Raw genomic sequence first — 52,794 nt, forward strand, 5'->3', positions numbered from 1 at the left:
GCCCTTGCCTAACCCTTTGTCCAATCCGCACACAATAGGAATCTAAATGTGCATAATTCGTTTCATATACTTTGCCATTGATTGTATGTCTAATCATTACAACATTCCCATAGCTGCTTAACGCCTGCGCTCGGCTAATAACACCAGCCGCACTAGCATAAATCGGAACCTTCCCTGTTGAGGCAAGATCAACACCTTGATGCCACTCCTTCCCAAACCCAAGATTCCGCCATCCAAACTTACTTGTTAATCTTGCATTTTTTACTGGACAGATAAAGTTTGCCATAGTGAATCACCTCATTTCGGTTTTTTATAGGTTAACGCTTGTGATGAATCTCTTATATGAGCAGTTGTAGGGTCTAGAATGGCGTTGTAGATACTAACAGCAATTAAAGCTAAGACATATGGATTAGAGGCGGCATTTATAAGTAATGTTTTTACACTTTCCCAAGTCGTTAAATCCGCACCTGTAATACCATAGTAGGCAAATAGGGGAGTCATAATGGATAAACCGACTGTAATCCAAAATTGAGGATTATACATACGAACTTTCCAGTTAATTTTCATTGCATCAGGTCCTTTCTTATAGTCCTAACGATTTTAAAATTAGAGCGCCAATAATAGCGGTTGGGATAAGCACCCACCAATGAAGATATTGCTTAATAATGTCACTGAGTGAAACACTGTCCTTGCTGGCCTCCTGCTCTAAATCATCCTCAATACTATCAACTCGTTTGCCAATCTCTTTGACATCCTCCTGCAATTCAATCTGCGACATATTTAATTTTGTTAAATTAACATTGATATTATTAAAAGTTTTATCCAAGCTATTTAATTGTATTTGTTGGTGCTTATTCATTTCCTGCTGCTGTTCAGATACAACTGTTAAACGATGGAGCAATTCATGATTACCCTCTAATTTAGAAATTCGGCTTTCCTGATGTTTTATTTCCACTTCCGCACTAGCCAATCGCTCACCAAATTTTTCATCATGCATTGTTTCACCAACTTTTATAAATTATTAAAGGATAGGAGAAAAATTCACCCCTATCCTTGTAAAAAATCACTGAGCGGCTTCTGAATATTTTAGTAGTGGAATATCCTCAAAAATTTCACAAAATCTATCATAGAGAGCAGCTTTATGACCAGTAAATTCTAGATCACAATTTAAAATTATCTTTTGTAAAGTTTGCAGCATGTCCATTTTCTCTGTTGTTTCTTCTATAATAAAATCTTCATTCATCATCAGCATAATTTGTGTTTGTGCTTCTTTCTCTGCTGTTTTTGAAGGGAAAACAACAAGCGCTTCCTCTTTATCATTGATAGTTTTCGTTTCTGTTACAATATTGCCCTCCTCATCTTTAGCGGCATAGTCATTAATTAATTGCTGTCTTTCCTGCTGTAGAAGCTCTAATTGATTTGACAATAAGTGAATAAAACGAGTTCTCATTCTTGATTCTTTACCTTTTAAAATTAAATTGAATAAGAATGATTGTAGCTCTCCAATTTCATAATTTTTCATTATCATAATAAGTAATCTCCTTTTTTACATAATAAATGCATAGCCAGATATTTCGCCATTTACTACAATGATTGTATGGATATTATTTACCATCAAAATACGTGGTTCAATTACAGCTACGACATCAGCGTCAGCCCAGGTTGGAATAGTAATTTCTGTGTACAGTTTACGCCTAGTTACAGCAATTTCGGTAGCTACTTGAGCTACAGCTTTAATAGCAATAATAGTGTTAACTTGACTAATAAGCTTGACATCAATATCAGTGTTTATATCATCAACATATTTAATAAAGATTTCCGTTTCTTTATCTTGGTCACTGTATCTTTGGACAGTAATAGTAGCTGCTACAGAGGACTTTGTGACAGTAATTTCACTCGGTATATCTGATTTTATATTTGGCTCAATCTCTACCCAAATATCATTTCTATATTTAACTTCAATTTCTGCCTCAACAGCAGGTTTTGAAATAGCAATAATGGTCTGTAGATTTTTATCTTTCTGTACCTTTGAAATAATCTCAGCAGGAATCGCATCTTTACTAGCCCAAATTTCTACAGGAAGAAATGAAGTCCAAATATCAAGTGCTTCAATTTCAATCAAAATGCTACTTTCATCATGGCTTGGAATAGTAATTTCCATGTCAACCTGAGGTACTGTTATTGTAATTTCTGCTTGAATGTTAGAAGCATCACTAATAATGGGTATAATTTCCACAGGAATATAAGGTTTGTTAGCAGAAATCTCAGTTATCATTATTAACTCATCTTTTGGTCTTGGTGTGATTTCAGCAGCTATATTATTGACATGTTTTATATAGATTTCAGTAGCGAGTGTTGTAAAATCGTAAACAGAATCAACCGTAATTTCCGTTTGTATATCTACATTATTGGCGTTATAAATAAAGATTTCGGTTAGCTGCTGGCTTCTTCCTTGAGAGAATATCCTTGAATCAAAATATTCAACTACTAATTCAGGTGGTAGAATCGTTTCTCGAGTGTAAAAGGTTGTTTGAGCAAATTCAGTTTCATTGGATAAGCGAATAATAAACCCATTATTCATCTTTTCTAGTGCAACCCATAATTTTACAATCTTAAGTACATCAAACTCAATATAGCCTTTTGCTGTATTGACTGTAAAATCACTAGAGATTAAATCAATAGGGTGAGGTCGATTTAGGTTAGTGATATTTGTTTCTTGCCATGCGTTATCTGCATTTAAAATTTCTAACCTTAAGCTAGTAGGTACTAAATCCTTGTAATATAAGCGCAAATAAGAGGCTTGTAATACATAGGAAGGGTTAATGGCAGATAAGTCAAACTGTACAAATGAACGCCAAATATCGTTAGTGCTTCTCCCAACAACCATAGATGAAGTATTACCATAATTAATTGATTGATAGGCTAAGCTTTCTCTTGTAAAAGCATCCTGAGTAGGATTAAATATATCTGTTACAATTGGTGGTTGCTGCACTTCATAGATAGCCCACATTCTATTGTGTGGAGGTACTTCAATCGCCGTTTCTACAAAATTATAGCCAATAGGCTGAATTTCAGTATAAACATCTGAATTTCCTCGATACATAATATCTAGGCAAGTATCTTTATCATTAATCCCTAAAGCACGAGAAATCAGTTCAGCTTGTGTATGGTTTTCACTTGACGGTCTAGCAACAATTTCCGTTTCCTGCTCTAATTTTCCAACAGCAATAAGCGTATACTTTGCTTTAAAGCTATTATTAGGGTTTATTTCAAGCTCCGTTAAAATATCTTGATACACATCAAATAATTTAGTATTGGTTTCAAGGTAATCTTTTTCAGATACAGTAATTTCCAAATAAATCTCATCCAATATTTTATTTTCATCATGAAAAAAAGGCTGTATCTCTATAGATGTGATGGGCTTAGCATCAATAGAAGGTACAACCTTAGCTAGTATGTCAAAATCATTTTTTTGAGAGGAGTTTTCCATATTTACTTCAAAATTTTTGTCCTCCATAAATTCACTTCCTTATCACATTGTATTGTGATTAGGCTTTGTCTGCCCTTACGATTATATCAAATGGGCTCCAGCGAAAATCTATTATAGATAAAAGTATTACATGCTTAAAAAGTTTAAAAGACTATTTAATGGTGCACTATCCAGAACATAAAGTATTGGAAAGAATAATAGATTAATTAATGGAAAATAAGGGGTGTTTAATGGAAAAGTTTTTAGTGAAAGAGTTTGCCTCTACAATCATTGCACAATCAAAAGGTAAAATAAGCGTTATAGATGCTGAAGCATTGGCGATTTGTTTATTTATCAAAGATGAAAAAATATAATGTAGCGTATTTAAGTCAAGGAGGGGTATATAAAAATATTTAAATTAATTAATTGAAAATATATAAATGGAATTCGAATTCATTGAAGGGAATGAGTGAAATGAACATTCTAAAAGATGAGCATACATACAATTTAAAAGTGGATAGTCGCGCTATGGCATTAGCTTATAAAGAAATGGGTGAGCTAAATTTACATATTTCCATGGAGATGGATTATTTGGAGTGGGAGGCACAGAAGATTTTAGAGAGTTTTTTAGAAAAAATAAAGGTGCTAGATATTTAAGAATTGATAGTGGTGTTTAAAGAAATGAGCAATCTATATAAAGTAGTGTTAGTTATTTGTTGTATCATGTTTAGTTTATTGAGCCTTATGGAATATAATGGCTATAATTATAATTATGTTGATAAGCAAGTGATTTTTCAACATACGCCCCAAAATAAATATGAGAATGCTGTTATAGCAATTTATAGCAAAGCACAACAGCTAAAGGTCGTTAAACAGGATAGCCAAAAAGTAGACGGTGCAAACCTAGAAAAAAGCAAGACGAAGTGGCTAACCTTTCATGCCACGTACTATGGACATGATTGTAATGGCTGTAGTGGTATCACAGCTACTGGCATAAATGTTCAAAACAGTATTTATTTTAAAGATTTAAGAATTGTAGCAGTTGACCCAACCATTATTCCATTAGGGTCCATTGTTGAAATTCAAACTCCTAATGAAAGATTTAAGGCAATTGCTGCGGATAAAGGTGGCGCGATTAAAGGGCGTAGATTAGACATACTTGTTGAATCTGAATATATTGCCGCACAGTATGGAAGGCATGATGTGCAATTATTCATCATACAGTAGGAGCAGGTCATTCATAATTAATAAAGTTATACATAGTGTTTAGGAGCATGATTTTTGATGCTCCTCTTTTTTTGAATTTTTTTGAAACTTTTTGTAGGAGGCATCCGTATAGTAGATAACAAGATGAAAAGGGGTGAGCAACTTGACGCTATTTGGCTATTCACTCGAACAGGTCTTTTTAGTCGTATTAATTTTCGCAGGTCTTGCAACAATATTGCTAATGTTTTTTGGTGATGCTGTTGAAGGCATTGGGGAAGGGCTGCCTATTTTTAATCCGAGTGTTATTCTATCTTTTATAACGTTGATGTCAGCAGCAGGATTTATTTTAGAAAAACTAGCCTTATTTCCTAGCGTTTGGAATATTATTGCTGCATGTATCATCGGAGCTATTTTAAGTGCCATCTTTTATTTATTTGTACTTGTTCCACTTCGGTCAGCCGATGTTTCCCTAGCCTATACAGAGGAGTCATTAGGTGGTCAGTTAGGAAGGGTTATTGTACCAATTCCCGTAGATGGCTTTGGAGAGGTTGTGATTGAAACAGCGAGCGGTATGATTTCGAAAAGAGCAACAGGCTATAGTAATGAAGCTATTGACTATGATACAACAGTGCTTGTCGTAGATGTGAAGGATGGAACGCTTCTTGTAAAATCTTATGAGAAAAAATTTATATAAAGGAGAGATCGATTTATGTCAATAGAGATTTTAATTGCAATCGGCATTGTAGTATTTATCTTAATCGCACTTATTGGCTTATATGTAACCAAATATCGTACGGCAGGTCCCGATGAGGCACTGATTGTCACAGGTAGCTATCTTGGCTCCAAAAATGTACATACGGATGAGTCAGGAAATCGTATAAAAATTATTCGAGGTGGCGGTACATTTGTATTTCCAATTTTCCAGCAAGCACAACCATTAAGCTTATTATCCAGTAAGCTGGATGTAACAACGCCCGAGGTTTATACAGAGCAAGGTGTACCAGTAATGGCTGATGGTACAGCAATTATAAAAATTGGTGGCTCTATTTCTGAAATTGCTACAGCGGCAGAGCAATTTTTAGGCAAGCAGAAGGATGATCGTGAAAATGAGGCGCGTGAAGTATTAGAGGGTCATTTACGTTCCATTTTAGGCTCGATGACAGTAGAGGAAATTTATAAAAACCGTGATAAGTTCTCTCAGGAAGTGCAGCGAGTGGCTTCTCAAGACTTAGCAAAAATGGGTTTAACAATCGTGTCCTTTACGATTAAAGATGTACGTGATAAAAACGGCTACTTAGAGTCACTTGGTAAGCCTCGTATTGCCCAGGTGAAACGTGATGCTGATATTGCAACAGCTGATGCGGAGAAAGAAACACGTATTAAGCGTGCGGAAGCCTCGAAGGAAGCGCAAAAGGCTGAGCTTGAGCGTGCAACAGAGATTGCGGAAGCGGAAAAAGAAAACCAATTAAAGGTGGCTGAATTCCGCCGTGAGCAAGATATTGCGAAGGCTCGTGCTGACCAAGCGTATGAACTTGAAACAGCGCGTGCCAAGCAGGAAGTAACAGAGCAAGAAATGCAAATTCGCATTATTGAGCGTCAAAAGCAAATTGAATTAGAGGAAAAAGAGATTTTACGTCGTGAGAAGCAATATGACTCTGAGGTGAAAAAGAAAGCAGATGCTGATCGTTATGCGGTTGAGCAAAATGCTTCAGCCGAGAAAATGCGTGAGCTGGCACAGGCAGATGCAGAAAAATATCGCATCGAATCCTTGGCAAAGGCAGAAGCGGAAAAAATTCGCTTAGATGGTCTTGCGAAAGCGGATGCTGAGCGTGCAAAAGGGGAAACAGAGGCAGAAATTATTCGCTTACGTGGTCTTGCAGAAGCCGAGGCAAAACGTAAAATTGCAGAAGCCTTTGAACAATATGGTCAGGCGGCTGTGCTTGATATGATTGTTCGCATGATGCCACAATATGCGAAAGAGCTGGCAAGTCCACTTAGCAATATTGATAAGATTACAGTTGTAGATACTGGTGGCGGTGAAGGCGGCAGTGGCGCTAATAAGGTGACAGCCTATGCAACGAACCTAATGTCTACATTACAGGAATCATTGAAGGAAACTTCAGGGATTGATGTCAAGGAACTAATTGAAAGCTACGCTGGTAAACACACACTACGTCCTGAGCTTGAGCAAATTGCAGCAAGTCTGGAGAAGGATACGGATAATGTGAAATCATCCAATCCGCAGGAGAGTGCGCCCAATAATGATGTGAAATCGCTCAATTCATAGGAGAATATGCTCAATAATAAGCAAGCGGCCTGACAATGTATAAGTTGTCAGGTCGCTTTTTTAGTTATTATTTTTGTTGCTGCCATTCGCTTACAAGTAAGCCATATACAACATGGTCCACATAATGATCGTAGAGCCATTCTGCTGCGCGAATCGTTCCCTCTTTGACAAAGCCAAGACGTTCAGGGATGGCACGGCTTTTCATATTGCCTTCTGCGGCACGAATTTCTACTTTATGGAGCTGTAAGACATCATAGGCATATTGTAGTAAAGCTTTTACTGCTTTGGTCATAATGCCATGCCCTTGTGCACCTTCGCCAAGCCAATAGCCGATTGTGCCAATTTTATTGTTAGGATTAATGTTGTTAAAGCCAGTGATACCAACAATTTTCTCTTTAAAAAGAATAACAAGGGAAAGGCTGCTATTTGTGGCATGTTCTTTGATGCAGCTCTCAATATAGGCTGTTGTATCTGCTACTTCTTTTGTGAAATCAAGCCACGGTAGCCATTCTCTTAAATACTCCCTAGAGGCATCTGTTAAGGCAAAAACAGCCTCTGCATCCTCTAAAGCGATAGTACGTAACGTTAATTCATTATCAATCGTTATTATCATGTGTGTCACCTCGTTATTATTTTAAGGCATTGTGCATAAAGCCCTTCATTTCTTGGCTAAGTACAGTGAGTTCCTCAATAATTTCGCTAAAATCTTGGACAAGCTGTGCCTGCTCATTTGTTGCATCATTGATTTGCCCCATATTTTGCTTAAGATTTTCAAGGTTTCTATTAATATTTTGTAGTGATGATTCTATATTTTCGGTTGCACTGGACGTTTCAAAGGATAATTTGCGTACCTCCTGTGCCACGATATTAAAGCCAGCACCATGCTGCCCAGCACGAGCCGCCTCAATAGATGCATTTAAGCCAAGTAAATTGGTTTGGCGAGAAATGCTTTTAATTAAATCTGTTACTGCATTTGTTTTTTCAGAATCCTCTAAAGCATGCTGTGCCTGCTTATTAATTTCCTCGCTTGTGGCAGCTAGTTCCTCTGAATGTGAGGCAATGGTATGTACTTTATTTTGTAAATTATTTACAATACGATCCATTGTATTCATATAATCCTCAAGCTTCAGCTCATTATCGATTGGTAGACCAAAGGCTAAGGCACCTACAACTTTGCCATTTTCACGAATTGGGAATGAAAAAGCATTGATGGCTACACCATATACATCCTTTGGAATAATAACATCTGCATTTTTGCCACTAAAGGCAATATAAACATTTTGATCATTAGGATTAACCTTTTGCCCATCTCGATAACCTGAATCCACTCGTTTACCTGCTAAATATTTAACAACGGTTTCACTTTCCTTGTCAACGACACCTACGATTGCTTCTTCTTTTAATGCAAGATGTATATAAGGTGCTGCAAGGGCTAATGCTTCAATAATTTTCATTATAATTCCTCCCAATTTAGCTCAATAGTTAATAACAATGGTAGCATACTATTCGATAGCCAAAAATAGTAAATTACTGAAAATTGAGTACAATTTGTGATGATGCTTAGGTTATGGGCAAAGTATTCGTGTGTTTTTCCAAATAGTGTACTAGAATAATAATTATATGTTGAAGAAGTAAAGGAGAGGGTATGATGGCATTTATACAAAAAGGAACGAAAGCATTTCATAAAGCGAATTGGGCCTTATTTTTAGCAGGTTTTATTACATTTGCTAATTTATATATTACCCAGCCATTGCTCCCTACATTTGCAGAAGAATTTCAAGTATCACCAGCGATTGCTAGTTTATCGCTGTCGGTGACGACCTTTGCCTTGGCAGTTAGTTTAATTATTGTTAGTTCATTGTCTGAGGCATGGGGGCGAAAATCATTAATGACTATCTCCATTTTTGCTGCCTCGATTTTGACGCTTGCACTTGCCTTTGCGCCTAATTTCGAAACAATTTTACTACTGCGTGTATTACAGGGCGTTGTTTTTGCGGGATTGCCAGCGATTGCGATGGCATATTTAGGCGAGGAAATAGACCCAGCAAGCTTAGGGGTTGCAATGGGCTTATATATTAGTGGCAACTCTGTTGGTGGGCTTAGTGGACGAGTTATTATTGGCACATTAACCGATTTTTATAATTGGCATATAGGGATGCTGGTGTTAGGGATTATTAGTCTTGTTATTAGTGTGTTATTTGCTTGGATGCTGCCGAATTCTCAGCATTTTAGCGCTCGGCCATTGCAATTGAAAGCATTAGCAGTAACGCTTTGGCAACATTTAAAAGATCGTTCTATGTTATGTCTTTATAGTATTGGTTTTGTGTTGATGGGCAGTTTTGTTACACTATATAACTATATTGGCTTTAAATTAATGGCTTCTCCCTATAATTTAAGTGCTGCGCTTGTTGGTTGGATATTTGTTATTTACTTAGTAGGTACATTTAGTTCTGCTTGGTTTGGTAGTTTAGCGGATCGCCATGGTCGTCAGCGCATGCTGCTACTAGCGATTGCCATTATGTTTACAGGAGCGGCTGTGACGCTTCATGGGCTACTGAGTGTAAAGATTATTGGTATTACTGTTTTTACGTTTGGCTTTTTTGCAGCGCATTCCATTGCAAGTGGCTGGGTAAGTAGACGAGCATTACATGATAAAGCACAAGCCTCCTCTCTCTATTTATTTTTCTATTATGCGGGTTCAAGTGTTGGTGGAACAGTAGGGGGCATATTTTGGATGAAGTATGGCTGGGAGGGCGTGCTAGCAATGATTGCGGTATTTTTACTCATAGCTTGTGTGCTGTCATTGTTATTAAAGCGTGTTATTGCTGCCGCTTCATAGAAATTTGATTATGTGAGGTGACGATTTGCCAGAATTACTTTTTTACTTTTTTATTATTCTAACAGCGGCTATTTTACAAACAAGTACAGGGTTTGGTTTTTCGATTATGGCCACTCCGTTTTTATTATTGCTGTTTTCACCACAAGAGGCGATGCAAATCAATATATTGCTATCGCTTGTTATTTCATTTTCATTGATTTGGAAGGTTCGCAAGGATATTGACGTTGTGTTGCTAAGAAAGGTGATAATAGGCAGTGTTATAGGGGCTCCTTTTGGTAGTATATTGTTTGCCATAGTTGATGTAACAACATTCAAACTGATTATAGCAGTCCTGCTAATAGGGCTAACAATGCTCTTAATTAAAAACCTTTCGATTCAGCAAACAAGCGGTAGGGATTATGGTGTTGGCTTTATATCAGGAATATTCACAACAAGCATCGGCATGGCTGGACCGCCTCTCTTACTATATTTTGCGAGCACTCATAAAAACAAAGAAACAATTAGAGCAACTTCACTAGCCTACTATATTTTTATTTATTTGATTAGCTTACTATCGCAATTAACAATTGAAGGTACAAGTAAAATGGTGTGGCTTTATAGTATGTATGCCTTGCCCATCGTTTTTATCGGTCTTATTCTAGGGCAATTATTATTTAAAAGGCTCAATCAAAAGCTATTTTTAAAATTGGTGTATCTATTATTATTTGCTGCAGGCATGATGCTATTGATACAAAGTATATGGACAACGCTGAAAACCTAAAAGAAGTATGGAAGAATTACTGATCTTCCATACTTCTTTGTTGTTACCCCATAATATTATAGCCAGCATCGATATAAATCGTTTCGCCTGTCACGCCACGAGAGAGGTGAGAAAGCATAACAATCGTCATATCTGCAACTTCGTCTTGCTGAACATTACGCTTTAATGGAGCTGTTTCCTCAATTTTGTGTAAAATTGTGTTAAAGGAAGGGACACCTTTTGCAGCAAGTGTACGAATAGCACCAGCTGAGATAGCATTGACGCGAATATTATCCTGACCAATATCAGCAGCAAGATAGCGCATTGAAGCTTCTAATGCAGCCTTTGCCACACCCATGACATTGTAGCCATCAAGCACGCGCTCTGCCCCTAGGTAGCTCATTGTAACAATAGAGCCACCCTCTGTCATATAAGGATGTGCAGCCTTTGCTGTTGAAATTAATGAATAGGCACTTGTATCTTGTGCAAAGGCATAACCTTCACGTGTTGTTTCAAGGAAGCGATTGTGTAAATCTTCGGCATGTGCAAAAGCGACAGAGTGCACGATACCATGAATAACCCCAACCTTTGCTCCGATTTCATCAAAAGCAGCCTTTGTGCTATCATCGCTGTTTACATCACATTGCACAACAAGAGAATCAGCTTGTCCAATTGCATCTAATTGCTTTTGTAATTTTTTTAATGAACGTTCTTGACGATAGGTGAAAATTACATTTGCCCCAACATCAAATAGGCGTTTTGCAATGCCCCAAGCAATACTACGGTCATTTGCGACACCCATTACTACGATATTCTTATCTTTTAATTGTAATAAATTATCCATCATTATAAAGAACTCCTTTATGAGATAATATCTGTTATTAGTACCAACTACTAAAATCTTATCATACCTAAAATATCGTTGCAATAATAACATGAAAAGTATAGCTACTAAACTTGCAAAAAATAAGTCTGGTTATTCTTTAAAATACTGCTCATACATATCAAGCGCTTGATTGACGGCGCTATGTACAGCCACTCTAAAACAATTTTGTGTTCGAATTGTTTGTGCAAGTATTTTAAGCATTCTTGTTTGGTTGTGATAAAAGGAGGCATTATAGACTTGACACCGATCATGTAAATAAGCAAGAAAATAGGATCGCCGTGCTTGTCGTAGTACATCAGCCTCAGCGCTTTTTTGAATGGTATTATAAATCCATAGGTCAATCGCATTGCCTAGTTGAAAGGCAATGAAATAATATAAATCATCATTATCATTTTTGTTTATTTTTCGAATTATTTGAATTCTTTGAAGCTCATCAATTAAAAATGTATTAATAGAATAATCAAAGGTTTTTATAGGGTTCAGCACAAGATTGTGATGATGCTGAGATTTTAAGAAAAACCAGTTATTTAAAACAGCAGCCCATGAATCTAGCTCATTTAGGCACTTTGCATGAACATTTGGGAGAATCGTTTGCCATTTTGCAGCAAGATGTTTAAATTGATCCATATGGTTTTCATCAATATGAAATAAACTATGTTCGACTTGTAACTGCTGAAACATCATCATTCCTCCAATAGATTGGTATGTATAATAATGAGCCATAGGATTATGTTGAATGCAAAAGACAAGAATAGATGAAAGAAGGCACCCAGTTAAGGATGCCTTCAAAGGGATTCAGACGATTATTCGTATTTGAGTGCATCCCCATCAAAAGATTCATCTGCTACTTTGATAGAGTCAGTTGGACAACCTTCAAATGCATCTTGCATATCTTCTAATAGATCTTCTGGAACTTCAGCAGTTCCCATGTTATCATCTAAAATAACGAAGGCAATACCTTCATCATCATAATCATAAATATCAGGTGCTGCGGCTCCACATGCGCCACAAGCGATGCATGTATCTTTATCAACTATTGTGTATTTAGCCATTATTTTCTCTCCTTTTATGTTCCTACAAAGCTTCATACTCATTTTAAAGATGTTTATCTTACATTTCAACTTAAATACTATTAAATTGGAGGAATTTGCGTCAATGTTTCATCAAATTTTATTGCAAATCTTTCAAAAACTCAATAAGGAACGAACGATTTCGGCGGCTTATCATGTTTTAAGAGGGAAGCGCTCAGGCCAGACGGTTCAAGATATTGGCTTGTTTCAACTGCATCAATATTTTGGTTTACTGCCAAAATTACCTCGTGCAACATTTGATGAGGCAGTTTCGTTATTTATGCAATATAGTTGGTTAAAAGTGCAGGAATCTGGTCACTTTTACATGGAAAAGCTAGGTCTGCAACGTGCTACACAAACGCCAAGCTTTTTCTTTGATGGTTGGCACTACCGAGGAAATGAGCATGTGTTTTTTGCACGTCTTTCTTTAATTGTGCAAAGCTTGTCACATAAAACGGCAGCTGTACGTTCTTTTACGCCAATTAGTCGAGAGCCGTCGATTCAGGCATGGGTGCGGTCATTTTTGCAGCAGCATCATTATCAGGAAGGGCATTTACAGCAGCAGCTACTAGAAGAATGCACACAGGCATTTCATAAACTTCCTGTCACAGATGCCAATAAACAGCTTGTGCTCTATCGATTAAGCGGCTATCGTTTACCAGGCTGGACATGGCAGCAGCTTGCACATGAGCGCAAGGAAACAGTTTTAGATAGTCAGTTAGCCTTTATTGAGCTATTGCATATATTATTAAATGAAGTACAGCAGCAACAGACTTACCCATTGCTTGGGCAAATAGCGGAGGGGCTAAAAGTTAAAATATTATTAACGGATTCAGCGCAGCAAACCGCCCAATTATATGAGCAAGGCTACTCTATTGAACAAATTGCGCAAATTCGTCAGTTAAAACGTAGCACAATAGAGGATCATTTTGTCGAAATAGCAATGTATGAGCCGAACTTTTCGATTGGTCCATTCGTTTCATTTGAGGAGGCTGAAAAAGTTTGGCAGGCAGCCGAGCACTATCAAACAAAAAAATTAAAAATATTACATGAAGCGCTACAGGATATTAGCTATTTTCAATTAAAGCTTGTTCTTGCGAAAGGAGAAGCATAAATGGAGCTTGAACAATTATTACACAAACATTTTGGTTACTCCTCCTTTCGTCCAGGGCAAAAGGAAGTCATTGAAGCGATTTTACAAGGAAATGATGTGATTGCGTTACTACCAACAGGAATGGGCAAGTCACTATGCTATCAGCTTCCAGCATATGCGTTGCAAAAGCCTATCCTAATTGTGTCGCCATTGCTGTCATTGATGCAGGATCAAGTGGAGGAGCTAAAGCGTTTTGGGGAAAAGAGAGTAGTCGCTTTAAATTCTTTTTTAGCGCCGACAGAAAAGCGTTACGCACTTCATTTTTTAGAGCAATACCGTTTTATCTTTACATCACCTGAAATGCTACTACAGCAGCAGGTGCAAGAAAAGCTGGCACAGATAGAGCTAGGGTTAATCGTAGTAGATGAGGCACATTGTATTTCGCAATGGGGCTTTGATTTTCGACCTGATTATTTAAGGATTGGTGAATGGTTTGCCAAGGAAAATCGCTCACCCATTTTAGCATTATCGGCAACTGCCACCAGTAAAGTTGTGCAGGATATTCGTGAAACACTATCATTAAGGACATCGTTTGAATTTATGTATAATGTAGACCGCCCAAATATTCATTTAGGTCGGGTCTTGCTGGAGGATAAGGCAGAGAAAGCACAGTGGCTTATGCAGCATGTAAAGGAAACGGCAGGACCGGGTATTTTATATGTACCCTCTCGCAAGCGTGCACAGCAATATTGTGAAGCATTTTTACAGGCAGGCATCCGTACAGCAGCATATCATGCAGGCTATGGAGCAGAGGATCGCCAGTTTATTCAGCAGCAATTTATAGATGGTGAGTTAGATTGGATTGTTGCAACAAATGCCTTTGGAATGGGGATTAATAAGCCAAATATACGTCAAGTGATTCATGAATCAATGCCTGCAAATATTGCGAATTATATGCAGGAGATTGGACGTGCTGGACGTGATGGTCAGTCTGCACTTGCTATCTTGCTATATTGTGAGGGTGATGAGGAGCTGGCTAAATTTGTGGTAACAGGCGATTTACCCACTGCTCATCATGTTGATCGTTATCAGGAGTTGCTTGCCCAGCAAATACAGCCAGTGCATATGTTAAAAAATGGCGAATTAAGTGAAACAGCCTTTCGTGTATTGAACTATTGGGTTCAGCAGGAGTCTACAGAGCAAGTAAAGGTTCGATTCAATCATTTAGCCCTAGAAAAATACCATGCAGTAGATGATATGTATAAGCTTATTCAGACAAAAGACTGTATGCGTGACTATCTTGTCGGGTACTTTGGGCAAAAATTGCAGAAAAAGCCAAAAAACTGTTGTGAAAATTGTGGCATCTATTATGATAAAATCAAAAAAGTACGCTTACAGGAAGATGCGAAAATCGATATGATTGCTTGGGAAAGTCGACTACAGCAGCTTTTAATGGGAATGTAGTTACAAACAGAGAGTCATTTACTTTTTTCGTAAAATTCGTCATAATAGAATCATAGAAAGCGTAGTAAGGTTGGGGGAAGGCGAATGAGTAAAGAAGATTATCGTGATAAAATAGAAGAGCATCGTCAGTCATTTGAAGATGAGCAAAAGGAACAACAAACATTATCAAGAGTTTCTAGAATGAATAAAAATGGTAATAAAAACAAAAAACCGAAAAGCTCTAAACGTAAAACACCACTAATGACCATTTTGTTTGTTATCTTTATTCTAATTCCATTAACAATATTAATCTATTTTTGGAAGTTTTATGAGCCAGGAAAAACAATTGAGCAGGCTGAGAAAGAGTCAAATTCAACTGAACAGGTTGTGGAATTAGACCCTTCAGAGGCGTCGGCATCTGATAAGGATAAAGATGATAAAAAAGCGCAGGAGCAATCTGAAAAAGATGCTGAAAAATTAGCGGCTGAACAAAAGGCTGCTGAAGCGGCAAAACAGGCGGAAGCAGCGAAAAAGGCTGAAGAAGCCAAAAAAGCGGAAGAGGCACGGAAAGCTGAGGAAGCAAGAAAGGCTGAAGAAGCAAGAAAAGCAGAAGAGGCACGAAAGGCTGAGGAAGCAAGAAGAGCAGAAGAGGCACGAAAAGCTGAGGCTGCAAGACAAGCTGAAGAAGCGAGAAAAGCGGAAGCAGCAAGGCAAGCCGCTCAAGCAAGCACACATACTGTTAAGCCAAATGAAAACTTATACCGCATTGCCTTAAATCATTACGGTGATGGCAGTGAGGCTACATTAGCGAAAATCCGTGCAGCAAATGGTATGTCTTCTAATACGGTTGTCGTTGGGCAAGTGATTAAGCTACCTTAATAAGCTATTACTTTATAGTAAGTATAAAATGACAGATAAACGTTTATACCAAAACAAACGTATGTCTGATTGGGCAAAAGGCGATTCTTCTTCAAGAAACGAATCGTCTTTTTGCTTTCGTAAGGAGAGACGAGAGAATGCTATATTTAGGGCTATTAGCTTTAGTAGTCATTGGCTTTCTACTGTATATGTGGAAGGTAGCACATGAAAACAATGTTTTATATCACAGGCTTACATTACAGGGTGAGCAGGAAAAGGTGCGATTGTTTTTTATTTCAGATACACATTTACGGAAAGTTAATAAAAAAATGATTACACAGTTAGAGGGGCAGTTTGATGCGGTTATTATTGGTGGTGATTTTGCAGATCGTCGTACACCTATTTCACGTATCCATGAAAATTTAACGCTGTTAACCTCTATAGGACCAACCTATTTTGTTTGGGGAAATAATGATCGAGAAGTGGGGGAGGAGCGGTTAAAGGATATTTTCCAAACACATCATGTTCAAATTATTGTCAATGATGCTGTGCAATTACCAACAAAAAACCGTTTTTGGCTTAGTGCTATTGAAGATACCACGATTAAGGAGCATAGCTTCGACAAAGCTTTTGACAAGGTGGGAGAACATGATTTAGTTGTTTTTATTGCCCATAATCCCGGTGTTTTTGCAAAGGTTCGAGCAAAGTTTCGTGCCGATTTAATGATGGGGGGACATTTACATGGTGGGCAGATTCGCTTTGGTCCTTATGGCGTGCATCCGAACGGTTCATACCGAGAGCGTGATGGTGTGATGACCTTAGTAAGTAACGGCTATGGGACAACATTATTGCCTTTACGTCTTGGAGCAAAGCCGCAATGTCATGTGATTGATATTGATATTTTGAGTAAATAAACAGTCAGAATGTACTAAAAGGCGTATAATAAAGAAGTATTTGATTATTAGATGAGAGCAAGGATTGGCAACTATAGCTAATCTAAAGTTGATTGGAGTGTCAGGAAATGCAGCAAGCAGATGCAATTATTGTTGGAGGCGGTCCCTGTGGCTTAGCAGCAGCAATAGCTTTGCAAAATATTGGATTACAACCGATTGTGATTGAAAAGGGAAATATTGTGAATGCCATTTATCATTACCCTACACATCAAACATTTTTTAGTACGAGTGAACGCTTAGCGATTGGCGATGTGCCTTTTATTATTGAGGGACGTAAGCCAAAGCGCAATCAAGCACTTGTTTACTATCGTGAAGTTGTGCGTATTAAAAATATTCAAGTCAACCGCTTCGAAAAAGTTCAAAGCGTTGTAAAACAGCAGAATATGTTTACAGTAACAACAGATAAAGATTGCTATGAAACGCCATATGTAGTCATTGCAACAGGCTACTATGATCATCCAAATTACTTAAATATTCAGGGTGAGCATTTACCAAAGGTTTTTCATTATTTTAAAGAGGGGCATGAATTTTTCGATACAGATGTGCTGGTGATTGGTGGTAAAAATTCAGCGGTGGATGCAGCGTTAGAGTTAAATAAAGCGGGTGCGCGTGTCACAGTTGTCTATCGAGGCAGTGAATATTCGTCAAGCATTAAGCCATGGGTATTACCTGAATTTGAAGGGGTAGTTAAAACAGGCGAAGTTGCTATGCATTTTAATAGCCATGTAGTAGAAATACGAGAGCATGAGGTTGTTTTAGCAATAGATGGTAAGGAAAGGGTCATCAAAAATGATTTTGTGTTTGCGATGACAGGCTATCATCCAGACCATGCCTTTATTCGAGCAATGGGTGTAACGATTGATGAGGAAACAGGACGTCCATATTTTACACCTGAAACAATGGAAACAAATGTGGAAGGCTTGTTTATTGCAGGTGTTATTGCAGCAGGAAATAATGCCAATGAAATATTTATTGAAAATGGACGCTTCCATGGGGAATGCATTGCCCAAGCAATTGTTCAAAGAAGAAAATAATGCATTGAGGCTGTATAGGCATAAAATCAAGCCTATACAGCCTTTTTTATCTTGGTTCAGACAGGAAAAAGATACCTGACGCTGGGAGTGTAATGATAGGCTTACAGGAAAAAATCTCTTAAATTAAGTGGTGTGCCTGTTGTATTAAGACCAATTAATAATTTTAGCCGTGCCTTTTGTCCATTAATACCTGTAGCAAAAATTGCGCCTAAGTCTTCCAGCATTTTGCCGCCGCCAACATAGCCATAAACACCTTCTGCAATACCATTAAAGCAGCGGGATACAAGTATCACGGGGATGCCTCGCTCTATCAGGCTTTCAATGCCTTTAACAACAGATGGAGGAACATTACCTTGTCCAAGTCCTTCAAGTACAACACCATCATATTTGCACGCAAGGACAATATCTAATAGGTCTTCCTCCATGCCAGCATAAGCTTTTAACAGTGCCACACGCTTTGTTAAATTATGCACATCTACATATTGTCGACGAATAGGGGCATGATGGAATAAGATACGCGACTTTGTAATCAATCCAATCGGCCCGTATTGTGGAGATTGAAAGGTATTCACAGAACTTGTGCTTGTTTTTGTTGTGTTGACAGCAAGATGTACCTCATCATTCATAACGACAAGCACGCCTTTGTTACGTGCTTCTTCATCAACTGCTACCCGAACAGCCTCAACTAGATTATAAATGCCATCAGCACCAAGTTCATTGGAGGAGCGCATCGCACCCGTTAACACAATAGGAATGGCTAAATTGGTTGTTAGCTCTAAGAAATAAGCCGTTTCTTCCAATGTGTCTGTGCCATGTGTAATAACCACACCATCAATCGGTTGTGCTGCCGCTTGTTCTAAAATAAGATTGCGTAATTGCAGCATTTCTGTTGGTGTAATATGCGGGGAAGGAAGGTTAAAAGCCTCGATTTCAATAATTTTTGCTAATGTATTGAGCTTATTGCTTTCCCTTATTAGTGGATTTTCCTTATTTGGCATAACAGCTCCTTCCTCACTCATTGCCATGGAAATGGTGCCACCTGTATGAATTAATAAAATTGTCTTTTTCATAAAAATAAAATCCCCTTTTAAAAAGTTTTTTTGTCATAACATGGTATAATAATAGGAGTCTATTGTTGAAAGGAGCCGGCATCATGATCATTTTATTATCTGCTGCCATTGCTCCCGGTCTAGCGCTTTTTAGTTATTTCTATTTGCGCAATCAGATGGCTACGGAGCCAAGAAAAACTTTATTTCAAACGTTTTTATACGGCGCATTTTTAACGTTCCCAATCATGTTCTTACAATATGTATTAACAGAGGAAGGGGTTTTTCCATATCTGTATCTTCAAGATGTGCTTTTCGCTAGTATCATTGAAGAATTTTTTAAATGGTTTATTTTATTAATCGCTATCTACAACCATGTGGAGTTCGATGACCCTTACGATGGTATTTTATATGGTACAAGTGTATCGCTTGGGTTTGCTACGGTTGAAAATATTCTTTACTTGCTATCATTTGGCTTGGATACGGCATTTATGCGTGCCTTATTACCTGTATCCAGTCATGCATTATTCGGTGTAGTAATGGGCTATTATTATGGACGTGCTAAATTTTCAAAGCTTGTAAAAACAAAAGAAATGATTGCAATGGCACTATGTGCACCCATTGTATTACACATTTTATACAATACAATATTATCATTCAAAGGTCACTGGGTTTATTTAATGATTCCGTTTATGGTGTTTTTATGGTGGTTTGGCTTGCGCAAGGTAAAGCTTGCACATCATCACCTTGTCCAACATTTGCATATGCATAAAAAAATTTAAAGCGTGGAAATCGTCAAAGATTTCCACGCTTTCTTGTTTTGAATTTTCATGTATAAAATGCTTCTTTTGCTTCAAGCTATCTAAAAAAGGAGTGATAAAAGTGCGTTTAGTCAGCATACTTTTTGCTTTGATAGTTGGAATTAGTATAATTGCGATTCCTCAAAATGATGCAATAGCTTTTAGTGACCAGCAAATTACGCGTGGTGCCTACGGAGATGATGTAATCGAATTGCAAGCAAGGCTACAATACTTAGGTTTTTATAAGAGTAAAATTGATGGCAAATTTGGCTATAACACATATTGGGCTTTGCGTAATTTCCAAGAAAAATATGGCCTACCTGTAGATGGCATTGCTGGTACAAAAACAAAGAAGGCGTTAGCAGGCTATTCTGATTACGATGAAAAATGGGTGAAGGCACAATTACAAGCAGGGAATCAGTTTACCTATTATGGAGGAAAGCCTCTCGATCAGCAAGTGAAAAAAGGCACTGGTGGCGGTAATAGTAGTGGTAGCAGCAATAACAATGGCACACAGACACAAGTTCCACCAAAATATACAGAGCGTGATTTACAATTAATGGCGAATGCTGTATATGGAGAAGCTCGGGGAGAGCCGTATGAGGGACAAGTAGCAGTAGCAGCGGTCATTTTAAATCGTTTAGAAAGCCCTGATTTCCCGAATACAATATCAGGTATTATATTCCAACCTTTAGCGTTTACAGCAGTAGCGGACGGTCAAATTTGGCTGGAACCAAATGAACGAGCGAAAGAAGCAGTGATTGATGCCATGAATGGCTGGGATCCTTCTGAAAATGCGCTTTATTATTTCAACCCAAAAACAGCAACAAGCAAATGGATTTGGTCACGTCCGCAAATTAAACAAATAGGAGAGCATATTTTCTGTTCATAAGAAAGGAGGAGTATTGATGAAAACATGGCTTGTGATTCTAACCGCTGCAGTAATTGGGTTAGGAGCGTACAGCATTGATTTACATGGCGATAAAGAAAATTTACAGCGTACCGTACTCGCACAATATACAGATAAGCTAACAGATGCATCTGAAAAGCTGTCCCATCTTCAGCGTGCGGTATCACAATCTTTACTGTTCCAAGATGAACAGGCAATTCATAGTGAGCTTGATTCAGTTTGGCGTTTAAGCTCAGAGGTTCGCTCTTCAATTGCCAATATTCCTATTGGGCAAGAGCTATCGAATGAATGGTTAAACTATTTAGGACGACTGGGCGATGAAGCAAAACGCACAGCAAAAACAGGTGATTATGCAGGTTGGCGTGAAAAAATGCCACAAATTTCAACGAATTTACAATCGCTATCAGATGAATGGACAGCAGCAACCGTTGATTTTTATAAAAATGATGGAAAAATGGATATTTGGGTGAAGCAAGTTGATCAGAAAAATCCAAATACTAATTTCGATACAGTAAAAGATACGTTAAAGGGCTATGGCGAGAAAGATTTCCCGCTAACATTAAGCGAATCAGATTATCAGAAAAAAATTGAGTTAAAAGCATTGCAGGATACAGTGATTACAGAAAAAGAAGCGGTTGAAAAAGTAAAATATTTATTCCCTACGATAAAAGATGCTACATTTACAGTGACAAAGAGCAGTGATACAGCACCATATCCTTTCTACCATATCCAATTCCATCAAGGAATTCGCTTAGGCTATGTTGATTTAACAGAAAAGGGTGGGCATTTATTGTCGTATTTGGTAGAGCGTCCTGTAGATGAGGCGAAGCTATCACAAGAGGAAATTTTGAAAAAAGCACAAGCATATGTGAAGAAGCTAGGCATGGAAGATGTGGCTTATGTAGAATCACGTGAAAATCATCAAGCATGGCATGTGACATTTGCGCGCGTTAATCCAAAAGATCAAGCACTTATCTATGCAGATGGTGTGCAATTAAAAGTTGCGAAAGATACAGGTGAGCTACTAGGAGCAAATGCGATGGAATATATTCAAGAAGAAAACATTAAACCGCAAACAGCTCAGCCAATTGACTGGAAAACGTTCTTCCAAGATGATGTGCATGTACAGGAAGTAAAAAATATTTATACAGATAATGGGCAATTTGAACAGCGGCTTTGCTATGAGGTGATTGCATTACGTGATGGTGCAACACAGGAAACATTCAGAATTGTTGTGGACGCAGAACACCATGATGTGTTAAAAGTAGAATATTTAACGTAAAAACAAGCAAATACTGCCAATTTTTATAGCCAAAATAAGTATAGCATGAGATAATAAGACCATATTTTTTGTACGGGGAGATGCTCATGGAAATAAAAATTGGTACACAATTACAGCTTGAACCAACTTATACAGATCGAGTAGAAAAATTCCGCTGTAAAGTGGTTGAACAACAGGAACATATTCTTTATATTGATTATCCAGTTAATATGGCAACAAAGAAAACGGCATTTTTAATTGATGGCTCAGAGTTTAGAGCGACCTTTCGTACCGAGGATAATCAAGCTTTTGCTTTTAATACAGAGGTGATTGGTCGTAAGGCAGGCACAATTCCAATGATTATGCTGCATTGTCCAAAGCCAGATGAGTTTGTGAAAATTCAACGGCGTGAGTATGTCCGTGTTGAAACACCAGTTGATGTAGCCATTCAGTTTAAAAATTATAAATATCAGCTTGTAACGGCAGATATTAGTGCTGGTGGGCTGGCACTTATTTTGAAAGGCGAAGTAGCTTTCAATGAGGGGGATGAGGTCGATCTAACTGTTGTACTTCCATTTGCCAATGGTGATGTGAAGTATGTGATGACAACAGCAGTAGTGGTGCGTATTTTTGAAAAAGATCATAAGCGCTTGGCGACAATTCAGCTAACAGATACAGATGATGTCGATCAGCAACATATTGTACGTTTTTGCTTTGAGCGCCAGCTAACAAATCGCCGCAAGGAGCTAGACCCATTTCATTCATAAGTTTTTTGGAAAGCCCTCTCTTGGCAGAGGGCTTTTTTGAGGTTATATGGTACAATATGAGGTGATAGAAAGCGGGGAAGAGAAAGTATGAAAAAAAATATTCAAATTGCTATAGACGGGCCTGCGGGTGCTGGTAAAAGCACAATTGCCAAGCTTGTTGCGGAGGCACTTGGCTTTACGTATATTGATACAGGAGCTATGTACCGAGCAGTGACGTATAAAGCGCTACAACAAAGCATACATTTAGATGATGAGGAAAAATTAGCTGATATGCTTGCAACAAGCACAATTGAATTAAAGCCCTCTCCACAGGGGCAGCTTGTTTTTTTAGATGGGCAAAATGTGTCAGCACAAATACGCTCAAATGAGGTAACTTCATCTGTGTCACAAGTAGCTGCTCATGCAAAGGTGCGAGCATTGTTAGTGGCACAACAGCAAAAGCTTGCAGCAAATGGTGGCGTGGTGATGGATGGCAGAGATATTGCTACACATGTATTAAAAGATGCCGAGTTAAAGATTTTTATGTCTGCGACGGTAGAGGAACGTGCAAGAAGACGTCTGATTGATAATCAAAAAAGAGGCATTGACTCCTCTCTCGATAAACTTCAAGAGGAAATTGCCCTGCGGGATAAAAAGGATAGTGAGCGTGCAGCATCGCCACTTATTCAAGCTGAGGATGCAATCTTTTTAGATACAACTGCATTATCCATTGATGAGGCAGCACAAGCTATTTTAAAATTAGCCAAAGAAAGAATGCTATAAAACCTAAAATTTCAGACATTTTTTGAATTTAAAGGATTTATTTTTGTCTTTGTCTGCAATATCGAATAAAATAGTAAGGGAAGATGCGAAGGAGGGTTACATATGTCTGAAGAAATGAATTATGCAGAACAAACATTTAACGAGGGTGATATCGTCAAAGGTATTGCAGAGCAAGTGGATGAAAAAGCAGTATCTGTGTCCATTCCAGGTGCACCGTTTGATGGTATTGTACCGATTAGTGAATTATCAAGCTTACACATTGAGAAAGCGTCTGATGTCATCTCTGTTGGGGATGAATTAGAATTGATGATTACAAAGGTTGAAGAAGAAAATTATGTACTATCCAAACGTAAAGTTGATGCATTAAAAGCATGGGATGCACTTGAACAACAATTTGCGGCTGAGGAAGTTTTCGAAGCGGAAGTAAAGGATATCGTTAAAGGCGGTCTTGTTGTAGATTTAGGTGTGCGTGGCTTTGTACCAGCATCACTTGTAGAAGACTATTTTGTTGACGACTTTGAAGACTATAAAGGCAAATCATTAAGCTTCAAAATTGTGGAGCTTGATAAAGACAAAAATCGCCTGATCTTATCTCATCGTGCTGTAGTGGAAGCAGAAAAGGCTTCTCAAAAGAAACAAGTTATTAATCAAATTCAAGCTGGCGATGTGTTGGATGGCAAAGTACAGCGTTTAGCATCATTTGGTGCGTTTATTGACCTTGGCGGTATTGATGGTCTTGTGCATATTTCACAAGTATCACATGAGCATGTAAGTGATGTGAGCGAGGTTTTATCAGAGGGACAAGAAGTAAAAGTAAAGGTGCTTTCTGTAGACCCGGAAAATGAGCGTATTTCATTATCCATTAAAGAAACGCTTCCTGGGCCTTGGTCAAATATTGAAGAACGTGCTGCCAAAGGTACTGTATTAGATGGCAAAGTAAAGCGTCTAACATCATTCGGTGCATTTGTAGAAGTATTCCCAGGGGTAGAAGGTTTAGTGCATATTTCGCAAATTGCACATAAGCATATTAATACACCGCATGAAGCATTAAAAGAGGGACAAGAGGTACAAGTAAAGGTGCTTGATATTAATGCTGAGGAAGGCCGTTTAGCGCTAAGCATTAAAGAATTACTTGAAAATCCCGAAGCTGAAGAAGTTGTCGACTATGAGCTACCTGAAGAAAATACAGGCTTCTCATTTGGCGATGTCATTGGTGACCAATTAAAAAACTTTAAATAAACAATGGTAGCGGGGATGCATAATCATGCGTCCTCGCTTTTTTGGGGTAACAGACGGATAGAACGCTTAAACTGACGGATAGAATCGTGCAAAAGATGGAAAGCTCTTAAGGAAGTTGCGAATTCTTATGATATAATGGCGTTTTTCGTGTATAATAGCGAAAGACAAGAAGTTGGAAGGATGAAGTACAGATGACGAAACCAGTAGTAGCCATCGTAGGTCGTCCGAACGTAGGTAAGTCAACGATTTTTAATCGTATCGTTGGAGAGCGTGTTTCGATTGTGGAGGATATTCCAGGCGTAACACGTGATCGTATTTATAGTTCGGCAGAGTGGTTAACACATGATTTTAATATTATTGATACAGGTGGCATTGAAATTGGGGATGAGCCGTTTTTAGAGCAAATTCGTCAACAAGCTGAAATTGCCATTGACGAAGCGGATGTTATTATTTTTATGACAAATGGTCGTGAAGGGGTAACAGCAGCGGATGAGCAAGTAGCGAAAATTTTATACAAAACGAAAAAGCCAGTTGTACTAGCTGTCAATAAAATTGATAATCCAGATATGCGTGAAATGATTTATGATTTTTATGCGCTTGGCTTTGGTGAGCCTTGGCCAATTTCTGGCTCGCACGGCTTAGGCTTAGGAGATTTATTGGACGAGTGTGCAAAGCATTTCCCAAAAGAAGATGAAGAGCAGTATGGCGATGATGTCATTAAGTTTTCTTTAATTGGTCGCCCGAATGTTGGGAAATCCTCTTTAGTGAATGCATTCTTAGGGCAAGAGCGTGTGATTGTTAGTAATATTGCTGGGACAACGCGTGATGCGATTGATACGCCGTATGAATATGATGGGCAGGAATATGTCATTATTGATACAGCAGGGATGCGTAAAAAAGGGAAAATCTATGAAACAACAGAGAAATATTCTGTGTTACGTGCTTTACGCGCTATTGAACGCTCAGATGTTGTGCTAGTTGTCCTCAATGCAGAGGAAGGTATTCAAGAGCAGGATAAAAAAATTGCAGGCTATGCACATGAGGCTGGTAAAGCAGTTGTAATTGTTGTGAATAAATGGGATGCCGTTGAAAAAGATGAAAAAACAATGAATGTCTTCACACAGCAAATTCGTGAGCATTTCCTATTTTTAGATTATGCGCCAATTATTTTTGTATCAGCAAATACAAAACAGCGTGTACACCAAATTTTACCGATTATTCAACGTGTAAGTGAAAATCATGCAATGCGTATTCAATCTTCTATTTTAAATGAAGTCATTGAGGATTCTGTAGCACGTAATCCTGCGCCAACAGATAAAGGTCGCCGTTTACGTATTTACTATGCTACACAGGTTGCGATTAAGCCACCAACATTTGTTGTTTTTGTCAATGAACCTGAGCTAATGCACTTCTCGTATGAGCGCTTCCTAGAAAATCGTATCCGTGAAACATTTGATTTTGAAGGAACGCCGATTCGTTTAATTACACGTGCTCGTGCATAAGGGAACAGCATACACATACAATACGCCAATCTGACAGTTTTGTTGGATGGCGTCTTTTTACAAAAAAGAGCAATTGTCAACAACCCAATAAGGGAGGATTTTCGGATGGAAAAAGTTTGTGTACTAGGAGCTGGCTCATGGGGAACAGCCCTTGCCATGGTACTAGCGGAAAATGGCCATGATACACTTGTATGGACACATCGAGCTGAGCAGGCAGAGGAAATCAATAGCCTGCATACAAATAAAAAATATTTACCAAATACAGTATTGCCCACAAATTTGCATGCGACAAATGATATAGCAAAGGCGGCTTCACATGCAACAACAATTGTTGTTGCTGTGCCAACAAAAGCGATTCGAGAGGTTTGTGAAAAATTAACAGCTGTATTAACACAAAAAGCATTATTTGTTCATGTATCAAAAGGGATTGAGCCTGATTCGTTAAAGCGAATTTCTGAAATCTTAGCAGAAAGCCTGCCAGCTAAGTATGTTGAGGACATTGTTGTACTATCAGGGCCAAGCCATGCAGAGGAAGTTGTATTACATCATCCAACAACGGTAACAGCAGCCTGTGCCAATATAGATGCTGCTGAAAAGATACAGGATTTATTTATGAATCAATTTTTCCGTGTCTACACAAATGAGGATGTCATTGGTGTAGAAATCGGGGGCGCTTTGAAAAATGTTATTGCTTTAGCAGCAGGGATTACAGATGGCTTGAACTATGGGGATAATGCAAAGGCGGCACTGATTACGCGAGGGCTTGCAGAAATTTCACGCTTAGGCGTAAAAATGGGCGGCAATCCATTTACATTCTCGGGACTTACAGGCATGGGAGATTTAATTGTAACATGTACAAGTGTACACTCTCGAAATTGGCGTGCAGGCAATATGCTTGGACAAGGCATGAAGCTACCAGAGGTGTTAGAGCAAATGGGAATGGTTGTAGAAGGTGTCCGTACCACAAAGGCAGCCTATCAATTAGCAGAAAAGTATGGAGTAGCAATGCCTATTTCAACAGAGCTGTATAGCGTTCTCTTTAATGATGTAGAGCCGAAAGTGGCTGTTGATGCGTTAATGATGCGCATGAAAAAACGAGAAATAGATGATATGAAGCATTAATATGTTATAGTAAGGCGTCCTAGCAAAGCTGCTAGGATGCCTTATTCTATGCTTATAGAGGATGCGCCTGAAAAGGTTGTCCATTTCTTGATAGTTATAGGGCAACTATTTCTTTTTCACAAAGGCACATAGTATAATGGATGTTGATTGTGTCTGGACATTGAAGGAAAGGTGGTTATCTGATTAATGGGTCCGTTAGCTCATATGCCTGCACTAGATGTAATGTGGGTGTCATTCTATTGTATTGGCTTTATGATTATATCCGTTGGGTTGATTTATTTAGGTCGACATAAAATTTCGAATGTATTTTTACGAACAATTGTCAATTTATGTGCATACATACTGTTTGGTCTTGGCACATTTTTAATGGTACTAGTAGTTGCCACATGGCCAGCATAAAAAATAATGAGGTGTTTAGTAACATGAAAAAATTAAGTGCTTTTCTGCTCGTATGTATAACGGCTATATTATTAGTTGGCTGTGCATATCCAGAAGACGAGAAACGAGCAAAGGTAACGCCTGATGTTGACCAACTTGCGGCTGTTCAGCGTGCCGTTGATGAATATCGCGAAGCAACTGGTGGGCTTGTGCCAATTAAAAACAGTGAAGTAGATACAGATATCTATATTAAATACTTAATCGATTTTGAAAAACTAATGCCAAAGTATTTAACACAGATTCCGGGAAATGCCTATGAAAAAGGTGGTATTTATCAATATATTATTTGGGACCCTGAAAATGCGGCAACAGTAAAACTAGTAGACTTAAATGCAGCAGAGCGTATACGTGAAATAGGGATTCGTAAGCTTTCTAAGCAATACTTGCCGATAGAAGGTGCAATAGCGGATAATGTTTTTCAAATCAATTACAAAGATTTAGGCTATAAAACAGATGTGACAGTGAAAAGCCCCTACTCTGGCGTCGAATTACCTATCTTTATGACAGGTGATGGTGAGCTGCATGTAGACTATGCGATAGATTTAGGGCAGCTTCTTCAAGAGGATAAGCCGGACGTAAAGCCAGGCGATGATATTCGCCAGCTCCTTGTTGAAAAATACCCTGTAGTGCCAGCCTATTCTGTGCCTTATACGGTCGATGATAATGGAGAGCCGATTTATGATATGGCTACCTATGAGGCAGATATGCAAAAGGCAAAAGAACGTCAACAACAAGAGGCAGCAGAGGCGGAAGCAGAAGCAAAGAAAAAATAACCAACGAGCTCCTTACCTTTGTAAGGGGCTTTTTCATATTTGCTGGCAAACTCGCATATAGTGAAAAAGCGTAGATAAAGGAGGCAGAAACCTTGAGTGAAGCAGTATTTAGAGAAATTGCAGAGCGCACAAATGGCGATGTTTATATTGGTGTTGTCGGTCCAGTACGTGTAGGTAAATCAACATTTGTAAAAAAGGTAATGGAATCGGTTGTATTACCAAATATTTTGGATGAAACGGAAAGAATGCGAGCACAAGATGAGTTGCCACAAAGTTCACCAGGGCCAGTCATTATGACTGCTGAGCCGAAGTTTGTGCCTGCCCAAGCAACTCGCATTGTGGTCGGTGAAGATGAAATGCCATTTCAAATTCGCTTGGCAGATTGTGTTGGCTATATTATTGATGGCACAAAGGGCTATGAGGATGAGAATGGGCCAAAATTTGTGCATACACCTTGGCATACAGAGCCTATTCCGTTCCAGGAGGCAGCTAAAATTGGTACAGATAAGGTGATTCGCGATCATGCCAATATTGGGATTGTTGTCACAACAGATGGCACTGTCAATGGTATTAGTCGCCGTGCCGCTGAAAGGGCAGAAGAAGAAATTGTGGAGCAGCTAAAAGAAATTGGCAAGCCATTTGTCATCTTGCTGAATTGTCAAATGCCGGCGAGGGAAGAAACGGTGCAGCTACGCAATGAATTATTTGAGCGTTATAATGTCCCTGTTATTGCTATTTCTATTGATCAAATGAGAGAGTCTGATATTCAATATATTTTGCAAGAGGCATTATTTGAATTTCCGATTCGCACAATTGAGGTGGAAAAACCCGATTGGCTAGATGTATTAGATGCCACACATCCATTGAATGTTGCGCTAATTGATTCAATGGAAGAAGTGCTATCTTCTGTCATGAAAATTCGAGATGTTCAACAAGCATCCGATGCCTTTAAGGCGATTGATTTTATCGATCAAAGTGAGGTAGTACATGTGGATGCTGGGGTGGGCACGGCTGTGATTCGTGTATCCTTACAGGGAGAATTATACAAATCGGTTTGTAATGAATGGCTGGAGGAGCCGATTGAAACGAAAAAAGATTGGCTGCTCTTTATTAAAGAGGCAGCGGAGGCAAAGGAAGCACAAAAACGCTTTAAAAATGCGATTCATGATGCCGATACAACAGGCTATGGTGTCACATTGCCGATGATGCAGGAGTTTGAGCCAACTGCACCAGAGCTTATTAAGCAAAATAATTTCTTTGGTGTACGTATGAAGGCAAAAGCGCCGTCCTATCATATTATTCGTGTAGATATGGAGTCGGAGTTTGCGCCATTAATCGGCTCTGAATTCCATAGTCAGCAGCTGCTAAAAGACTTAAATCATGCCTATTTACATGATCGTGATGCATTATGGAATACACAGCTTTTTGGCACACCATTACATGAAGTGCTAAAAGAGGGCATTCGTTATAAAATGGACGCAGTCCCGCCTACTGCGAAAAAACGTATGCGTCAAACAATTGAACGTATGGTTAATGAAGGTGATCGTGGATTGGTCACATTTATTTTATAGGGCTAACGCTCAAAAAAAGAGTACAGGGCTTTTCGTTTTTATGCGAAAAGTCCTGTTATTTTTGTTTTTTGGGTGAAAAATTGGTTTTTTGGTTATAATCATGTATGAATACAGTTGCGTAGCGGTTTCCTATGTGTTACTCTTTTTACAGAATTGGTTCATGACCCTTTGAGAGGAGGTGAATGGTGTGAATAAAACAGAATTAGTAAACTCTGTTGCTGAAGCTGCAGGTCTTTCTAAAAAAGACGCTTCTAAAGCAGTTGAAGCTGTATTTGATACAATTCAAGATGCTCTTGCAAAGGGTGACAAAGTACAATTAATTGGTTTTGGTAACTTTGAAGTACGTGAGCGTGCGGCTCGTAAAGGTCGTAACCCACAAACTGGTAAAGAAATCGAAATCGCTGCTAGCAAGGTGCCTGCTTTCAAACCAGGTAAGGCGCTTAAAGACGCGGTAAAATAATACACGTCGAGTAGTTACATAGAGCAGTCTTCATGTCAATTGCATGAGGGCTGCTCTTTTTAACTTAATAGTAAATTTACATAGAACATTTGCTAATTTGATCGTAAATTTTTTTGGAAATAAGTAAGTCATTTTGCGCTTGCCTTTTGGATGTGCTACGATGCATAAGGAAATGTGTAATGTTTTGATACGCAGGAGGGTTTTTGGATGTCGAATATTGATTTATTGAAAATAGAGGAAGCGGTAAAAATGATTTTAGAGGCGGTAGGTGAGGACGTTCATCGCGAAGGCTTATTGGATACACCGAAGCGTGTCGCAAAAATGTATGCGGAAATGTTTAGCGGGCTGCATGAGGATGCCAAAGATTATTTTAAAACGGTATTCCATGAGGATCATGAGGAATTAGTGCTTGTAAAGGATATTCCCTTTTATTCGATGTGTGAGCATCATTTAGTGCCTTTTTACGGTAAAGCACATGTTGCATACATACCAAATAACGGTGTTGTCGCTGGGCTTAGTAAGTTAGGTCGTGCTGTTGAAACGATTGCTCGTCGACCACAACTACAAGAGCGTATTACAGCTTCTGTGGCAGATACAATTATGGAAATGCTTGCGCCAAAGGGTGTTTATGTTGTGATTGAGGCAGAGCATATGTGTATGACGATGAGAGGGCTGAAAAAGCCGGGCTCTAAAACGGTAACATCTGTTGCGCGTGGTATTTACGAGGAAGATGCTATAAAACGTAGAGAAGTGCTGTCATTTATTCAAATGTCTTAAATTGTATGTCTAATTATGTTATGATGAACTAAGAATTTGTCGGATTTAAGGAGTGTACAAGAATGTCACAAGATTATATTGTTATTCAAGCAGAGGAAGATGGTGTACATGTTATTGGTTTAACACGTGGAACTGATACAAAATTTCACCATTCAGAAAAACTAGATACCGGCGAAGTAATGATAGCTCAATTTACAGAACATACATCTGCGATGAAAATTCGTGGGAAAGCGCAAATTCATACAGCACATGGTGTTATTCATAGTGAAGCAAAAAAATAATGGCTTTCGTTTATGCAGCATATGCGTCTAGTGACAGCTAATTTCGAAAAGGCTAGATGGAAAAAACGAAAGCTATGGTTTTATGGGCAGTTGGCATTTTCACATCCATTTATGGGAATGCTTTACTGCCTATCCTATTGCGAAGAAAGTAAAAATTTTTTATGTCGAATCGTTGCGTATGCTATAATGACTCAGTAAGCAAACGTTAAGCCTCTACGAAGGTGAACGTATTTGAAAGTGAAATGGAGTAAGGTCTATGAATGCAACATACATTCAAAATTCAATTACACAGTTAAAAACAGAGATTTTCATGGATGTTCGTCATAGAACTTTGCAAAAATACACAGGTGTGCCTGTGCTAGATGAAAATCAATTGTTTTATTTGTTAATCCCATTTTTGAATGGTGAGGAATGGCAACAAGAGCAACAGGAAGCTGCTGTTACGGTTGGTATTGTCTATGCAGCATTAGCAGCGCACGATCATATTAAAGAGCAAGATGCTACATCGAAGGAGCAGCAGCTAACGGTTTTGGCTGGAGATTTTTATAGTGGCCGTTACTATGAAATATTGGCGATGTCTGGAAATGTCGCATTAATTCGAAGCTTGTCGCAAGGAATTGTAGCACGCTGTGAACACCAGATAAAAGTATATGAAACACATCAACGAACAATCGAGCAATGGTACACCTCTATGAGCAATATTGAATCAGGCTTAATTGCTCAATTTTTCAATTTGTATGCTTTTCATGAATATATACCGCTTATTGAAAAAAGTTTATTAATTTTACGTTTGGAAAGAGAATGGATAGCTTATCAACATGGGCAAATGTCTTTAATGGGCAAGGCACTTGAGGAAAGTGTCCAGCAAATTGGCGCAAGCTTTGCAAGTGCCGTCCAAGAGAAAATTAGACAGTTAAAAACAGAGCTATCACAGCTGATTAATCATGCATCATTTTTACAAAGTGATGTGAAACAGGCTTTACGTGCACATGTAGAGGCATCCATTGCGTCTACTAACGGATAAGAGAGGTTTTTCAAAATGGCTAAAACAAAAGAAGAACATGTTCACGAAGTATTTGAAAGTATTTCGGACAACTACGATAAAATGAATGGTGTCATTAGCTTCCAGATGCATGTTGGCTGGCGTAACGATACGATGAAGCGCATGGCTGTAAAACCTGGAGCAAAGGCACTTGATGTATGCTGTGGAACAGCGGATTGGACAGTTGCATTAGCGGAGGCAGTTGGCGAAACGGGCGAGGTTAAGGGACTAGATTTTAGTAAAAATATGCTAAAGGTTGGCGAACAGAAAGTAAAGCCATATCCACAAATTGAGCTGGTTCATGGTAATGCGATGGAATTACCGTTTCCAGACAATACATTTGATTATGTCACAATTGGCTTTGGTCTTCGTAATGTACCAGATTATTTACAAGTTTTAAAGGAAATGCAGCGTGTCGTAAAGCCAGGTGGTATGGTTGTTTGCTTGGAAACATCTCAGTCAGAAATTCCGGGTTATCGTCAACTATTCCGTTTTTATTTTAAATTTATAATGCCGATATTTGGTAAAATATTTGCGAAAAGCTATAAGGAGTATTCTTGGCTACAGGAATCTGCAAATGATTTCCCAGGTATGAAGAAGTTAGCGGCATTGTTTGAGCAGGCAGGATTAGAAAAAGTAACGTACAAAGCATACAGTGGCGGGGCTGCGGCAATGCATATGGGCTTTAAAAAGGTACGTTAATGGGGGAAGGTTTTCACACGTGGAAAAGATGAAGTTAAAACTACTCTATTCCGATTTGAAATCAGATATCGATATCATTGAACGAGAGTTAGAACAAGCAGTGGACTCGTCTTCCTATTTGATCAACGATGCCTCTCTCCATTTACTACAAGCTGGTGGCAAACGGATACGACCAATTTTTGTGTTGCTAGGTGCGAAATTTGGCGAATATGATATTGAGAAGATGAAGGATGTAGCAGTGCCTTTAGAGCTTATTCATATGGCATCTCTTGTACACGATGATGTGATTGATGATTCCGATATGCGACGAGGACGCCCAACGGTCAAATCACAGTGGAATAATAGAGTAGCAATGTACACGGGCGATTTTATTTTTGCACGTGCTCTAGAATATATTACAAAGCTAGAAGACCCACTTGTACATCAAATTTTAGCACGTACAATGGTAGAGATTTGTAACGGTGAAGTCATTCAAATTGAGGATAAATTTAGACTAGATCAAGGTTTAAAAGATTATTTTAGAAGAATTAAACGTAAAACAGCATTGCTTATTTCCTCTAGCTGTGAGCTAGGTGCTGTAGCGGCAGGTGTAGATGCAAAAACAGTACGCCATTTAAAACGCTTCGGCTACTTTGTTGGCATGAGCTTCCAAATCATCGACGATGTGTTAGATATAATGGCAACAGATAAGGAATTAGGAAAGCCAGCAGGTAGTGATTTATTGCAGGGCAATATTACCTTACCGATATTATTGTTGAAAGATGATCCAGAGCTGCAACCATACTTAGTAAAGGTGTTTGCAGGTACATTAACAGAATCGGAACGTCAAAATATGCTGCAATATGTGCGTAAATCTCCTGCGATTGAGCAAGCTAATCGTATGAGTGATAAATACTTAAAAAAGGCTTTACAGGAAATAGAGGCTTTACCAAAACATCCCGTTAAGAAAAAACTGCGTGATGTTGCATTGTTTATGGGTAAGCGCAAATTCTAGCTTTTTGTTGTACAAAGGCTCATTTTTTGTTAATATTTATCGGTAGGTGTAAAACCTGTTAGACGAACTTAAGGAGTGTTTTAAACATGGCAATTGAAAAAACTTTTTTAATGGTTAAGCCAGATGGCGTTGAGCGTCAAGTAATCGGAGATATCGTTGATCGTTTCGAACGTCGCGGTTTTATCATGAAAGGTGCTAAATTAATGGTAATTCCAAAAGAATTAGCAGAAAAGCACTATGCTGAGCATGCTGAGCGTCCATTCTTTGGTGAATTAGTTGACTTCATCACTTCTGGTCCTGTATTCGCTATGGTATGGGAAGGCGAAAATATCATTAAACTTGCTCGTACAATGATGGGTGCAACAAAACCTGAAGAATCTAACCCAGGTACAATCCGTGGTGACTATGCAACAACTGTTTCTCACAACATCATCCACGGTTCTGACTCTCTTGCATCTGCAGAGCGCGAAATCGGCTTATTCTTCGGTGAAGATTTAGTTTAATTTGTGAATAGATAAAGCAATCTCACAATATTGGGATTGCTTTTTTTATTGTCCAAAAAAACGATGGAATCTATTGCTAGATACATAAAGAATTGTTAAAAACTTCTGTATCATGTACAATAAATGCTATAATATTCTGATAATTAAATGAGGAATATATCGTTAGCCTTCTCAATAAACTGTGAAGGATGATCAAAGAAAAGGGGTATGTAAATGAGGGAAGTGGTGATTGTTGCAGCAGTTCGAACAGCCGTCGGTCGTAGTAGGGGGGCACTGAGTCATGTTCGAGCAGATGATTTAGCAGCGGATGTACTGCAGGAGGCGATACAGCGAGCAGGCATCGACAAGGCACAGGTAGACGATGTCATTTTAGGCTGTGTGACGCAAACCGCTGAACAAGGTGCGAATATTGCACGTACAGCCTTGTTAATGGCAGGTTTTCCTGACAGTGTGCCTGGAGTAACGATTGATCGTCAATGTGGCTCTAGCCAACAGGCTGTTCACTTTGCAGCACAGGCAATTTTAGCGGGGGATATGGATATTGTGATTGCAGGTGGCGTAGAAAGTATGACAAGGGTGCCGATGGGCGCTAATATGGAAAATGCCCATAAAGGTAAACGCTTACAAGAAAATTATACAATTATCCATCAAGGGCTATCAGCAGAGAAAATCGCTGCAAAATGGTCTTTATCGAAAGAACAGTTGAATCACTATGCCTATCAAAGCCATCAGCGGGCAATTGCTGCCATTGAAGCAGGTCGTTTCCAAGAAGAAATATTACCTATTCAAATACCGCAGGAGGATGGCTCTATGGCAACATTTGCAGTGGATGAGGGTCCGCGCGCAGAAACAACCGTCGATATTTTAAATGGCTTAAAAACGGTGTTTCAGGAGGATGGCGTTATTACAGCAGGAAATGCAAGCCAAATGAGTGACGGGGCATCCGCTGTTGTTGTGATGTCTTTGGACAAGGCACAGGAGCTTGGCATTCGTCCATTGGCTAAAATTAAGACAAGGGTTGTTGTAGGCTCTGACCCAACATTAATGCTAACAGGACCAATTGAGGCGACGAGAAAGGCGTTGGAACGAGCAGGCCTTGCAATCGAGGACATTGATACGTATGAGGTCAATGAAGCCTTTGCACCTGTGCCGCTCGTCTGGCTGCATGAAATTGGTGGCGACCCTGAGAAGCTTAATCCAGATGGGGGAGCGATTGCACTAGGGCATCCATTAGGCGCAACAGGGACAAAGCTGCTAACAACGATGCTTTACCGGATGGAGCGGGAAAATTATCGCTATGGCTTACTGGCTATTTGCGAAGGTATGGGGATGGCCAATGCCACGATTATTGAAAAAATGTAAAAGGGGTTATGTTGGATGGAGAACCATGAAATAGTAGCGGTCGTAACGGGTGGTGCATCAGGGTTAGGGGAGGCGACCGTTCGCCATATTGTTGGACAAGGCGGCAAAGCGATTATTTTTGATGTGAATGATGAGCGTGGAGAGGCACTTGTAATGGAGCTGGGGGAAAATGCTCTTTATGCGCGAGTAGATGTGACGAAAGAAGAGGATGTAGCAGCAGGTCTTGAGCAAGCGATTGCCTCTTTTGGCAAGGTGAATGTTGCAGTTAACTGTGCAGGCATTGCGGATGCTAGTAAGGTGCTGTCAAAGCGTGGCGTTCATGCGCTTGGTCTATTTGAAAAAATTATAGCTGTGAATTTAGTAGGTACATTTAATGTGATTCGTTTAGCGGCAGAAAAAATGCAGCATAATGAGCCAAATGAAGATGGGCAGCGTGGCGTTATTATTAACACAGCGTCTGTCGCTGCATTTGATGGGCAAATTGGACAAGCAGCCTATAGTGCTTCAAAGGGTGGTGTAGCTGCGATGACATTGCCAATTGCACGGGAGCTTGCGGCTATTGGTGTGCGTGTAATGACGATTGCACCAGGCTTAATTGAAACGCCAATGTTTGCAACATTACCAGAGCCTGCAAGAGTAGCCCTTGCGCAAATGACACCATTTCCTAAACGTCTTGGTAAGCCAGCGGAGTATGCGCTATTAGTTGATAGTATTATTCGAAATGGCTTGTTAAATGGGGAGGTGATTCGCCTAGATGGAGCTATTCGTATGCAGCCAAAATAAGTAGAAGCTAGTGGATTTGTAGTAGCTGTTGAGCTTGATTATTTCAAAAATTTGTCTACGAAGGGGAGCGTTATAATGCATATGATGGATACACCTTTATTATTAACAAGTTTTTTGAATCGTGCGGAGAGATTTTTTCATGCTAAGAAAATTTATTCACGAACAAGTGCTACAACCATTCATGAGTTTACATATAAAGAGTATGTAAAACGAACTCGTCGATTAGCAGATGCGCTAACAAAGCTGGGCATGGAGCGTGGGATGAAGGTAGGGACATTTGCTTGGAATCATCATCGTCATTTGGAAGCCTATTTTGCCGTGCCTTGTGCAGGAGCGGTGCTGCATATGATTAATATTCGGCTAGCGCCTGAGCATATTGCTTATGTAATTAATCATGCAGAGGATGAAATTTTATTGATTGATGATAATTTAGTGCCACTTATTGCACCAATTGTGCCGCAGCTTACAACAGTCAAGCATTTTATTATTATGGGAGATGCTGTAGATGTGGCATCATTACCAATTCCAAATGCACTGTCCTATGAAGCGCTGTTAGCAGATGCCGATGAGCATTTTACATTCCCAGAGGATTTAGATGAAAATGCACCTGCTGGGATGTGTTATACAAGTGCCACGACTGGTATGCCAAAGGGTGTTGTTTATACGCATCGCAGTATTGTGCTCCATAGCTTAGCAGCGGGGCTTGCAGATAGTATTGCTATTCGCGAATCAGATGTTGTCCTACCAGTTGTACCAATGTTCCATGCTAATGCATGGGGCATGCCATTTGCAAGTGTTGGCTTTGGTGCGACACAAGTATTGCCGGGACCGCTGTTTACACCACAGCTTTTATTGGAATTATTTGAAGTATATAAAGTAACGCTAACAGCAGGCGTGCCAACCATTTGGCTTGGTGTTTTACAGGAGCAACGTCAAAACCCTCGCGATTTATCATCCATGAGATTAATTGTTTGTGGTGGCTCTGCCTCACCAATCGGGCTTGTACGTGGCTTTGAGGAAGAGCTTAATATTCCTTATATGACAGGCTATGGGATGACAGAAACATCGCCGCTTGTCAGTCTATCCACCTATTTAACGCATATGGAGGACTATAGTGCTGATGAAAAAATGAATGTTCGAATTACCCAAGGGATGACAATGCCGCTGATTGAAACACGGATTATCAATGAAAATGGTGAAGTGCCATGGGATGGCAAAACAATGGGAGAACTGACGATTCGAGGCCCATGGATTGCCAATGAATACTACCGTGATGAGCGTACGGAGGAAGCCTTTAAGGATGGCTGGCTTTATACGGGAGATATTGCGGTGATGACGTCTGATGGCTATATTAAAATTACCGATCGTACAAAGGATTTAATTAAGAGCGGTGGGGAATGGATTTCCTCTGTAGACCTTGAGAATGCGTTAATGTCGCATCCAAAAGTATTTGAGGCTGCTGTAATTGCTATTCCACATGAAAAATGGCTTGAACGACCATTAGCCTGTGTAGTGCCAAAGCCTGAATATAAGGATGCCATTTCCAAGGAGGAGCTGCTAGAAAGCTTACAAGCACAGTTCCATAAAACATGGATTCCAGATGATATTGTATTTATTGATGAGGTACCGAAAACATCTGTAGGGAAGTTTTTAAAGGCAAAATTACGAGAAGAATTAAAAGATTATCAAGTACAAGTTTAATGAGGCGCTTAATTCGAAAGAGTGGATGCTCCATCTAAGAAAAAACTGCTCCATATAATGCGATGAAGGTGGTGACAGGCTACCTTCATTTTTTTATGCACATAAATTCCAGAAAAGTGAAACGATTTAGTTGATTTTGCTGTATAATTTTAAGTAACGAAAGGATGTGAACGGATTGTCAATTGCTATTGTAGCGATTATTGGTGGTGTTATTATTTCCTTAGCTGGTATTTTTACAGACGCACATACAAGACAGCAAAAAATTAAGCTAAAGGCAATCGAGAAAGAGCTTGAGCTAGAACAGCTTCGATTAGAAACATATACAATGGAAACTGAAAAAATGCGTCTGGAATTAGAGCAGTCGAAAGTGTTACTATTAGAGGAAAAACAAAACACACAGAAGTAACTAATGATACATGAGAAAGACTATTTCAGGATTGGCTCTTTTCCGCTATAATGGAAATACGATGCTAGAGGGGAAGATGACTGTATGTCTGATTATGAACAATTTATAGAAGGTATTAAGCGCAAAACAGGAATTGATTTAGCGTTATACAAAGAAGCGCAAATGAAAAGACGATTAACCTCTCTTTATGAGAAAAAGGGCTATCGTAATTTTGTGGACTTTCTAAAGGCACTTGAACAAGATCGTGATTTAATGAATGAGTTTTTAGATCGCATGACGATTAATGTTTCCGAATTTTATCGTAATGGTAAGCGTTGGGAAGTATTGCAAAAGAAAATATTTCCGAAATTACTACAAACAAATAAACGTTTGAAAATTTGGAGTGCTGCTTGTTCAACAGGAGAAGAGCCTTATTCATTAGTCATGGTATTATCTCAATTAGTACCTTTATCGCAAATTCAAGTTATCGCCACTGATTTGGATGAAAATGTTATTCAAAAGGCAAAACTAGGAGTTTATCCTGAACGCTCTTTAGCAGAAGTGCCACAAGATATTAAAGCCAAGTATTTTGAACAAGAAGGCTCCTTCTATCGTGTAAAGGATGAAATTAAGCGATGTGTAACCTTTAAAAAGCATAATTTATTAAAGGATTCCTATGATAGCAATTATGATTTAATTGTTTGTCGCAATGTTATGATTTACTTTACAGAGGAAGCGAAAGATCAGATTTATAACGATTTTAGTAAAGCTTTACGCAAGGATGGTATTTTATTTGTTGGATCAACAGAGCAAATTTTTAATCCAGCTCGTTATGAATTTGAGGTAGAGGATACATTCTTCTATCGAAAAAAATAATTAATAATATGAATGAAAAGCATTTGTATGAATGACATCTTAGCTGTTATCTACATACATGAAAGCAAAGCATTGGATAGAGATAATTGATACGCTTTCGCTTACTATAAGCAAAGGCGTATTTTTTATCATAAATCGTTCAGAATATTCACATTTAAGGAATAGTTAATAAGGCGAATGTCTAAAAGCATTGGCAAAAGGACTGTTTTTTTAAAGAATATATGTTATAGTGAAAAATACATACTTTAGCGAGTTGAAGGGAGAAAGTGTTTTATGCGTTACTTAACAGCAGGTGAGTCACATGGACCCCAATTAACAACAATTATTGAGGGGCTACCATCACTCTTACCAATTACAGCAGAAAAAATTAATCATGATTTAAAACGACGTCAAGGAGGTCATGGACGTGGACGTCGCATGCAAATTGAAACAGATACAGTAGAGATTGTTGCAGGCGTACGTCATGGACAAACACTTGGTTCTCCTGTAGCACTAGTTGTCACAAATGATGACTGGAAGCATTGGACAAAAATTATGGGTGCTGAGCCGTTAGCAGATGATGTGAATCCAGAGGAGATTAAACGTCAAATTTCACGACCACGACCAGGTCATGCGGATTTAGTAGGTGGTATGAAATATGGTCATCGTGATTTACGCAATGTTTTGGAGCGTTCTTCAGCCCGTGAAACAACTGTACGTGTAGCAGTGGGCTCTGTGGCAAAGGCATTATTAAATGAATTAGGGATTTCCATTGTGGCACATGTTACAGAAATTGTAGGGATTAAAGCTGATACTTCCTTGGTAGAAGGGAAATCTGCAGATGAAATTCGTGCCATTGTAGAAGCTGACCCATGCTATTGTGTGGACCCAGAGGCATCAGCCAAAATGGTAGAGGCAATTGATGAAGCGAAAAAAGCTGGCGATTCCATTGGTGGCGTTGTGGAGGTTATCATTGAAGGAGTGCCAGCAGGTGTAGGTTCTTATGTTCATTATGATCGTAAGCTGGATGCTAAATTAGCGGCTGCTATGCTATCCATTAATGCATTTAAAGGTGTAGAATTTGGCATTGGCTTTGAAATGGCACGTCGTAAAGGCTCTGAGGTGCATGATGAAATTATTTGGTCTGAAGAAGAGGGCTATACACGTGTGACCAATCGACTTGGTGGCTTAGAGGGCGGAATGTCTACTGGTATGCCAATTGTTGTACGTGGTGTAATGAAGCCAATTCCTACTTTATATAAACCATTACAAAGTGTGGATATTGATACAAAAGAGCCATTTAAAGCAAGCGTTGAACGCTCTGATAGCTGTGCAGTACCAGCAGCATCTATTGTAGCCGAGCATGTTATTGCCTGGGAAATAGCTAATGCAATTTTAGAGCAATTCCATAGTGACCAACTACCACAACTAAAAGCTCAAATTGATGAACATCGACAATATACAAAGGGGTTCTAATGTATGCGTGTACCAGTTGCAACAAAATCACATCATTATGAGGTTGTATTAGGTCATCAGTTTTTAACAGAAGCTATACAAGGATTTGCACATAAGCTAGAAAAAGCAGATAAGCTGATTGTACTGACAGATGCTAATGTGTGGGCAGCACAAGGTGAATATTTCACCTCAAATTTCCCATATGATTTTGAAGTTTTTATATTGCCTGGTGGTGAGGCATGTAAAACATTTGAGCAATATAATGCTGCACAAACATTTTTATTGGAGCAAAAATGCTCACGCAAATCATTTGTTTTTGCCTTTGGCGGAGGAGCTGTCGGCGATTTAACAGGCTTTGTGGCAGCTACCTATATGCGCGGCATTCCATTTATTCAAATTCCAACAACGATTTTAGCGCATGATTCGGCAGTTGGTGGTAAAACAGCCATTAATCATCCATTAGGAAAAAATATGATTGGTGCATTTTATCAGCCTGAAGGTGTTATTTATGATACAGCCTTTTTAGCAAGTTTATCCGAACGTGAAATACGTTCAGGAACAGCAGAATTAATAAAGCATGCGATGATTTCTGATCGCGACTGGCTAGAGAAGCTAATGGCAGCAGATTCGGTGCTTCATTTTAATCAGCATGAATTAGCCGAACAGCTTAAGAAAGGCATTGAAGTGAAGGCACATATTGTTGCTGAGGATGAAACAGAGCAATCTGTACGTAAATTTTTAAACTTAGGTCATACATATGGACATGCCATTGAGGCTGCTGCTGGCTATGGAAAGGTAGCACATGGTGAGGCTGTTATGATTGGGCTTGTCTATTGTTTATTACTAAGCGAACAATACGGCAAGCTAGATCGTGCATTTACCACAGCCTTTTTACAGTTTGCTATCAAAAATGGCTATCCTTTTGAGGCTGTTGCTGAGTATTCATTTGAACAATTAACAACTTATTTGTTGAAGGATAAAAAGACAGAATATGGTATTTTGCAATTTGTATTATTAGAGGACATCGGCAAACCTTTTGTACAAGCTATTGATTTAGCACAATGTCAAGAGGTCGATGCAGAGTATAGAAAGCTATTAGCGGAGGTGCTTGTATGATTCGTGGACTTAGAGGAGCGATAACAATTGAATCTGACAAGCCAGAGCTTGTATGGGATGAAACAGCGCGATTAGTGCGTGAGGTTGTAGCAGTCAATGATGTGGAAATCGATGATATTGCATCGATTGTAATTTCTGCAACACCTGATATTACTTCAGCATTTCCTGCACGTGCAGTACGTTTGATGGAGGGCTGGCAATATGTGCCTGTGATGTGTACACATGAAATGGATGTACCCAATGCATTGCCATTATGTATTCGTGTATTAATTCATGCAAATGTAGAAGTAGCACAGAAAGATGTTAAGCATGTGTATCTTAATGATGCAGTGAAATTAAGACCAGATTTAGCGCAGGCGAAATAAGTAGAGGAGATGTTGTAGATGAAATGGAAACAGCAATTGGATGGTATGCAAGCATATAAGCCAGGGAAACCAATTGAAGAAGTACAACGTGAATATGGCTTAAAGGAAGTTATTAAATTAGCATCAAATGAAAATCCATTTGGATGCTCACCAAAGGTAACTGCTTATTTGCAAAATAATGCAGTGAATCATGCACTTTATCCAGACGGCTACGCTCAAAATTTGCGTACGGCTGTTGCGAATTATTTAGGCGTGCAAGAAACACAACTTCTTTTTGGAAATGGCTCTGATGACTTAATTGCTATTATTACGCGTGCCTTACTGTATCCAGGTGTCAATACTGTGATGGCTGACCCATCCTTCTCTCAATACTGGCATAATGCTGAAATTGAAGGTGCAGAAGTACGCAAAATTCCTTGCGTTGATGGCGCACATGATTTAGATGCGATGGCAGCAGCAATTGATGAACAAACATCTGTTGTATGGGTATGTAGCCCGAATAATCCTACAGGTGTTGTTATTCCTGATGCTGATTTACGTAATTTTTTAGCAAAAGTGCCAAGCGATGTTCTCGTTATTTTAGACGAGGCTTATATTGAATATGTGACACACTCAGGTCATAAAAATACATTGCCGATTATTGATGATTATCCAAATGTTCTTTTATTACGTACATTCTCAAAAGCATATGGTCTTGCCTCGTTCCGCGTTGGCTATGCCATTGGACAGCCTGAGGTCATTGCCAAGCTTGATCCTGTAAGAGCGCCATTTAATAATACAATTTTAAGTCAGGCTGTTGCAGCTATTGCACTTAGTGATCAGGACTATATTCAAGCATGTCGTGATGCAAATGAAAAAGGTAAAAAGCAATATGTTGAGTTTTGTGAAAAGCATAATTTGAAATACTTCCCATCTGATACAAACTTTATTTTCTTTGATACAAAGGCTGATAGTGATGTTGTGTTCCAAGAGCTGATGAAAAAGGGCTTTATTATCCGCAGTGGTAATGCTTTAGGAATGCCAGGATTTATCCGTGTGACAATTGGCACAGAGGCTCAAAATGCAGCATTGCTGAGCCAGCTTGATGTGATTTTAAAGGAACAGGGAGTTTTTGCATGACACGCAAAGTGCTCGTTATCGGGCTAGGCTTAATTGGTGGCTCTATTGCACTTGCTTTACAAAAAGCACCTGAAACTCGAATTATTGGCTATGATGTGGATGCTCAAACACGTGAGCATGCCAAAACATTAAATATTGTCCATGATATTGTCACAGACCCAAAGGAAGTTGCTGCGGATGCTGATGTTATTATTTTTGGCACACCCGTTAATGCAACACTTGAGTGGATGGAGCAATTAAAATCATGGCCATTAAAAAATAAAGTGATTGTAACAGATACAGGAAGTACCAAAAAATTAATTATGCAAAAAGCTGGGGAGCTACGTGAGCTTGGTATTACATTTATTGGTGGACACCCAATGGCAGGCTCTCATAAAAGTGGTGTGTTAGCTGCAAAGGCCCATCTTTTCGAGAATGCTTACTATATGCTAACGCCGCTTGCTGGTGAGGAAATTGTCCATATGGCACAGCTTGAAAGCTTGCTAAAATTCACGCATGCAAAGGTTGTTAGTGTATCTGCCAGCGAACACGATCATATGACAGCGGTTGTTAGTCATTTCCCGCATGTAATTGCTGCCTCACTTGTTCATCAACTAGGAGGCGAGAATGGGGAATACCCAATGACACGTTCCCTTGCAGCAGGTGGTTTTCGTGATGTGACACGTATCGCCTCCTCTAATCCTACCTTATGGCGAGATATTACGTTACAAAATCGTGATGAGCTACTGACACAGCTTGAGGGCTGGGAAAAGGAGATGCATCGCATTAAGGAACTACTAACAAGTGGTACAGCGCAAGATATTGAGGATTATTTTGCTGTTGCTAAAGAGCTGCGAGATGAATTACCAATTGGGGCAGGTGCTATGTATACACCGTTCGATTTATATGTGGATGTTCCTGACTATCCAGGTGTGATTTCAGAGGTGACAGGCTTGCTTGCGGATGAAGCGATTAGTATTACAAATTTAAGAATTGTAGAATCTCGTGAAGATGTTTTTGGTATTCTTGTTATTAGCTTCCAAAGTGAAAATGACCGTGAACGTGCAGCGACATGTATTCAAAAACGAGCGAAATTCGAAACATATATTTCATAGTATATTGATAATAGAGGCGGACTGCTAAGAAAACATTACCTTTCTTGGCAGTCCCGTCTTCATAGAAAGGGAGAAAATCAATGAGTGAAAAAGTTTTGCAATATAATAAGCCTTCTTTACAAGGAGCATTAACGATTCCTGGCGATAAGTCCGTTTCTCACCGTGCTGTGATGTTTGGAGCGATTGCTACAGGTACAACAACAGTGGAAGGTTTTTTATTAGGTGAAGACTGCTTAAGTACCATTGATTGCTTCCAAAAGCTTGGTGCTCGTATTAAGGTAGAGGGAACAAATGTAACAATTCAAAGTCCGGGAATTGACAATTGGCAGGAGCCTACAGAGGTATTGTATACAGGTAACTCAGGCACAACAACACGCTTAATGCTGGGCATTTTAGCAGGTTCTTCGGTTCATTCCGTCATGACAGGAGATGCCTCTATCGGCAAGCGACCAATGCGCCGTGTGATTGACCCGCTACGCCAAATGGGTGCTCACATTACAGGTCGTGCAAATGGACAATATACACCGCTTGCTATTCAAGGAACAAAACTGCAAGCAATTGATTATCAAATGCCTGTAGCGAGCGCACAAGTAAAATCTGCTATTTTACTTGCGGGCTTACGTGCTGAAGGAACGACAATTGTACGAGAAACAGAGGTATCGCGAGATCATACAGAGCGAATGCTGCGTCAATTTGGTGCACATGTAGATGTCAACAATGGGGTTGTTTCCATAGAAGGTGGACAAGCACTTCAAGGAACGCATGTTGCTGTACCAGGCGATATTTCCTCAGCAGCCTTCTTCTTAGTGGCAGGAGCTATTTGCGATAATAGTACAATAACGCTAGAAAATGTCGGCGTTAATCCAACGCGTGATGGTATTATAGAGGTTCTTCAAAAAATGGGGGCAGCAATGACAGTAACGCCAAATGATGCTGCACAAGCGGAGCCTACAGCAACAATACAAATAGCAGCATCATCATTATCCGCTACAACTATTCAAGGCGATATGATTCCACGTTTAATTGATGAAATTCCAATTATTGCACTGCTTGCTACACAAGCACAAGGTCGAACAGTGATTAAAGATGCTGAGGAGCTAAAAGTGAAGGAAACGGATCGTATAACAGCTGTTGTCAATGAGCTAACAAAGCTAGGAGCGAATATTGAAGCAACTGCAGATGGCATGATTATTCAAGGACCAACACCACTGCATGGTGCGAGCCTGCAAACATATGGTGATCATCGTATTGGCATGATGGGTGCAATTGCTGCATTAATTACAGATGGAGCAGTCACATTAGACGACGCTGACTGTATCGCTGTATCATACCCATCATTCTTTGAGCATATTGAAGCCGTGAAGAAATAAGCAATCATAAACTCTCCAAGCTTTTGGGGAGTTTTTTCTTGTTTCAATAGGAAATGTTTTGTAGCATAAAGGTATTAATGAAAGAATAGGTGAATAACTGTGAACAATGCGATGACTGAAATGATGCAAGCACTTGAGCAAGGAAACTTGGCATTAATCGATCAGCTACTGGAATCATTTTTAACAAAGGAGCTACCAGAGGATATCTATGCGCTAGCTGAAATTTTTATGCAATATGGATATATGAAGGAAGCTGACCGTGTGCTGGAGCATTTACAATTTTTATTTCCAGAGGAGGCACAGTTAAAAATAGATCATGCAAATGTGTTAATGGAGCTTGGTGATGAGGACGAGGCATTGGATTTATTATTAGCAATTGATGACACATCACAAGAGTACCCTCAAGCATTACTTGTTCTAGCCGATTATTATCAAATGCAAGGGCTATTTGAGGTAGCGGAAACCCGTATTAATGAGGCATTGGCAATTTTGCCAGACGAGCCATTACTGCACTTTGCGAAAGCCGAGCTGTTATTTGAAACAGGTCGCTTTTTAGAGGCTGCTAGATTGTATGAGGAATTATATGAGCAGCAAGGTGAATTTGCAGGGGTAAACCTTGTAGAGCGACTGGCAGAGGTCTATCGTGCAGGTGCTGCCTATGAAATAGCGTTTGATTATTATGTAAAAGCACTTGAGGATGAGGTAAAGCCTGATGTTTTATTTGGCGCTGCCTATTCTGCTTTCCAATCTCAAAAATATGAGATAGCCATTAAGCAATTGGAGGAATTAAAAGAATTAGACCCTGATTACTTCTCAGCGTATTTATTGCTTGCGGAAAGCTATGCCATGCTAGAGGATAATCAAAAAGCATACACGGCTATACAGGAAGGTTTAAAGCGCGATGAATATGATAAGTCACTCTATTTATTTGCAGGGAAAATGGCACTAAAAAATGGCTTACCAGAGGAAGCGGAGCAATATTTGCGTGAGGCAATAGCGCTTGATCCTGAATATATGGAGGCAGTATTGGCTCTTACAGCCATTTTTGGACAGCAGGAGCGTTATGAGGACGTCATCGAATTGTTTGAAACCTTACAGCAAAATGATTTTGAATGGAGTGCGTTATATCCTTTTGCGGCAGAGGCATATGAAAATTTAGAATTGTACGACCGTGCATACGAATTTTACCGTTTGGCATATAATGATTTTAAGGAAGACGCAGCATTTTTAGAAAAATATGTTTACTTTTTAGTAGAGGAAGGCAAACGTTCAGAGGCAAAAGAGGTTCTTGAACAATTATTAAGCATACAACCAGGTGAACCAGTGTGGCAAGAGCTATTAGAAACCTTAGAATTTGAGTAAAGGGGGGAGTGGGTATGACTGCTTCTGTATCAGTTGTTGATAAAAAGGCATTTGTTCGATGGTTTTTAAAAAATTATCAATTGAAGCGACGAGAATGTGTATGGATTTTAAATTATTTATTAAGTAATGATGATCTTTTAAAACGAATCCGTTTTGTGGAGGAAGCTCACTATTGTCCAAGAGCAATGGTGATGTCAACAGTTGATTCAACAGGTGTGCCTTTTCGATTTTATAAAGGCAATGTAATGACGGCAGATGCTGAGAAATCATTCCATGATTTGCGCTTACATGAGCAGGAAGATATGTATATCCAATTGAATTTTCCAAATGTACCACCAAGTGCACAATACTTAGCAGTTCTAGAAGAAAACCCATATATGCCAGAAACACTGCTTGTGAGTGAAAAAGATCGGTTACTGGCGGAAGAACTGCTTTCCAATAGCTTACTCGTATTCCAGGAAGAAAAATTACTTGCACAAATTGATGAGGCTCTTGATAAGGGAGATAAGGAACGTTTTTATGAATTGTCTAATTTGTTACAAGCATTAAAGGAAACAACGAGTCATAGGTAAAATTTGAATGCCCTTTCACCGCTTTAATATGGTAACATTACTAGTGAATGATTGCTTTCACTTTTAATTGGTTATCCTATTAAAGTGTGGAGAAGGGCATTTTATTTTGCAGTAAAAGGAGGTTTGGTAAATGTATTTTAATGCAAACGATGTCACAGCATTTATGGCGCAGAAGGATTTTATTGATACAGCCATTGTGCCACTTGTATCCATCGATCTAGCTGCCGAAAAAATAAAGCAGAGCGGTGCGGAAGCAGATTTTATTATGTCTTTAACATCTTTTATAGAAAAGCAATTTAAGGGACGTCTGCTCGTTATGCCGCCATTTTCGTATATACCATCTTTAAAATCTGATGACTTGCCACAGCAATTAGAAGCACAATTACATAATGCTGGCTTTAAGCATGTGTTCTTCGTTACTTGCGATCATTTTTGGACAAGTATTGGAGATAACGTAAATATGATTTGGTTACCAGCAATTCCACTAGAAAGTATGGATGCGAATGTTAAAAAATCTATCTTGGAAGATCAGTTGCGCCAAGTGATTCCATTGCTTTCGACGAAATGGGCACAAATGTAACATTTAGCTTCAATAAATGTTCACATTCTCCAGCTTTCCACAGAATGCTATATTGACCAAGCTATGGACTTGATATATCATATATATGTCCTAGTATTACTATTTGTAAAAGTATGTCCGTTGGACTGACCTTTAAGTTAGAGGGGGGAAAATAAGTGAGTAAAAATCGAGTTTCACGTCGTCAGTTTCTAAGCTATACACTGACTGGTGTAGGTGGATTTATGGCGGCAGGTATGCTAATGCCAATGGTTCGTTTTGCAATTGATCCAGTGTTACAAAAGCATGATGGTGGAGATTTTGTGAAAACAGAGCATAAAATCGCTGACCTGACTGAAGAGCCAGTAAAAGTTGACTTTTCATATGAACAAGTGGATGCATGGTACAAATCACAGGTTACAGATGTAGCATGGGTTTATAAAAGTGGCGATCAAATCATTGCCCTTTCACCAGTTTGTAAGCATTTAGGTTGTATGGTGGACTGGGGTGGAGATTCAGCACACCCTGATCAATTCTTCTGCCCATGTCACGCAGGACGTTACGAGAAAAACGGGAAAAACGTTGCAGGTACACCGCCTCTAGGTCCGTTGGATGAATTTGATGTACAAGAAGAAGATGGCTATTTAATGATTGGTCCAGCAAAAGCAAATACTCTAGTTAAATAAGTAAGGGGGTACGACAAAAGTGCTAAATAAAATTTATGATTGGGTCGATGAACGCTTAGATATTACACCGATTTGGCGTGATATTGCCGACCACGAAGTGCCAGAGCACGTTAACCCTGCACATCATTTTTCAGCATTCGTTTATTGCTTTGGTGGATTAACATTCTTCATCACAGTAATTCAAATTTTATCTGGTATGTTCCTAACAATGTACTATGTACCAGACGTTGTGAATGCTTGGAAATCAGTTTATTATTTACAAAACGAAGTAGCATTTGGTGAAATCGTACGTGGTATGCACCACTGGGGAGCTTCATTAGTTATCGTAATGATGTTCTTACATACACTTCGTGTATTCTTCACGGGTTCTTATAAGAAGCCTCGTGAGTTAAACTGGATGGTTGGTGTAGGTATTTTTGGTGTAATGATGGGTCTTGGTTTTACAGGATACTTATTACCATGGGATATGAAAGCATTATTCGCTACAAAAGTAGGTATCGAAATTGCTGCATCTGTACCGTTTATCGGTGAAATGATTAAAATATTATTAGCGGGTGACACAACGATTCTAGGTGCTCAAACGTTAACACGATTCTTTGCGATTCATGTATTCTTCTTGCCTGCAGTATTGTTTGGGTTACTTGCAGCACACTTTATCATGATTCGTCGACAAGGAATTTCAGGACCGTTGTAATGAACGAAACGGTTCAATGATCTTTAAAAGGAGGGGACACTATGCATCGCGGAAAAGGAATGAAATTTGTCGGCGATTCACGTATTAAAGCGAATCACAGAATGCCGAACGTTCCGAAGGATTATTCCGAATATCCAGGTAAGACGGAAGCTTTCTGGCCGAACTTCTTACTGAAGGAATGGATGGTAGGTGCTGTATTTTTAATTGGATACTTGTTATTAACAGTCGCTCACCCGTCACCACTTGAAGGGCCGGCTGATCCAACTAGAGCATATACACCACTACCGGACTGGTACTTCTTATTTATGTATCAACTTTTAAAATACTCATTTGCTTCTGGTCCATACAATGTAATTGGAGCTATTGTGATGCCAGGTCTTGCATTTGGAGCGCTATTATTAATGCCATTTTTAGACAAAGGTCCAGAGCGCCGTCCATCTAAACGTCCATTACCAACAGCTTTTATGCTATTAACATTAGCAGCAATGTTCTACCTAACTTGGGAGTCAGTGGCTAACCATGACTGGGTAGCTCAAAAAGAGATGGGTAAAATTCCAACACAAGTGGAATTTAATGTAGATGAAACACTTCCAGGTTATGCAATTTGGACAGGTGAAACTGGTGAGCAAGCGAAATCATGTATTTCTTGTCACGCTGCTGACTTTACAGAAGCACCAGCAGCACCTGCATTAGGTGGTAATACTTTAACGGCTGAGGAAGTTGAAGATATTATTCATAATGGTCGTGGTGCGATGCCAGCAGGTCAATTCAATGGAACAGATGAAGAAGCAAAGCAATTAGCTGAATTTATTGCAAGCTTAAAACCTGTTGAATAAACTATAATTTAAAAGAGTCAGGAAACTGGCTCTTTTTTTCTACCTTCATGCTGTGGCTGAAACGTAAGCCTAAAAGTTCCCTTATACATAGTAGGATAAAAAAATGGCATTATCGTGCTGTTAAATATTACGGTAGAGGTACATAATAAGCTGTAACTATTTTTAGTAAAGCTGGGAGTCAAGGAGTTGTAATCATGCACATAATACGAGCGAATATTTGGTATCTTCTCACCCATAAATCCTTTTTAATCACCTTGCTCATCATTAATGTAATAGGAACGATTTATGGCTATTATTGGTATGGTTGGCAGCTTGCAATGACGAAGCCTATTTTTTATATTTTTGTACCAGATAGCCCTACAGCGAGCCTCTTTTTTTGCTTTGTTTTGCTAGCTTGGATTATGGGCAAAAGCTGGCCGCTGATGGAAGTTTTAGCGCTTGTTACATTAGTGAAATATGGTTTATGGGCAGATGTCATGAATATTTGGACATTGATTGAAACAGGCTCTATTGGCTGGCAAGGTTGGATGCTTGTAGGTTCACATTTTGCGATGGCAGTACAGGCAGTTTTATATATTCAAAAATACGTTTTTTCTTATGGGCATGTAGTGATAGCGGCTATTTGGACATTGCATAATGATGTCATTGATTATGTTTTTGGACAAATGCCAATGTATCGAGATTTAGCCAACTACACAAGCTATATTGGCTACTTTACATTTTGGTTATCCATTGCCTGTATTTTACTCGCTATTTTCTCAATTAAATGGCGCAAATATTTGCCGAATTAGAGCATTAATTATAAAATTATAGTATCGAGGTAGAAAGGGGTTAGAATATTGTCAACAGGCATGTATATTGTTTATTTTGTAATTATTATGCTGTTGCCGCTTTACGCACAAATGAAGGTAAAGGGGACGTATAAGAAATTTGCAAAACAACGTACAATGAAGGGACAAACAGGTGCAGAGGTAGCGCGTGCGATTTTAGATGCCAATGGTTTATATGATGTACGAGTTGTTCCGACACAAGGTGTGTTGTCAGATCATTATAATCCGGCAACCAAGACTGTTGCTTTATCAGAGAGTAACTTTTATGAAGCGAGTGTTGCAGGTGCTGCTGTAGCTGCCCATGAGGTAGGCCACGCCATCCAACATAAAGAAGCTTATTCTATGCTTACTTTACGCAGTAAGCTCGTTCCAGTGGCTAATATTTCATCAAATATGTCTTGGATTTTCGTAATGATTGGTATTTTTGCAAGTAGTACAAATTTCTTGCTGTTAGGGATTGTCCTATTAGCAGCGGGGGTTGTCTTCCAATTGGTAACATTGCCAGTAGAATTTGATGCATCTAAACGCGCTTTAGTGCAAATGAATTCACTTGGGATTATTACAAATGAAGAGGAGCGTCCAGCACGTAAAGTATTAAGTGCCGCAGCTTTAACATATGTGGCAGCAGCAGCAGTCGCTGTATTAGAGCTATTACGTTTAATTTTAATATTTACAAATATGCGCGGTGATGACTAAGAGAAAACTTGTTATGGTTGTATGACCATAACAAGTCAGACTGTAGACAAAAGCCATCGAGAGGTTCACTCTCGATGGCTTTTGTCATTTTTCTTCCTATTTCTTTTATAGATTTGGTTATATACAACCA

General features: G+C 39.1%; 60 protein-coding genes (1 of these 60 cut by a window edge). 49 read left to right on the top strand and 11 right to left on the bottom strand.

Translation table 11 applies throughout. The annotated features are described in order from the left end of the window. The 5 genes from ACIQVU_RS05565 to ACIQVU_RS05585 all read right to left on the bottom strand — a co-directional run. Positions 1–286 carry the 5' portion of a M23 family metallopeptidase gene (locus tag ACIQVU_RS05565; RefSeq protein WP_340805167.1) on the bottom strand. The gene continues 386 nt to the left of window position 1, outside the view, so 286 of the gene's 672 nt are visible here — the first part of the coding sequence; the start codon lies at positions 284–286; its stop codon lies off the left edge, out of view. Between the two features lie 11 nt (positions 287–297). Further along, complete coding sequence (locus ACIQVU_RS05570) at positions 298–567, bottom strand: phage holin family protein (RefSeq protein ID WP_340805168.1); 270 nt, start codon at positions 565–567, stop codon at positions 298–300. A gap of 16 nt (positions 568–583) precedes the next feature. Further along, positions 584–997, bottom strand: coding sequence for a hypothetical protein (locus ACIQVU_RS05575; RefSeq protein ID WP_340805169.1), 414 nt, complete (start codon positions 995–997; stop codon positions 584–586). 66 nt (positions 998–1,063) lie between these two features. Then, entirely contained in the window at positions 1,064–1,528 is a 465-nt protein-coding gene (locus tag ACIQVU_RS05580; protein WP_402894324.1) for a hypothetical protein, read from the bottom strand. Between the two features lie 18 nt (positions 1,529–1,546). Next, positions 1,547–3,517, bottom strand: a complete 1,971-nt coding sequence (locus ACIQVU_RS05585; protein WP_402894327.1) for a DNRLRE domain-containing protein — start codon at positions 3,515–3,517, stop codon at positions 1,547–1,549. 203 nt (positions 3,518–3,720) lie between these two features. Here ACIQVU_RS05585 and ACIQVU_RS05590 point away from each other — a divergent pair, with 203 nt between their 5' ends. From ACIQVU_RS05590 to ACIQVU_RS05610, 5 genes are all read left to right on the top strand, one after another. After that, positions 3,721–3,843, top strand: a complete 123-nt coding sequence (locus tag ACIQVU_RS05590; RefSeq protein ID WP_340805173.1) for a hypothetical protein — start codon at positions 3,721–3,723, stop codon at positions 3,841–3,843. 100 nt (positions 3,844–3,943) lie between these two features. Beyond that, on the top strand, positions 3,944–4,126 hold the full coding sequence (locus tag ACIQVU_RS05595; protein WP_340805174.1) for a hypothetical protein: 183 nt from the start codon (positions 3,944–3,946) through the stop codon (positions 4,124–4,126). Between the two features lie 24 nt (positions 4,127–4,150). Beyond that, a complete protein-coding gene (locus ACIQVU_RS05600) occupies positions 4,151–4,696 on the top strand; it encodes a 3D domain-containing protein (protein WP_402894331.1) in 546 nt (181 codons plus the stop codon). Positions 4,697–4,838: 142 nt separating this feature from the next. Next, positions 4,839–5,369, top strand: coding sequence for an NfeD family membrane protein (locus ACIQVU_RS05605; protein ID WP_340805176.1), 531 nt, complete (start codon positions 4,839–4,841; stop codon positions 5,367–5,369). Between the two features lie 15 nt (positions 5,370–5,384). Next, on the top strand, positions 5,385–6,962 hold the full coding sequence (locus ACIQVU_RS05610; protein WP_340805177.1) for a flotillin lipid rafts scaffold protein FloT: 1,578 nt from the start codon (positions 5,385–5,387) through the stop codon (positions 6,960–6,962). Between the two features lie 67 nt (positions 6,963–7,029). Here ACIQVU_RS05610 and ACIQVU_RS05615 read toward each other — a convergent pair whose 3' ends face one another. Then, complete coding sequence (locus ACIQVU_RS05615) at positions 7,030–7,575, bottom strand: GNAT family N-acetyltransferase (RefSeq protein WP_402894334.1); 546 nt, start codon at positions 7,573–7,575, stop codon at positions 7,030–7,032. Positions 7,576–7,591: 16 nt separating this feature from the next. Next, on the bottom strand, positions 7,592–8,416 hold the full coding sequence (locus tag ACIQVU_RS05620; RefSeq protein WP_340805179.1) for a methyl-accepting chemotaxis protein: 825 nt from the start codon (positions 8,414–8,416) through the stop codon (positions 7,592–7,594). A 194-nt stretch (positions 8,417–8,610) separates the two neighbouring features. Between ACIQVU_RS05620 and ACIQVU_RS05625 the strand changes: the two genes are divergently transcribed. Together ACIQVU_RS05625 and ACIQVU_RS05630 are read left to right on the top strand one after the other, a co-directional pair. Next, complete coding sequence (locus ACIQVU_RS05625; protein ID WP_340808546.1) at positions 8,611–9,801, top strand: MFS transporter; 1,191 nt, start codon at positions 8,611–8,613, stop codon at positions 9,799–9,801. 25 nt (positions 9,802–9,826) lie between these two features. Next, the gene (locus tag ACIQVU_RS05630) at positions 9,827–10,561 is read left to right on the top strand and encodes a sulfite exporter TauE/SafE family protein (protein ID WP_340805180.1); all 735 of its coding nucleotides are present in this window, start codon (positions 9,827–9,829) and stop codon (positions 10,559–10,561) included. Between the two features lie 43 nt (positions 10,562–10,604). Here ACIQVU_RS05630 and ACIQVU_RS05635 read toward each other — a convergent pair whose 3' ends face one another. The 3 genes from ACIQVU_RS05635 to ACIQVU_RS05645 all read right to left on the bottom strand — a co-directional run bounded on the left by ACIQVU_RS05635 (position 10,605) and on the right by ACIQVU_RS05645 (position 12,478). Beyond that, complete coding sequence (locus ACIQVU_RS05635; RefSeq protein WP_340805181.1) at positions 10,605–11,387, bottom strand: enoyl-ACP reductase FabI; 783 nt, start codon at positions 11,385–11,387, stop codon at positions 10,605–10,607. A 129-nt stretch (positions 11,388–11,516) separates the two neighbouring features. After that, positions 11,517–12,107: a hypothetical protein gene (locus tag ACIQVU_RS05640; RefSeq protein ID WP_402894339.1), complete on the bottom strand. Its 591-nt coding sequence runs from the start codon at positions 12,105–12,107 to the stop codon at positions 11,517–11,519. 122 nt (positions 12,108–12,229) lie between these two features. After that, on the bottom strand, positions 12,230–12,478 hold the full coding sequence (locus ACIQVU_RS05645) for a ferredoxin (RefSeq protein ID WP_340805183.1): 249 nt from the start codon (positions 12,476–12,478) through the stop codon (positions 12,230–12,232). Between the two features lie 103 nt (positions 12,479–12,581). On the opposite strand from ACIQVU_RS05645, the gene ACIQVU_RS05650 reads away from it, so the two are divergent. From ACIQVU_RS05650 to ACIQVU_RS05670, 5 genes are all read left to right on the top strand, one after another. Then, positions 12,582–13,610 carry a YpbB family protein gene (locus tag ACIQVU_RS05650; RefSeq protein WP_340805184.1) on the top strand — a complete coding sequence of 343 codons (1,029 nt, stop codon included), beginning with the start codon at positions 12,582–12,584 and terminating at the stop codon, positions 13,608–13,610. After that, positions 13,611–15,053, top strand: a complete 1,443-nt coding sequence (locus tag ACIQVU_RS05655) for a RecQ family ATP-dependent DNA helicase (protein WP_340805185.1) — start codon at positions 13,611–13,613, stop codon at positions 15,051–15,053. Positions 15,054–15,137: 84 nt separating this feature from the next. Further along, on the top strand, positions 15,138–15,911 hold the full coding sequence (locus ACIQVU_RS05660; RefSeq protein WP_340805186.1) for a LysM peptidoglycan-binding domain-containing protein: 774 nt from the start codon (positions 15,138–15,140) through the stop codon (positions 15,909–15,911). A 137-nt stretch (positions 15,912–16,048) separates the two neighbouring features. Further along, positions 16,049–16,804 carry a metallophosphoesterase gene (locus ACIQVU_RS05665; protein WP_340805187.1) on the top strand — a complete coding sequence of 252 codons (756 nt, stop codon included), beginning with the start codon at positions 16,049–16,051 and terminating at the stop codon, positions 16,802–16,804. A gap of 107 nt (positions 16,805–16,911) precedes the next feature. Further along, entirely contained in the window at positions 16,912–17,877 is a 966-nt protein-coding gene (locus tag ACIQVU_RS05670; RefSeq protein ID WP_340805188.1) for a YpdA family putative bacillithiol disulfide reductase, read from the top strand. 101 nt (positions 17,878–17,978) lie between these two features. Here ACIQVU_RS05670 and ACIQVU_RS05675 read toward each other — a convergent pair whose 3' ends face one another. Further along, positions 17,979–18,947, bottom strand: coding sequence for an asparaginase (locus tag ACIQVU_RS05675; RefSeq protein ID WP_402894345.1), 969 nt, complete (start codon positions 18,945–18,947; stop codon positions 17,979–17,981). Positions 18,948–19,030: 83 nt separating this feature from the next. Between ACIQVU_RS05675 and prsW the strand changes: the two genes are divergently transcribed. The 37 genes from prsW (at position 19,031) to ACIQVU_RS05860 (ending at position 52,664) form a co-directional block, all read left to right on the top strand. Then, positions 19,031–19,705, top strand: a complete 675-nt coding sequence (gene prsW, locus ACIQVU_RS05680) for a glutamic-type intramembrane protease PrsW (protein WP_340805190.1) — start codon at positions 19,031–19,033, stop codon at positions 19,703–19,705. A gap of 100 nt (positions 19,706–19,805) precedes the next feature. Further along, complete coding sequence (gene sleB, locus ACIQVU_RS05685; RefSeq protein WP_340805191.1) at positions 19,806–20,615, top strand: spore cortex-lytic enzyme; 810 nt, start codon at positions 19,806–19,808, stop codon at positions 20,613–20,615. A gap of 16 nt (positions 20,616–20,631) precedes the next feature. Next, complete coding sequence (locus tag ACIQVU_RS05690) at positions 20,632–21,915, top strand: PepSY1/2 domain-containing protein (RefSeq protein ID WP_340805192.1); 1,284 nt, start codon at positions 20,632–20,634, stop codon at positions 21,913–21,915. A gap of 86 nt (positions 21,916–22,001) precedes the next feature. Further along, positions 22,002–22,661 carry a flagellar brake protein gene (locus tag ACIQVU_RS05695; RefSeq protein ID WP_340805193.1) on the top strand — a complete coding sequence of 220 codons (660 nt, stop codon included), beginning with the start codon at positions 22,002–22,004 and terminating at the stop codon, positions 22,659–22,661. A gap of 87 nt (positions 22,662–22,748) precedes the next feature. After that, complete coding sequence (cmk, locus tag ACIQVU_RS05700; RefSeq protein WP_340805194.1) at positions 22,749–23,423, top strand: (d)CMP kinase; 675 nt, start codon at positions 22,749–22,751, stop codon at positions 23,421–23,423. Positions 23,424–23,525: 102 nt separating this feature from the next. After that, positions 23,526–24,662: a 30S ribosomal protein S1 gene (gene rpsA, locus ACIQVU_RS05705; protein WP_340805195.1), complete on the top strand. Its 1,137-nt coding sequence runs from the start codon at positions 23,526–23,528 to the stop codon at positions 24,660–24,662. Positions 24,663–24,853: 191 nt separating this feature from the next. Beyond that, positions 24,854–26,164, top strand: coding sequence for a ribosome biogenesis GTPase Der (gene der / locus ACIQVU_RS05710; RefSeq protein ID WP_340805196.1), 1,311 nt, complete (start codon positions 24,854–24,856; stop codon positions 26,162–26,164). A gap of 105 nt (positions 26,165–26,269) precedes the next feature. Then, on the top strand, positions 26,270–27,286 hold the full coding sequence (locus tag ACIQVU_RS05715) for an NAD(P)H-dependent glycerol-3-phosphate dehydrogenase (protein ID WP_340805197.1): 1,017 nt from the start codon (positions 26,270–26,272) through the stop codon (positions 27,284–27,286). A 186-nt stretch (positions 27,287–27,472) separates the two neighbouring features. Beyond that, on the top strand, positions 27,473–27,685 hold the full coding sequence (locus ACIQVU_RS05720) for a DUF2768 domain-containing protein (protein WP_340805198.1): 213 nt from the start codon (positions 27,473–27,475) through the stop codon (positions 27,683–27,685). A gap of 23 nt (positions 27,686–27,708) precedes the next feature. Then, complete coding sequence (locus tag ACIQVU_RS05725; protein WP_340805199.1) at positions 27,709–28,497, top strand: hypothetical protein; 789 nt, start codon at positions 27,709–27,711, stop codon at positions 28,495–28,497. Positions 28,498–28,589: 92 nt separating this feature from the next. Then, a complete protein-coding gene (gene spoIVA / locus ACIQVU_RS05730; RefSeq protein ID WP_340805200.1) occupies positions 28,590–30,068 on the top strand; it encodes a stage IV sporulation protein A in 1,479 nt (492 codons plus the stop codon). 187 nt (positions 30,069–30,255) lie between these two features. After that, complete coding sequence (locus ACIQVU_RS05735; RefSeq protein WP_004232618.1) at positions 30,256–30,528, top strand: HU family DNA-binding protein; 273 nt, start codon at positions 30,256–30,258, stop codon at positions 30,526–30,528. A gap of 207 nt (positions 30,529–30,735) precedes the next feature. Continuing rightward, positions 30,736–31,305, top strand: a complete 570-nt coding sequence (gene folE / locus ACIQVU_RS05740) for a GTP cyclohydrolase I FolE (RefSeq protein ID WP_340805201.1) — start codon at positions 30,736–30,738, stop codon at positions 31,303–31,305. Positions 31,306–31,367: 62 nt separating this feature from the next. Further along, complete coding sequence (gene mtrB / locus ACIQVU_RS05745; RefSeq protein ID WP_340805202.1) at positions 31,368–31,586, top strand: trp RNA-binding attenuation protein MtrB; 219 nt, start codon at positions 31,368–31,370, stop codon at positions 31,584–31,586. A 256-nt stretch (positions 31,587–31,842) separates the two neighbouring features. Next, complete coding sequence (locus tag ACIQVU_RS05750) at positions 31,843–32,610, top strand: heptaprenyl diphosphate synthase component 1 (RefSeq protein WP_340805203.1); 768 nt, start codon at positions 31,843–31,845, stop codon at positions 32,608–32,610. A 15-nt stretch (positions 32,611–32,625) separates the two neighbouring features. Then, complete coding sequence (locus ACIQVU_RS05755) at positions 32,626–33,330, top strand: demethylmenaquinone methyltransferase (protein ID WP_340805204.1); 705 nt, start codon at positions 32,626–32,628, stop codon at positions 33,328–33,330. Between the two features lie 19 nt (positions 33,331–33,349). Then, positions 33,350–34,324, top strand: coding sequence for a heptaprenyl diphosphate synthase component II (gene hepT / locus ACIQVU_RS05760; RefSeq protein WP_340805205.1), 975 nt, complete (start codon positions 33,350–33,352; stop codon positions 34,322–34,324). 86 nt (positions 34,325–34,410) lie between these two features. Further along, positions 34,411–34,827 (top strand): nucleoside-diphosphate kinase, encoded by a 417-nt coding sequence (gene ndk / locus ACIQVU_RS05765; protein WP_340805206.1) that lies wholly within the window; start codon positions 34,411–34,413, stop codon positions 34,825–34,827. A 213-nt stretch (positions 34,828–35,040) separates the two neighbouring features. Then, positions 35,041–36,189: a thiolase family protein gene (locus tag ACIQVU_RS05770; protein WP_402894360.1), complete on the top strand. Its 1,149-nt coding sequence runs from the start codon at positions 35,041–35,043 to the stop codon at positions 36,187–36,189. Between the two features lie 15 nt (positions 36,190–36,204). Beyond that, the gene (locus ACIQVU_RS05775) at positions 36,205–36,972 is read left to right on the top strand and encodes a 3-hydroxyacyl-CoA dehydrogenase (RefSeq protein ID WP_340805208.1); all 768 of its coding nucleotides are present in this window, start codon (positions 36,205–36,207) and stop codon (positions 36,970–36,972) included. Between the two features lie 75 nt (positions 36,973–37,047). Then, positions 37,048–38,673 (top strand): long-chain fatty acid--CoA ligase, encoded by a 1,626-nt coding sequence (locus ACIQVU_RS05780; RefSeq protein WP_340805209.1) that lies wholly within the window; start codon positions 37,048–37,050, stop codon positions 38,671–38,673. A 175-nt stretch (positions 38,674–38,848) separates the two neighbouring features. Next, positions 38,849–39,079 carry a hypothetical protein gene (locus ACIQVU_RS05785; RefSeq protein ID WP_340805210.1) on the top strand — a complete coding sequence of 77 codons (231 nt, stop codon included), beginning with the start codon at positions 38,849–38,851 and terminating at the stop codon, positions 39,077–39,079. An 84-nt stretch (positions 39,080–39,163) separates the two neighbouring features. After that, complete coding sequence (locus tag ACIQVU_RS05790; protein ID WP_340805211.1) at positions 39,164–39,934, top strand: CheR family methyltransferase; 771 nt, start codon at positions 39,164–39,166, stop codon at positions 39,932–39,934. A gap of 273 nt (positions 39,935–40,207) precedes the next feature. Next, positions 40,208–41,389, top strand: coding sequence for a chorismate synthase (gene aroC, locus ACIQVU_RS05795; RefSeq protein WP_340805212.1), 1,182 nt, complete (start codon positions 40,208–40,210; stop codon positions 41,387–41,389). Positions 41,390–41,392: 3 nt separating this feature from the next. After that, positions 41,393–42,484, top strand: a complete 1,092-nt coding sequence (aroB, locus tag ACIQVU_RS05800; RefSeq protein ID WP_340805213.1) for a 3-dehydroquinate synthase — start codon at positions 41,393–41,395, stop codon at positions 42,482–42,484. Next, positions 42,481–42,849, top strand: a complete 369-nt coding sequence (gene aroH / locus ACIQVU_RS05805; RefSeq protein WP_340805214.1) for a chorismate mutase — start codon at positions 42,481–42,483, stop codon at positions 42,847–42,849. Before aroB ends, aroH begins: the two co-directional genes overlap by 4 nt. Positions 42,850–42,867: 18 nt before the next feature. After that, on the top strand, positions 42,868–43,968 hold the full coding sequence (gene hisC / locus ACIQVU_RS05810; protein WP_340805215.1) for a histidinol-phosphate transaminase: 1,101 nt from the start codon (positions 42,868–42,870) through the stop codon (positions 43,966–43,968). Beyond that, positions 43,965–45,062: a prephenate dehydrogenase gene (locus tag ACIQVU_RS05815; protein ID WP_340805216.1), complete on the top strand. Its 1,098-nt coding sequence runs from the start codon at positions 43,965–43,967 to the stop codon at positions 45,060–45,062. Before hisC ends, ACIQVU_RS05815 begins: the two co-directional genes overlap by 4 nt. 80 nt (positions 45,063–45,142) lie before the next feature. Continuing rightward, positions 45,143–46,432 carry a 3-phosphoshikimate 1-carboxyvinyltransferase gene (gene aroA, locus ACIQVU_RS05820; RefSeq protein WP_340805217.1) on the top strand — a complete coding sequence of 430 codons (1,290 nt, stop codon included), beginning with the start codon at positions 45,143–45,145 and terminating at the stop codon, positions 46,430–46,432. Positions 46,433–46,543: 111 nt separating this feature from the next. After that, positions 46,544–47,794 (top strand): tetratricopeptide repeat protein, encoded by a 1,251-nt coding sequence (locus ACIQVU_RS05825; protein WP_340808547.1) that lies wholly within the window; start codon positions 46,544–46,546, stop codon positions 47,792–47,794. A gap of 14 nt (positions 47,795–47,808) precedes the next feature. Next, positions 47,809–48,366, top strand: a complete 558-nt coding sequence (locus tag ACIQVU_RS05830; RefSeq protein WP_340805218.1) for a ReoY family proteolytic degradation factor — start codon at positions 47,809–47,811, stop codon at positions 48,364–48,366. A 130-nt stretch (positions 48,367–48,496) separates the two neighbouring features. After that, the gene (locus ACIQVU_RS05835) at positions 48,497–48,946 is read left to right on the top strand and encodes a YpiF family protein (protein WP_340805219.1); all 450 of its coding nucleotides are present in this window, start codon (positions 48,497–48,499) and stop codon (positions 48,944–48,946) included. A gap of 155 nt (positions 48,947–49,101) precedes the next feature. Then, positions 49,102–49,608 carry a QcrA and Rieske domain-containing protein gene (locus ACIQVU_RS05840; RefSeq protein WP_340805220.1) on the top strand — a complete coding sequence of 169 codons (507 nt, stop codon included), beginning with the start codon at positions 49,102–49,104 and terminating at the stop codon, positions 49,606–49,608. Between the two features lie 19 nt (positions 49,609–49,627). Next, complete coding sequence (qcrB, locus tag ACIQVU_RS05845; RefSeq protein WP_340805221.1) at positions 49,628–50,302, top strand: menaquinol-cytochrome c reductase cytochrome b subunit; 675 nt, start codon at positions 49,628–49,630, stop codon at positions 50,300–50,302. Positions 50,303–50,343: 41 nt separating this feature from the next. After that, a complete protein-coding gene (locus tag ACIQVU_RS05850) occupies positions 50,344–51,138 on the top strand; it encodes a menaquinol-cytochrome c reductase cytochrome b/c subunit (protein ID WP_340805222.1) in 795 nt (264 codons plus the stop codon). Positions 51,139–51,332: 194 nt separating this feature from the next. Further along, positions 51,333–51,929, top strand: a complete 597-nt coding sequence (gene lhaT / locus ACIQVU_RS05855) for a lipoprotein heptaprenylglyceryl N-acetyltransferase LhaT (protein WP_340805223.1) — start codon at positions 51,333–51,335, stop codon at positions 51,927–51,929. A 60-nt stretch (positions 51,930–51,989) separates the two neighbouring features. Continuing rightward, the gene (locus ACIQVU_RS05860; protein WP_340808548.1) at positions 51,990–52,664 is read left to right on the top strand and encodes a zinc metallopeptidase; all 675 of its coding nucleotides are present in this window, start codon (positions 51,990–51,992) and stop codon (positions 52,662–52,664) included. The last annotated feature ends 130 nt before the right edge of the window (positions 52,665–52,794 follow it).

This window comes from Lysinibacillus sp. NPDC098008 (assembly GCF_044760715.1).
Taxonomy (GTDB): domain Bacteria; phylum Bacillota; class Bacilli; order Bacillales_A; family Planococcaceae; genus Lysinibacillus.

Bases quoted from the DNA above. Each gene is read 5' to 3' on its own strand.
- ACIQVU_RS05570 (WP_340805168.1), bottom strand. From the start codon at position 567: ATGAAAATTAACTGGAAAGTTCGTATGTATAATCCTCAATTTTGGATT.
- ACIQVU_RS05575 (WP_340805169.1), bottom strand. From the start codon at position 997: ATGCATGATGAAAAATTTGGTGAGCGATTGGCTAGTGCGGAAGTGGAA.
- ACIQVU_RS05580 (WP_402894324.1), bottom strand. From the start codon at position 1,528: ATGATAATGAAAAATTATGAAATTGGAGAGCTACAATCATTCTTATTC.
- ACIQVU_RS05585 (WP_402894327.1), bottom strand. From the start codon at position 3,517: ATGGAGGACAAAAATTTTGAAGTAAATATGGAAAACTCCTCTCAAAAA.
- ACIQVU_RS05590 (WP_340805173.1), top strand. From the start codon at position 3,721: ATGGAAAAGTTTTTAGTGAAAGAGTTTGCCTCTACAATCATTGCACAA.
- ACIQVU_RS05595 (WP_340805174.1), top strand. From the start codon at position 3,944: ATGAACATTCTAAAAGATGAGCATACATACAATTTAAAAGTGGATAGT.
- ACIQVU_RS05600 (WP_402894331.1), top strand. From the start codon at position 4,151: ATGAGCAATCTATATAAAGTAGTGTTAGTTATTTGTTGTATCATGTTT.
- ACIQVU_RS05610 (WP_340805177.1), top strand. From the start codon at position 5,385: ATGTCAATAGAGATTTTAATTGCAATCGGCATTGTAGTATTTATCTTA.
- ACIQVU_RS05615 (WP_402894334.1), bottom strand. From the start codon at position 7,575: ATGATAATAACGATTGATAATGAATTAACGTTACGTACTATCGCTTTA.
- ACIQVU_RS05620 (WP_340805179.1), bottom strand. From the start codon at position 8,416: ATGAAAATTATTGAAGCATTAGCCCTTGCAGCACCTTATATACATCTT.
- ACIQVU_RS05625 (WP_340808546.1), top strand. From the start codon at position 8,611: ATGGCATTTATACAAAAAGGAACGAAAGCATTTCATAAAGCGAATTGG.
- ACIQVU_RS05635 (WP_340805181.1), bottom strand. From the start codon at position 11,387: ATGATGGATAATTTATTACAATTAAAAGATAAGAATATCGTAGTAATG.
- ACIQVU_RS05640 (WP_402894339.1), bottom strand. From the start codon at position 12,107: ATGTTTCAGCAGTTACAAGTCGAACATAGTTTATTTCATATTGATGAA.
- ACIQVU_RS05645 (WP_340805183.1), bottom strand. From the start codon at position 12,478: ATGGCTAAATACACAATAGTTGATAAAGATACATGCATCGCTTGTGGC.
- ACIQVU_RS05650 (WP_340805184.1), top strand. From the start codon at position 12,582: ATGTTTCATCAAATTTTATTGCAAATCTTTCAAAAACTCAATAAGGAA.
- ACIQVU_RS05655 (WP_340805185.1), top strand. From the start codon at position 13,611: ATGGAGCTTGAACAATTATTACACAAACATTTTGGTTACTCCTCCTTT.
- ACIQVU_RS05660 (WP_340805186.1), top strand. From the start codon at position 15,138: ATGAGTAAAGAAGATTATCGTGATAAAATAGAAGAGCATCGTCAGTCA.
- ACIQVU_RS05665 (WP_340805187.1), top strand. From the start codon at position 16,049: ATGCTATATTTAGGGCTATTAGCTTTAGTAGTCATTGGCTTTCTACTG.
- ACIQVU_RS05670 (WP_340805188.1), top strand. From the start codon at position 16,912: ATGCAGCAAGCAGATGCAATTATTGTTGGAGGCGGTCCCTGTGGCTTA.
- ACIQVU_RS05675 (WP_402894345.1), bottom strand. From the start codon at position 18,947: ATGAAAAAGACAATTTTATTAATTCATACAGGTGGCACCATTTCCATG.
- prsW (WP_340805190.1), top strand. From the start codon at position 19,031: ATGATCATTTTATTATCTGCTGCCATTGCTCCCGGTCTAGCGCTTTTT.
- ACIQVU_RS05690 (WP_340805192.1), top strand. From the start codon at position 20,632: ATGAAAACATGGCTTGTGATTCTAACCGCTGCAGTAATTGGGTTAGGA.
- ACIQVU_RS05695 (WP_340805193.1), top strand. From the start codon at position 22,002: ATGGAAATAAAAATTGGTACACAATTACAGCTTGAACCAACTTATACA.
- cmk (WP_340805194.1), top strand. From the start codon at position 22,749: ATGAAAAAAAATATTCAAATTGCTATAGACGGGCCTGCGGGTGCTGGT.
- rpsA (WP_340805195.1), top strand. From the start codon at position 23,526: ATGTCTGAAGAAATGAATTATGCAGAACAAACATTTAACGAGGGTGAT.
- der (WP_340805196.1), top strand. From the start codon at position 24,854: ATGACGAAACCAGTAGTAGCCATCGTAGGTCGTCCGAACGTAGGTAAG.
- ACIQVU_RS05715 (WP_340805197.1), top strand. From the start codon at position 26,270: ATGGAAAAAGTTTGTGTACTAGGAGCTGGCTCATGGGGAACAGCCCTT.
- ACIQVU_RS05720 (WP_340805198.1), top strand. From the start codon at position 27,473: ATGGGTCCGTTAGCTCATATGCCTGCACTAGATGTAATGTGGGTGTCA.
- ACIQVU_RS05725 (WP_340805199.1), top strand. From the start codon at position 27,709: ATGAAAAAATTAAGTGCTTTTCTGCTCGTATGTATAACGGCTATATTA.
- folE (WP_340805201.1), top strand. From the start codon at position 30,736: ATGTCGAATATTGATTTATTGAAAATAGAGGAAGCGGTAAAAATGATT.
- mtrB (WP_340805202.1), top strand. From the start codon at position 31,368: ATGTCACAAGATTATATTGTTATTCAAGCAGAGGAAGATGGTGTACAT.
- ACIQVU_RS05750 (WP_340805203.1), top strand. From the start codon at position 31,843: ATGAATGCAACATACATTCAAAATTCAATTACACAGTTAAAAACAGAG.
- ACIQVU_RS05755 (WP_340805204.1), top strand. From the start codon at position 32,626: ATGGCTAAAACAAAAGAAGAACATGTTCACGAAGTATTTGAAAGTATT.
- ndk (WP_340805206.1), top strand. From the start codon at position 34,411: ATGGCAATTGAAAAAACTTTTTTAATGGTTAAGCCAGATGGCGTTGAG.
- ACIQVU_RS05770 (WP_402894360.1), top strand. From the start codon at position 35,041: ATGAGGGAAGTGGTGATTGTTGCAGCAGTTCGAACAGCCGTCGGTCGT.
- ACIQVU_RS05775 (WP_340805208.1), top strand. From the start codon at position 36,205: ATGGAGAACCATGAAATAGTAGCGGTCGTAACGGGTGGTGCATCAGGG.
- ACIQVU_RS05780 (WP_340805209.1), top strand. From the start codon at position 37,048: ATGCATATGATGGATACACCTTTATTATTAACAAGTTTTTTGAATCGT.
- ACIQVU_RS05790 (WP_340805211.1), top strand. From the start codon at position 39,164: ATGTCTGATTATGAACAATTTATAGAAGGTATTAAGCGCAAAACAGGA.
- aroC (WP_340805212.1), top strand. From the start codon at position 40,208: ATGCGTTACTTAACAGCAGGTGAGTCACATGGACCCCAATTAACAACA.
- aroB (WP_340805213.1), top strand. From the start codon at position 41,393: ATGCGTGTACCAGTTGCAACAAAATCACATCATTATGAGGTTGTATTA.
- aroH (WP_340805214.1), top strand. From the start codon at position 42,481: ATGATTCGTGGACTTAGAGGAGCGATAACAATTGAATCTGACAAGCCA.
- hisC (WP_340805215.1), top strand. From the start codon at position 42,868: ATGAAATGGAAACAGCAATTGGATGGTATGCAAGCATATAAGCCAGGG.
- ACIQVU_RS05815 (WP_340805216.1), top strand. From the start codon at position 43,965: ATGACACGCAAAGTGCTCGTTATCGGGCTAGGCTTAATTGGTGGCTCT.
- aroA (WP_340805217.1), top strand. From the start codon at position 45,143: ATGAGTGAAAAAGTTTTGCAATATAATAAGCCTTCTTTACAAGGAGCA.
- ACIQVU_RS05825 (WP_340808547.1), top strand. From the start codon at position 46,544: ATGACTGAAATGATGCAAGCACTTGAGCAAGGAAACTTGGCATTAATC.
- ACIQVU_RS05830 (WP_340805218.1), top strand. From the start codon at position 47,809: ATGACTGCTTCTGTATCAGTTGTTGATAAAAAGGCATTTGTTCGATGG.
- ACIQVU_RS05835 (WP_340805219.1), top strand. From the start codon at position 48,497: ATGTATTTTAATGCAAACGATGTCACAGCATTTATGGCGCAGAAGGAT.
- ACIQVU_RS05850 (WP_340805222.1), top strand. From the start codon at position 50,344: ATGCATCGCGGAAAAGGAATGAAATTTGTCGGCGATTCACGTATTAAA.
- lhaT (WP_340805223.1), top strand. From the start codon at position 51,333: ATGCACATAATACGAGCGAATATTTGGTATCTTCTCACCCATAAATCC.
- ACIQVU_RS05860 (WP_340808548.1), top strand. From the start codon at position 51,990: ATGTATATTGTTTATTTTGTAATTATTATGCTGTTGCCGCTTTACGCA.